Below are 57,671 nucleotides of genomic sequence, written 5' to 3' on the forward strand. Positions count from 1 at the left end.
CCAGGTAATATCCAGGTTATTGAATTCTTTATGGAGCCCGGTTCGCTGCTCGGCAACAACTATGCGCAGCAACACTACGTGAGTGCAAATTATACCCAGGTACCCGGTGAGCTGATCAGTCGGGGGGTTAACGTTATTGCGCAAATGGTGGCGCCTTCAGAGTGTGGAGGTAAGTTCAGTTTAAGTTGCAACCCAGACCTGACACTGCCTGTGCTAAAGCTGGCTGCTCAGCGCAAGGACTACCCCCTGTTTTTATTGGGTGAAGTAAATACACAGCTGCCCTATATCCATGGAAGCAGTGAGCTACTGGCCAGTGCTTTTGACTTTTTGCTGAAAGGCGAAACTTTTGATACGCCGCTGTTTGCGGCTCCGGCCCTGCCAGTAACCTTTACCGAATACAGCATCGCCTACCATATCGCCAGTCTGGTTGAAGATGGAGGAACCCTTCAAGTAGGTATCGGCGCCCTGGGAGATGCGGTTTGCCATGTACTGCGCTTGAGGCATAAGGAAAACGCCCTCTTTTGCCGGATTCTGGATGACTTGGTGGAAGAGGATGCTAAGCGCTACCGAGAGGAACTGCCTCTATGTACTGGCACCTTTAAGCGGGGCCTTTATGGGGCCAGTGAAATGGTGCCCCACGGTTTTCTCCATTTGCGCAGAGCGGGGGTTCTGACCCGTAGAGTCTACGCTGATGCAACAATTCAACATCTGCTCGATAGCGATCAGATTACTGATACTGTGCAGGAAGAAACACTACTGGCATTAAAGAATGCTGGCCGTATCAGTTGCCCTTTAACCGTGGCAGATACAGATTTTTTACAGCAGCTTGGCATTGTGGACCCCAGCTACAGTTGGCGGGGCCATAAGTTGCTGACTCCTGATGGTGAAGAAGAGGAGTGTGATCTTCACAGCGAACATGGGCGCCGCCGTCTAATTGGTAGTTGCCTGAATAAAAAGATCGCTGGGGGGATCTGGTTACATGGCGGCTTCTATCTGGGGCCGGAACTTATGTATCGAGAGTTGCGGGATCTGGACCCTAAGGAGGGTGCAGGTCTCGATATGATTGACATCAGTTTTACCAATGACCTCCAATCCCAAAGAGACCTAAAGCTGGCGCAGCGACAGCATGCGCGCTTTGTAAATTCGGCCATGATGGTGACTCTTGGGGGAGCGGTTGTCTCGGATGCCTTGGTGGATAACCACGTGGTGAGTGGGGTGGGAGGGCAATATAACTTTGTCGCCCAGGCTTGGGACTTGCCTGGGGCCCGATCCATTATTGCGCTCCCCAGTGTGCGAATGCGCGATGGTATCTGCGAGAGTAATATTGTGTGGGAATATCCTCACACGACTATTCCCCGGCATTTGCGCGATGTGGTTGTGACGGAATATGGCGCAGTCGATTTGCGTGGTAAAACAGACCGGGATGTAATGGTGGCCATGCTCAGTATCTGTGATACCCGCTTTCAAGCTGTATTGCTAGAGCAGGCCAAGCACGCGGGGAAGATAGAAAAAAGCTTTTCGATTCCCGAGAGTTTCAATAAAAACACACCTGAACACCTCGCCAGTGTATTCAATGACGAAAAATGCCTGGCGGAACTGCCTCACTATCCACTGGGTACTGATTTCTCTGATGAGGAAGCCCTGCTAGCGGTGGCCCTACAGCACTTGCGCTCCGCTGATAAAAGTTGGTGGAAAGTGCTGGCCAATATTTTTAAAGGCCGCCGGGTTTGGCACGATAAATCCTCAAGTGCCGACTATATCCAACGCTGCTTGCAGCGAATGGGGTACGATCATACAGAGACCTATGAGCACAGGCTGGAAGCCTATATCGTTGCTGCCGCATTACATGAGTATATCGACCAGCGCAGGCCTCTGCGCCGGGAGTAAATAAAATTAGTGAAGCTTGCCCTGGGCCTGGATGGCGGTTAGGGCAATGGTATACACAATATCATCCACGAGTGCGCCCCGTGATAGGTCGTTAACTGGCTTGCGCAACCCCTGCAACATTGGCCCAATACTCACTAAATCAGCGCTGCGTTGAACGGCTTTGTAGGTAGTGTTGCCGGTATTCAGGTCGGGAAAGATAAAAACTGTGGCCCTGCCGGCTACGGGGCTGTGCGGGGCTTTTTGGGCGGCGACATTGCGGATCAGGGCGGCGTCGTATTGAAGAGGGCCATCAATAATCAGTTGCGGTCTCTTCTGTTTGGCCAGCTGGGTAGCCTCGCGGACTTTATCGACATCGCTGCCGCTGCCGGATGTGCCGGTGGAGTAACTGATCATTGCGACTCGGGGTTCTATACCAAATGCCGCTGCGGAATCTGCTGATTGAATGGCTATAGCGGCGAGTTGCTGTGCATCGGGATCGGGATTGATCGCGCAATCTCCGTAGACCAGTACCTGTTCAGGTAGCAGCATAAAAAATATCGAGGAAACCAGCTCTTCATCCGGGGCGGTTTTGATTAGTTGCAGGGCGGGCCGAATGGTATTGGCTGTTGTGTGAATAGCTCCGGACACCAGTCCATCCACTTCACCCAATGCCAACATCATGGTTCCGAGAACCACATTATCCTGTAGCTGCTCGAGTGCCACTACTTGAGTAAGTCCCTTGTTTTTACGCAGGGCAACCATGGGTTCAACGTAGTGTGCTCTCACTGCCTTGGGATCGACAATTTCCAACTTTTTATTGAGCTTTAACCCCTGCTGCTCAGCAATTTTGAAAATATCTTTTTCTTCGCCCAGTAAAACCGGGTGTGCAATCTCTCTCTCCAGGCAGAGCTGGGCGGCGCGAATGGTTCGCGGTTCGGTTCCTTCGGGTAGGACAATCCGCATAGTGCGGCGCCGGGCCAGTTCCGTGAGGTGGTAGCGGAATGCCGGAGGTGAAAGGCGTTTGGGGATTTCACTTTGTTGGCTCAGTGATTCCACCCACTCTTCATCCAGGCGACTGGCGAAAAATTCCTGCACCCGGTCCACGCGATTTCTGTCATCTGATGGGGTGCGCAAATTAAAAGTCTGCAGTGACATCACCGTGTGCCAGGTATTGGAAGGTACCAGTAAAATGGGTAGGCCTGTTTCCATGGCCGGGGTACACAGTTTCAAAATGGCTTTGTCCAAATGGTAGCCGCCGGTTAATAGCAGGCATCCAATTTTGACTCCATTCATAACGGCCAAACATGCGCCCACAACCACATCGGGCCTATCGGCAGAAGTTACCAGCATGGCCCCGGGCTTAAATCTTCTCAACATATTGGGCAGTGAGCGGGAGCAGAATGTGACGGTATGTAACCTGCGTGTTTCCAGCTCTCCTTTATTGAGTACCTTTGCATTAAAGTGCCGCGCCAGGTCGAGTGCACGGGGGGAGAGCAGTTCTGCATTCCAGGGAATAAAACCGACAATACGCAGTGGAATCTGCTTTGAAAGTATCTCAGGGGTCAGACTAGGGGGGCTTTCTTTGCTAGATTCCAGTTGTGAATGCAGTCCAATTAAATGAGCTCCGGGAGTATCCATAATTTCCGCTGGCAGACCCACTTTATTGATGATGCAGCCCACTACGCGCTTTGCATCCTCGCCGCCATAAAGACGAACGGCAAATTCCAGTCTCTCGCGAAGTTGCTTGATTGAATCGCTGGCACCGGGAGATGGACAGGCGACGAGTACCACTTCCGCATCTAGGGTTTTGGCAATTTGATAATTCAGCTGGTTAGTCACGGGATTGTCGCGGCTGGGTAGCACGCCTTCGATCACATTGACTTCAGCCTTCGCCGAGATTCGTCTGAAGCGGGCGAGAATCTCTTCCAGTAAATCCGCCATTTTTCCGGTAGATACCATCGAGTCCGCATATTCGGCACTCAACGAGCTGGGGATGGTCAGGTTGGATGTTTGCCGCAAAATTTCGGTGGTGCGCTCTATAGTGCCGTCTGGTGGCGGGGGCTCGGCGACAGGTTTAAAAAATTGAAGCTCAATACTTTTTCGGTCTAGCGCCCGAATTAAACCCAGGCTTACAGAGGTGATACCGGCTCCCGCTTCCAGAGGAACCAGCATCAGGGTTCTGGCATTGCTGTGTCGCAGCATGTTTAAGACTGCACCAAGCGCGATGTATCCCGGGCAATAATCCAGTCTTCCTTAGTGGGGATTACCAGGATGTTGGGAGTTTCCTGCGCAGAGATTAAGCCCTCCACTTGCGACTTGGTTTTCTGATTGGCTTCGGGATTGAGTTGGTAGCCTAAGGGCTTTAGCCATTCGATGGTCCGGCTTCGCACCCCGGAGGAGTTCTCCCCGATACCGCCGGTGAATACCAAAGCATCGACGCTACCCAAGGGGATGGTGTAAGCAGCAATATATTTGGCCAGGCGGTAACAGAATATTTCCAGGGCGAGTTTGGCTCCCTGATGATCTTTCTCGGCAGCTTGCTCCAGTGCACGGCAATCACTGCTCAGGGTGGATATGCCCAACATACCGCTTTCTCTATTTAGAAGCTGCTCAAGTGAGGCTTGGGTATATCCCAGCGCTTGCTGTAAGTAGAGGAGTATTCCCGGGTCCAGATCGCCGCAGCGACTCCCCATTACCAGTCCTTCAAGAGGTGTAAGCCCCATGCTTGTATCTACACTGCGCCCCTGTTTGATGGCGCAAATAGAGGCGCCGCCACCGAGGTGGGCAGCAATAATATTGAGTTCAGCAGTCTGCTTTCCCAGTAGTTCAGCGCACCGCTCGCAAATGTACTGATAGCTACTGCCATGCATGCCATAGCGGCGGATCTTGTGCTCTTCGTACAGTGGGTAGGGGAGCCCGTATAGATACGCGTACTTAGGCATTTGCTGATGAAAGGCGGTATCAAAGACGGCGACTTGGGGTAGTTGGGGGAAGGCATCGAGGGAGGCGTAGATCCCCTTGAGAGCAGCGGGGTTATGCAAGGGGGCCAAGTCACAGCACTCTTCGATACAGGCCATCACTTTCTGATTGATCAAAACGGAGCTGGAGAAATGCTCGCCGCCATGGACGACTCGGTGACCTATCGCTTTTAACCCATCCTGTAACTCTGACCAGGTTCGGTCAAACTGTGTTACCAGCTCATTAATTACCGCCGCGTGGTCGCTATCCAGCGCGAGCCGGTGGGAGTCTTCTGTTCCTTGATAGTGCCACTCCAGTTTGGCTTTGGGGGTGCCAAGGGCTTCCGCGATACCAGCAAGATGTTCTGCACCCGAATCCGGGTCCAGCACGGAAAACTTCACTGACGAGCTGCCGCAATTGAATATCAGAATTAAATTTTGATCGCTCATGATGCGCGAATTTCAACGAGGGTGCTTTAAGGCTAGCCGAGGAGTTGTCTTTGCGAGGGAAAGAACCGGGGTAGTTCAGTTTCGGAATAAAAAAGGGCCGCAGTAGCGGCCCAAGTAATAAAAATTGCAGAGATCAAAGCGTAGGCAAACTTGCGGTGCTTTGAGATGAACCCAATGGGTTCAAAAAAAGAGGCGGCAAGTGCCGCCTCAAATTTACTGAAACCGTACCGGTCGATTAACCGAACTGGTTCATGGTGTTGTCTTTACCACCAGCCTTCAGGGCAGCGTCACCAGCAAAGTATTCTTTGTGGTCGTCGCCGATGTCGGAACCAGCCATGTTCTGGTGCTTAACACAGGCGATGCTCTGGCGGATCTCTTTGCGCTGTACGCCTTTCACATAGCCCAGCATACCTTGCTCACCGAAGTACTCTTTGGCCAGGTTGTCGGTAGACAGGGCCGCAGTGTGGTAAGTCGGCAGAGTGATCAGGTGGTGGAAGATACCAGCTTCGCGAGCCGCGTCGGCCTGGAAGGTACGGATCTTCTCGTCGGCCGCTGCAGACAGCTCAGAGTCGTCGTATTCGGCGCTCATCAGGTTGGCGCGGTCGTATGCGGATACGTCTTTACCTTCTTCAGACCAAGCATCGAATACCTGCTGACGGAAGTTCAGGGTCCAGTTGAAGGACGGGCTGTTGTTGTAAACCAGCTTCGCATCGGGAACGACTTTGCGGATTTCATCCATCATGCCGCCGATCTGGCGAACGTGAGGCTTCTCGGTTTCGATCCAGATCAGGTCTGCACCGTTCTGCAAAGAGGTGATGCTGTCCAGGATGCAGCGCGCTTCGCCAGTGCCCTTGCGGAACTGGAACAGGTTGGAAGCCAGACGCTTAGGACGCAGCAGCTTGCCTTCGCGGTTGATGATTACGTCGCCGTTGGCCAGCTCGGAAGCATCGATTTCTTCGCAATCCAGGAAGGCGTTGTACTGGTCACCCAGGTCACCCGGCTTATTGGTTACAGCGATTTGCTTGGTCAGGCCAGCGCCCAGGGAGTCGGTACGGGCAACGATAACACCGTTGTCTACGCCCAGTTCCAGGAACGCGTAGCGAACTGCGCGGATCTTGGCCAGGAAGTCTTCGTGAGGAACGGTTACTTTACCGTCCTGGTGACCACACTGCTTCTCGTCAGAAACCTGGTTTTCGATTTGGATACAGCAAGCACCCGCTTCGATCATTTTCTTGGCCAGCAGGTAAGTTGCTTCGGCGTTACCAAAACCTGCATCGATGTCGGCGATGATCGGTACAATGTGAGTCTTGTGGTTGTCGATCTTGTCCTGGGCAGCTTTCTCAGCTTCTTTATCGCCAGCTTCGCGAGCGGCGTCCACTTCGCGGAACAGGTCGTTCAGTTCGCGGGCATCAGCCTGGCGCAGGAAGGTGTAGAGCTCTTCGATCAGAGCGGCTACGGAAGTTTTTTCGTGCATGGACTGGTCGGGCAGAGGACCGAATTCGCTGCGCAGAGCGGCAACCATCCAGCCGGACAGGTACAGGTAGCGGCGGTCAGTGTTGCCTTCGAAGTGCTTCTTAATAGAAATCATCTTCTGCTGACCGATGAAACCGTGCCAGCAACCCAGGGACTGGGTGTACTTGGACGTGTCCTTGTCGTAGTTTTCCATGTCGGCGCGCATGATATCAGCGGTGTACTTGGCGATATCCAGGCCGTGCTTGAATTTGTTCTGGGCACGCATACGGGCAACAGATTCGGGATCGATGGCGTCCCAGGAGCTGCCATGGCTTTCACGGAGCTTTGCTACCGCGTCGATGTCTTGAGTGTAAGTGGACATGACTGTAAATCCTTAAACGGTGACTGCGATTAGGTGTTGAGTATCTTAGGAGGAGTGGCATAATTTGCCTAATTTATTGATTTTATTTTCACTATCGATTTGGCGAATAGATGTATGCAACTGGAAAGAGCTGACCTGAACCTGCTGGTTTACCTCGATGTGCTACTGCGCGAACGCAATGTGACCCGTGCAGCCAATTACCTGGGGCTGTCCCAGCCGGCCATGAGTAATGGCTTGAAGCGCCTGCGGGAACTGTTTGACGATCCGTTGCTGGTGCGCACCCGTGAGGGCATGATGCCCACGGAAAGGGCTTTGGAATTGCAGCCGATGGTGCGCGAAGCACTCTCCTCCATTGATCGGGTTATCCAGCCAAATCGGGATTTTGACCCCGCCAATACCCGCCGCACCTTCCGCATCATGGCCAGTGACTACGCCGAGTCCACCCTGATACCGCCGCTGCTAAAGCAACTGCGGGATGACGCCCCGGGTATCAGCTTGGATATCATGACGCCCAGTGATGTGAGCTTTGTGGATGTAGAGCAGGGCAAGGTGGATATGGTGATCAACCGCTTTGACAGCATGCCGCAGAGCTTTCACCAGGCCACCGTATGGCGCGATAGCTTCTCCTGTGTGATGCGCGCCGATAACCCGATACTCCGGGATTACAATCTGCAGAGCTACCTGGAAGCCCAGCATATCTGGGTGAGCAAGACCGGTATGGGGGTGGGTGTCGGAGTTAACCCGGAAGATGTACAGCGCTTGGGCTGGGTGGATGAGGCCATAGGTCGTTTGGGAGAGAAGCGGGATATCTCCGTTTTCACCCGTCACTACCAGGTAGCTATGCTGCTGGCTGAACAGAGCGATCTAATCGTAACGGTGCCCACTCGCCTGGCCCAATTGGCCAGTGATAATCCCCGCGTGGTGAGGCGTGATCCGCCCCTGGATATTCCCAACTTGGAGTTAAAAATGGCTTGGAGCCCACTGTTGCAACAGAGCGCCCCGCACCGCTGGCTGCGCCGTTTAATTCTCGATATTGGCCGCGCTTTGTAACGATATTGCAGTAAGGTGATGTGTCTGCGCGGTTTTGTCCGAGCAAACACACATCAGCTGCTTTGTCATAAAAATTCGATCTATGAATAGTGGGAATTGTGTCTATAAATTAGCGGTATGTGGAAATGGCTGTTTAGAATGCCGCTATTCCAACAATCTGATGAGAGGCCCTGGGTATGACGGAACGAGTCCAAATCGGCGATCTGCAAATCGCACCAGAACTTTACAACCTGGTTTGCGAGGAGGTGATTCCAGGAACTGGAGTCAGCGCCGAAGCTTTCTGGGCCAAATTGGAATCTATTGTCCACGATTTGGCCCCGGTAAATCGCGCATTGCTGGAAAAACGTGATGAACTGCAGGAGACCCTGGATCGCTGGCACACGGACAACCCTGAAGGTTTCCGCGATCTGGAAGGCTACCAGACTTTCCTGCGAGAGATCGGCTACCTCGCCGACGAGCCTGCTGAATTCAGCGCAACTACCGAAAATGTCGATGAAGAGATCGCCATCCTGGCGGGACCTCAGCTGGTAGTGCCGGTAATGAATGCACGCTATGCGCTCAATGCGGCAAACGCACGCTGGGGCAGCCTTTACGACGCACTGTACGGTACAGATGTGATCAGTGAAGAGGGTGGCGCGGAAAAAGGTACGGAATACAACCCGGTTCGCGGCGCTAAAGTGATCGAATATGCACGCAACTTCCTCGATCAGTCGGCCCCGCTTACCTGTGGTAGTCACGCTGAGGCGGTGCAATACCGCATCAATGGCTCACTGCTGGAAGTGGTACAGGCCAATGGCGACATCGCCACCTTAAAAGATGCCAAGCAGTTTGTTGGTTATTTGGGTGACAGTGAAGAGCCCTCCAGCATCCTGCTGAAGCAGCACGGTTTGCACTTTGAGATCCAGGTGGATCGCGAGAGCCCCATCGGCAAAACCGATGATGCCGGTGTGAAAGATGTGCTAATGGAATCCGCGCTGACCACCATTATGGATTGCGAGGATTCGGTAGCGGCTGTCGATGCTGAAGATAAGGTAGTGGTTTACCGCAACTGGCTCGGTCTGATGAAGGGCGACCTGAAGGAAACCATTAGCAAAGGCGGTAAGTCCTTTGAGCGAAAGCTCAATGCAGATCGTGAGTACACCTCCCCGAACGGCAACCAGGTTACCTTGCCGGGGCGCAGCCTGATGTTCGTGCGCAACGTCGGTCACCTGATGACCAACGATGCAGTGCTGTTCGGCGATGGCCAGGAAATCCCCGAAGGGATTCTCGACGGCATGATCACCAGTTTGATCGCTTTGCATGACCTCCGTGGTGAGAGCCCGATCAAGAATTCCCGTGAAGGCAGCATCTATATCGTAAAACCAAAGATGCACGGCCCGGAGGAAGTGGCTTTCGCCAATACTCTGTTTAACCGAATCGAAGATGCGCTCGATCTGCCCCGTTACACAGTAAAAATGGGCATTATGGACGAAGAGCGTCGCACCACTGTGAACCTCAAAGCTTGTATTGCCGAAGCGAAAGAGCGTGTAGTCTTTATTAATACTGGCTTCCTCGATCGCACCGGTGACGAGATCCATACTTCCATGCTTGCGGGCCCCATGATTCGCAAGGGTGATATGAAGCAATCCACATGGATTAACGCCTACGAAGAATGGAATGTGGATGTTGGCCTGAACAGCGGCCTGAAGGGCAGAGCGCAAATTGGTAAAGGCATGTGGCCAATTCCAGACCAGATGTCAGCCATGATGCACGCTAAGTTGGCCCACCCAATGGCCGGTGCCAATACGGCGTGGGTACCGTCGCCCACGGCTGCTACCTTGCACGCCTTGCACTACCACAAAGTGGATGTGAATCGCCGCCAGGAAGAGATTCAACATCGCCATCACGCTAAGCTGGAAGATATTTTAACGGTTCCGGTAGCGGCTGAAGCCAACTGGAATGCTAAAGATATCCAGCTTGAGTTGGACAACAATGCCCAAGGTATTCTCGGCTATGTAGTGCGCTGGGTAGAGCAGGGCGTGGGTTGCTCCAAGGTGCCGGATATCAATGATGTCGGCCTGATGGAAGACCGTGCAACCCTGAGAATTTCCTCTCAGCATATCGCCAACTGGCTCAAGCAGGGTATCGTTAGCGAAAAGCAAGTGCGTGAAACCATGGAGCGTATGGCTGCTGTGGTAGACCGCCAGAATGCCGGCGACTCCAACTATAACGATATGGCACCGAACTTTGATAAGAGCGTTGCCTTCCAGGCTGCTTGTGAGCTGGTATTCGAAGGTTGTGCCCAGCCGAATGGTTATACCGAGCCGGTTCTGCACCGCCGTAGACGCGAGTTTAAAGCTCTAAATGCATAATTGCTGAGCTAGCTGAGATTGAAAAGGCCCCAATGGGGCCTTTTTTATTTTAGGGGTCATTGGATTATTAATTAATTGGCACGAGCTTGATTGTTCTGCGTTAATCCACTTTGCTGCGGGTAATCCTGTAGCTTCTCTATTGGCTCTTAAGTTAAATTATGGAACTCTAACTTGCAGAGTTTTTCATCTTTGTTATTCGTTATTGGATTGGGTGACCAAGGCAAAATAAGCAGTGCACCTTAGAGGGGTTGATGAAGCAGGAAGAATTCTTCTTATGTGTGTTTGGGAATTGGTCTGTGCAAGCATGTTATTTTCTATGGATTGAGATGATGTTCCTATGGCAGGGTAATACGGACAGGCGATACTGAGGTGATATTTTTTTACATTCTTACCAGGGCTCAATCCATGTTTAATTACCCAAAGGATATCTACGCGACTGGATTAGTGATGCTGCTTTCATGTGTTTATTCTACCGGTAGTTTGGCTGTCCAATGCGGAGATATTATTGCCAATTCTCAAGTCCTCACTGACGCATTATCTTGCAGTGATGATCCAGCGCTAACTATTGAGGGGCCGGAGGGTTTCCTTGTGATAGAAGGTGAGGGTTCTATTGAGTGCACTACTAATGGTATAGGAATCCATATGCTGGGGAGATCTGGGCTTGTCATGGGCGGGGTTGTCACTAATTGTGATTTAGGGTTGTTGTTGGATGGAGATGGTTCCCATAAAGTGATTGGTGTAACAGTTGAAGAATCCTCTAGCGCAGCAATTTTTGCACAAAGTGACGGTAATCTAATTCGTCAAAGCACGGTGTCGAACACTACTAACGTAATAGCATCTGGTTTGGAGCTAGATGGTGAGAGAAATGTTGCCGTTGGTAATAATGTGTCCGGATTTTTAGAATATGGAATAGCTGGCTTTGGTTTCTATTCATATATTGGAAATAATTATGTAGAGAATAGTGAGTTGGGGATTATATTGGGTGCATTAGTAGTTGATGGAGAGAGTATAGGTGCTTCGTATTGCGTAATTGAAAGTAATACAGTGGTAGGCAGTCTACGTACGGGAATTGGAATAGGCGCACCCTATACATATCCTAACATGGATAATTTAGTGACAGGGAATACTGTAACTGGAAGTGGTAATGATGATATTTTGGATGATAATGAAGAGTCAGATTGTAGTGATGGCTTAAATGTGTGGTCTAACAATACTGCTGACACATCATTTCCATCCTGCCTTAAAAATCTTTAGAAGTTAAGAAAATATTCCTATAGTGGGTTGATCGTAAAGAGGCGACACTTTGGTGAAGCTATATTCTACTTGCTGAGGTTCCATCAATGTCCTTCTCTCCAAAAACACTTCTTGCTCCTGGGGTGATGATGTCAACTCTATGTTTTTCTTCAGTCTGCATTGCGGATGTTGAATGTGGCGATACTATTACTGACGCGCAGACTCTTACTGGTGAGCTTTCTTGCAGCGAAGATCCAGCAATAACGGTTGAAGGTCCTGACGGTAGTCTTGTAATGTCTGGTGAAGGCGCAATTGAATGCACTACCGATGGGGTTGGGGTACTTATGTTAGGAACTTCAGGAGTTGTGACGGGTGGAGTTGTTAGTAATTGTGAAACTGGATTGGAGTTGGCGGGGAGTGGCCTACATAAAGTATTCAGTGTGACCGTCGAGGAATCCAGTGGCGCAGGCGTTTTTGCAGAAAGTGATAGTAACCTTATCCGACAGAATACCTTGTCAAACACCACTAATGTTCAGGCATCGGGTATTGTGCTGGAAGGGGTGGCTAATGTTGCAATTGGAAATAGTGTCTCTGGTTTTTTTGAAAATGGAATAGGTGGCTTTGGTTTCTTTTCTTATATTGGGAATAATTATTTAGAAGGTAATGCTGTTGCTATAAGCCTGGGAGCAAGAATAATTGATGGTGTGACTGTAGGTGCTTCTTTTTGTGTTATTGCCAGTAATAATGTCCAGAATAATGAAATTTGGGGCATAGCGATAGGAGGTCCATATGTCATTCAGAATATGGACAATGTAGTTAGTGGAAATACAGTAGCAGGCAGTGGTTTTGATGACCTTTTAGATGACAACGAGGCTTCAGATTGTAGTTCTGGGACCAATATTTGGTCTGGCAATACAGCAAATACTTCGTTCCCTTCATGCCTTAAAGATTTATAAGTAGTGTATTTGGGGTGTGGCTCAGTTAGTCATAATCTTGATCTTTAGGCTTGCAGAAAGGAAAAGTCTATAAGGATGTACCTGCATATTTGGGTGGTTTAGGCGTTTATTTTTATTGTTTGTCAGCTTTTATATTTCATATTATTTGGATTGATTCTTAGATCTGGGGCTGATTTAGATAAGCTCGCCGATAGCGAATTTCTTTAGCTCTTGGTATGCCATACTTCCTTTTGGTTATCCAGTATATATTCGGGGTGAAGATATATTGCTGTGTCATAGATCAAAATGACGAATTAATAGTATGTAGAAATGGTCGGAGAAAGCTTTGCAGTTGTCTCGTAATGTTAAAGAGTCGATTAAGCTAGCAACAGCTTTAGTGATCGTTTATGCCATTGCCTTGGGCCTGAATTGGGAGAAGCCTTTTTGGGGTGGATTTGCTGTTATTGTCTGCAGTCAGGCGAATCTGGGGCAGTCTCTTAATCGAGCCATTTTGTGGATTTTAGGGACGCTATTTGCCTTGCTGGCTGGCTGGATAATCGTCGCATTATTTCCACAGGATCGCTGGTTGTTTATGATCGCCCTATCTATCTGGGTATCTATCTGCGTTTATTTTTTGCAGAGATCAAACTACCAGTATTTTTGGCTTACAAGTGGGTATGTCATCTTTTTGTTGTGGGATGTGACTGGTGGCGACTTCTCTATCTCCTACAAGGCTGGGGTTTTACGTATTCAGGAGTCCTTGCTCGGAATAATTGTCTACGGATTGGTAGCCGTTTTGATCTGGCCTAACTGTAGTCGTGGTGAGTTAAGAAGAGCATCTCTGGATTTATTGAGAGAACATCGTCGATTTGTGGATAATTGTTTTTCTCGGGTTAGAAGTGGCGAGAAAATAAAGATTAGGCGTAAAAAGCGTGTTGCTCTTTTAGAGCTTGATACGCGCTTACAAACAGCCATTGGCGATGCGAGCTCAGATAGTTATGAGGTGTGGGAATGTCGAAAGCAGTGGGGTCACTTTGGTCAATCTGCGACAGCCGTCACGCAATCCCTCTTGAAGTTGGAAGAAAGCTTAGCACTCTCAGGTGATCTGGGTATATCAAAATTCCTTATTGGTGTAGAGGAATATATGCCTGACATTGAGGGGCGCCTCGCGCAAGTGGAGGCAGCGCTTTCAGGGGAAAGACCAGCAGATAGTGCCAATGGAAGAGTGGTTCGAGGAAATATTGAAGAGGTAAAGAGGCTGTCAACCTTTGAAACCGCTGCTTTAGCCGTTACTAGAAAATCCTTAAATGACTTGGAGGTAGAAACCCGATCTCTGATTGATTCAGTAAATGATATACAAACCCGGGGTGACTCCTATTCGAGACAGGTAAGTAGTGACGGTATAGGGTGGCTTGGAGCTTTGATGCCCGACCCAGACAGGTTGACTAATATTGTCCGTGTTCAGATGGGAATGTGGATCGCTTATCTGGCATATCTTTTTATCCCTGACATGATTGGTGGATTACTGGTTATATTACTGATAACAGTAATAGGTATTCTCGCCTCAATGACCCCCAAAATTCAATTGTTTGAAACCTGTGTTTTCACGATTTTAGTGTGCATATTATCGGCACCTATATATTTCTTTTTAATGCCGAAATTGCATGGGTTTTATTCGTTGGCTGTCGTGATCTTTGTGTGGACGTTTGTAGTAAGCTTTTCCTCAAATAAGGTCTTTGGACCCCAGTCGATGATACGAACCCTGGTTCTTATCTTTCCCCAGATTATTTTTAATTTTAATAATTCTCAAGAGTATAGTTTTGTGGTTTACACAAATTATCTATTTGTGTTGGCAATAATTTTTTGTATTTTGGCCGTTTCAAGAAATATCCCCTTCACTGCCCACCCAGAAATAAACCTGAAGAGAAGTATTGATAGAATTCTCAATAGTGCCGCATGGCTGGTGGTGGAGGGTGATATTCCGAAAAAGAAGAGGAGATCATTGTTTTTCCGGTTATATATATTGTACCACCTGAATATTATTATGATCTCAAGAAAGAGAGTTTTCTATTGGGTGGAGGGTATTTCTGATAAAAAAATGCGGGGTATGACCAGAAGTCAGATGCAAAGCCTTATAGGTTTGGTTATGTTGATATCCAACCAGGTTAAACTTTTATATAAGATAGATAAGAAAAAAATTAATTTTGTGGCTCCTAAAAGGTTGCTTCGTGAGGCGTTCATATGGAGAAGGTTAGCTAGCAAAATACTGATTTATTTCTCTGGCGGCAATCAGAAAGTTGATATTGAATCCCTGCGGAGAGGTTATCGAAGAATATTTGAGAGGGCAAACATTGATGTTGGTGAGTTGATGGAGCTAAGAGAATGTAGTGAAAAATCCAGGGAGGGTGTAACAAATTTCCTTTATTTCTTGGGTGTTACCCACTGTATAAATAATTATTTGGTAGAGTTTCGTCGTCTTTCGGAAACTGTGGACTGGAAGGCTTTTTGCGAGGAAAGGTGTCTTTAATGCCTGTAGGATTTTAAATGGAAAGAGTGCCGCATGATATATCAATAGGCAGTTTCTATCTATCTCCAATATTAGTGATAGCATTGTTTGGTGTTGTTGCGGCATTGTTAACCGCTAGGCTTTTGGATCGGTATCGTTTGTCCCGATACTTTGCAAATCCGCCGATTGTCATTATCTCCCTCAGTTTAATTTATGCAATTTTTATAGGAAGGATATTCTTGGGGATATAGTAGTGACTAAATACAGAAAATACATACTTACTGGATTGATAGTATTTTTAGCTTTGCTATTACTTGTCCTTCAGTTCTGGAGGTATCTCAATAACCCCTGGACCAGGGATGGAAAGGTTCAGGCAGATATTATACAAGTTACGCCCCGGGTAACTGGCCAGGTAGTTGAACTCCCAATTATAAATAATCAGTTTGTTAAAGCTGGAGAACTCCTGTTTCAGATCGATCCTCGAATATACGAAGCAGCTTTGGAAGAGGCTAAGGCTGAATACGAGGAAGCTCTCGACACATACCGAGCTCAAAACAAAAATGTTCTCGCTTATGAGGCCAGGATAAGGGAATCCATAGCAAATATCGATCTGGCTAAAAGTAACATTGGGGCTCTTGATGCAGAAGTTGCAAGGACCAAGGCTGAATATGACCGGCAGAGAGAACTGTTACCGCAAAGGGCAACATCAGTAAGAGCATTGCAAGCGGCTCAGGCTGAGTATGAATCCACAATTGAATATCGAGCGGGTGCAGAAGCCAGTTTGGTGGAATCTATGGCTGCTCTGGAGCAATCCCAGGCGGAACTGGAGCAGGTTAGAGCACAGTTGGGTGCGCTTGGAGCCGATAACCCGGGCGTTCGTGCGGCTTTTGCGCTGCTAGAGCAGGCGCGGCTAAATCTCGAATACACAACAGTTGTTGCTCCGGTTACTGGTTATGTCACAAATATAGATTTTCGTTACGGTGATCAGGCTGTCGCCAACCAACCCGCACTTTCTGTAGTTGATATAAGTACTTTTCGCATTGATGGTTTTTTTCGCGAAACTTTTGTTCGTCGGATCGCTCCGGGGGATAAGGCATTTATGAAGTTGATGGCTTACCCTCATCTAGAGTTGGAGGGGTATGTTGAAAGTATTGGCTGGGGTATTGCTCGCAAAGATGGAACTGCGGGTAATGACTTGTTGCCAATGGTAGATCCCACATTTGACTGGATTCGCCTTGCACAGCGTATTCCTGTCAGGATTCATCTGACAGAAGTCCCCGAATCTGTGAAGCTTCGTGTTGGATTTACCAGCTCGGTGCTAGTAATGAGCAATTCTGCGGGCACCGAGCAAGATGAACCGGTGCAGTCTCAATAGTTTTAGGAAAGGGTTAATACGGTGCCTACAAGGGTGCCTGTTGGCGTTGCTGCTCAGCTTCGGTAGTAGCTGTATGCTGGGGCCTGATTATCACCCCCCGCCGGTGGAGATCGAAAGCGAGTGGATCTATCAGACCAGCTCAAAACTGGATACGATGGAAGCGGTCAACCCTTTGTGGTGGCAATGGGCATTTTCAGATGTGACGCTGGATGAATTAGTTTCACTGGCTATTGAGAATAACCTGGAGCTGCGCTCAGCAGCTCTCAGGGCTCTTCAGGCCCAGCAACAGCTTGCAATTGCAATCGGCAACCAATACCCGCAAACGCAACAGCTTGAAGGGCTTATTGATCGTTCAAAGTATGTTCGATCGGGTATCACCGGTAATTTGCAGACTGAATATTACCCGAACTTCAACTTGACTTGGGAATTAGATACCTGGGGGCAGTTAAGAAGGCTTGTTAATTCGGCCGCAGCAGGTTTTGAAGCCAGCATAGCGGACTATGATGGTGTGCTGGTTTCTATTATTGCCCAGGTGGCGCAAACCTATATCAATATTCGCACAACGAAACGCAGACTGGAAGTTGCCCGGGAAAACATTCGTGTGCAGCGTGAAGGTTTAAGGATCGCGAGAGTCAAATTTCGTGCAGGAGAGGTCAGTGCACTGGATGCGGAGCAAGCTCAGGCTTTGCTCAGTAACACAGAAGCCAGCGTGCCGGGACTGGAGATAAGCTTACAGCAGTTTGAAAATGCCCTGGCAGTCCTTTTGGGAATACCTCCTAATAGTTTGAGGTACATAGTCTCTTTTCCCTCATCCATACCTATGATTCCCAAAGTCGTTACTGTTGGTATGCCTCAGGATCTACTAAGGCAGCGACCCGATATCCGTGCAGCAGAGCGACGGCTGGCAGCTCAAGGTGAGTTAATAGGTGTTGCGAGGGCGGAACTCTATCCAAATTTTAGTATCGGTGGGGAGATAGGGGCTATCGATATCAATGGCGGTCAACTTAATGGCAGCAGTAGTGCCTGGGACCTTTTTATTGAATTTGATTGGAATCTCTTTAACTACGGAAGACTTCGGAGCAATGTCAGGCTACAGGATGCGATTTTCCAGCAGTTAGTCTCAGACTATCAGCAAATAGTTCTGTTAGCGCAAGCTGATGTGGAGAACGCTATTGTCGCTTATATAAAGTCTCAAAGGCAATTGGTTCATTATGAGGTGGCTGCCCAGGCCTCCCAGCGATCTGTCGATATTTCCCTGTCTCAATATACCAATGGTCAGGTTGAATTCGATACTGTGATAACTACTCTGGTATCAGATGTTCAACAGCAGGATATTTTGGCGGTAGCGCGAGGCGCCGTGGCAGCGAATCTGGTGCAGGTATATCTATCGCTCGGAGGTGGATGGCAGATACAGCAGGGAATTCCACCATTTCAACTTCTTCCGGAAGACATTCAGCAGGAAATGCTAGAAAGAACACCGTATTGGAACAAGGTTCAATAAGATTGGTTGAAGCTTCTTAGTTTGATGGTGGTACTAGATATATGAATTTAAGTAACCGTATTGTAAGTGCTTTATCTGTACACAGATTATTCAAGCGATAATTGTCCCGTCAAATTCTATTTAGGTTTTGGTTATGGTGGCTAACACTTCGTTCGACAAAGATACAAATTTGATGGCAAAAGCTCTGGTAGAGACTATCCCAGAGCGGGGTAGATACTTAGAGTCCCTAACTGGTAAAAGTCTTATATCGAGCAGTCAGCTTAATAGAGATGGGATATTGCAGTTACTCAGACTTGCCGCTCGTTGTGAGCTAGATAACAGAAAATTCTCATGTCATTTAAACAATAAAATCTTAATCAGCGCATTCTTTGAGTCGAGCACCAGGACGAGACTATCTTTTGAAAGCGCTTGGCTGCGACTTGGAGGGAGCACCGTTTCAATTACAGATAAAGAGACAACACGTATTGGTGTCGGAGAAAGCTTAAGAGACGTTGCAGAGATGGTAAGTAATTATGGTGATTGTGTAGTTTTGAGGGATTCTTCTGAAGATTCAGTGAAAATTATGTCCAATAATTTAAGTATACCAATCATCAATGCTGGTAACGGGATAGATGAGCACCCCACGCAATCCCTTATCGATCTATATGCACTTCTAAAGTGGAATCCCAACATTCTATCAGGAAAAGGGCGAAAATTCTCCATTGGCTTAATTGGAGCGCCAGCTCGAATGCGAGCGGCGAGAAGCCTATTGATACTCATGAGCTGTTTCCCTGAGTTTTTCTCAGAGGTTTTTGTGCTTTGTGATGAGGAGGAGCAAGAACCGTTTCGGCAAGCGCAATTATCAATACTTCAGGAAAAAGGTCTAAAAATAAGGTTAACGGATAAGGTTGGAGATACTCTTCCCCGACTCGATGTTGTCTATATGAATGCTATATCCCTAAAAACAATGGGGCATAGAGATTTTGGGTCTGGATATTTTATAGATAATAATTCTCCTTTGAAAAAACAAGCTATTGTGTTGCATCCTTTACCCCGAATGGGGGAGCTTGATAGTGATCTGGATGATACATCCCATAATTGGTATTTTATACAGGCAAAAGGTGGTGTGTACGTCAGGATGGCGCTGGCAATGGCTATCTGTGGTCGCCCTAGTGAGGCTGTAGACATTATCTAGCCTCTCCAGTTTCGAAATGATCCCAATAAAGGGTGTCGTCTATGTGCGGAATAGCTGGAATTCTTCATAGTGCGCGTGCAATGCCTGTCGATGGTCAACTCCTTCTAAATATGGCGGCTATCCAGTTCCACCGTGGCCCGGATGGTGTAGGTTTTACAAACCCTCCAGGTCTAGGATTTGGGATGAGTCATGTGCGTTTATCGATCAATGACCTGAGTGAAGAGCGTGCTTCTCAGCCTTATGTGTCAGAAGATGGTCGTTACTATTTGGTTCATAATGGTGAAATCTATGATTATCAGCGAATAAGAGCCAGACTGAGGGCCTCTGGAGTTTCTTTTTTAGGTAAAAGTGATTCCGAAATTATCTTGCATCTTATTGCGGAGTTAGGTCTTGTTCGGGCTATTAAACATCTTCGAGGAGAATTTGCATTTGCCGTTTACGATCAAATGGAGGACTGCCTCTACTTGGTTAGAGATCGGTTTGGAGTGAAGCCACTTTATTGGGCAAGAATCAAAAAAGGTTTAGTATTTGGTTCTGAAATTAAAAGTTTGTTTGCCCACCCTGATGTCCAAAGAAGACTAACAGCGCATGGAGTGTATCACCAGCTTATTCAGGTATCGATTCCTGGAACAACCGCTTTTGAAGGGGTTTTCCAGGTTGAACCTGGGTGCATTACAAAAGTTAAGCGAGACAACACTGAACTGGTTGTTACTCAACATAAATATTGGGACATCGATTTTTTGATTTCAGATGAGTATGCTCGTGACAAGTCTGATGAGTATTATATTGAGGGTTTGCGGGAACAAATTATAGACTCCGTGTCTTTGAGGCTTCAAGCTGATGTCCCAGTAACCTATTATCTTTCAGGTGGTGTTGATTCGGGTAGCTTGCTTGGAGTAGGGCAGTCGCTTTCGCAGCAGGATCTCACCGCCTTTACGATAGCGTTTGAAAATCCGGATTACGATGAGTCTCATATCGCAAAGGAAGCCGCGAGTGAGATTGGTGTCAGCCAATTCATAGTAAAGGTAACTGATGAAGAAATATATGAAAATTATTCAGAAACCATCTGGCATACCGAAAGGACATTTTACAATACATTATCAGTAGCTAAATTTTTGCTCAGTAAAGCTGTTAAGTCTAATGGCTACAAGGTTGCAATTACTGGGGAAGGGGCAGATGAGCTATTTTCTGGGTATCCTGCATTTAAAAAAGATTTTTACTTGTATGGCACATCTGAAACTGAGTTGAATAAACGAAGAACCTGGCAGCAACATCTAGAAAGGAGCAATAGCTTATTTAAGGGAGCTATGCTGCCAATTGATAGTTTTCGATCAGAGGGAATGGAACGGACTTTAGGATTCACCCCTACATGCTTGCAATCTTGGTTAAGCTGTCATCATCAAGCAGAAAAATTGCTTAACAAAGAGTGGCGTAAAGAAATATCTGGTTATGATGCCGGGAAGGCAATTGTTGATACGCTAGATTTATCACAACTCGAAGATAGACATCCGCTGGATGTAGCTCAGTATGTTTGGATTAAAACTATGTTTGAGACCCAGATATTGGGCTGGGTAAGTGATCGAGTGGATATGGCACACTCCATTGAAACCCGCCCGGCCTTTCTCGATCATCACCTGGCTGCGTTTGCTATACAAATCCCACCATCGGTCAGGATTAGCGGAACTACAGAAAAGTATGTTCTTCGCGAAGCGATGAAGGGAGTTCTTCCGGATGTTCTATATAAAAAGCAAAAATTTGCATTCATGGCTCCTCCGGTAGAGACCGTTACCGGAGCTTGGACTTGGGTGCAGCGAATTATTGAGAAATTTCTCAGCCCAAAGGAGGTTAATTTAGCTGGATTGCTGCGATATTCGGAAATAGATACTTTAATTGAAGAGTATAAATTGCCGACCCTACATCGATCAAAAAAGGTTCAATTGGATGCGATGCTCAATCATATCTTGGGAGTGCAAATATTATATAAGCGTTTTATTGAAGCTGATCTGCCATTGTTGGCGCAGGAAAGATCTTCTATTCTTGGTTGGAGTTTAGATCGTATGGTTAAGTATCGTAAAAGTTAGAGGGTACTAGAGGGTGAAGCAGATCTCACTGTTGACGTAGTATTCTATTTTTGGTCCGGTTTAACGCTGATCCCTACCTATTGATCGAATAGATAATGATAATAATTGGATATAAATTACAATTTAATTGAGATTTTGGGTGGCGCTGGTTAATAGGATTGTTATTACGTTAATGGTTGTATTTACAAGAGTCTCTATTTTTCTAATCCCTGATATCTAGCTAGTCACTTCTAACCAATAAAATAATTATAAGCTGGAAGACTTCACCATATCGGTGGGGCTAATTGAAGGAGCATATACTTCTTACAGGGATGGTGAGGCTCTCGCATTATGGGGGATCTTCCTATATCTATTGAAAATAGGTGCCCTGATGAGAAATATAGTTTCTGCAAGTTTTGTCCTAATTTTATTATCCGTTTTTTGTTCAAATGCAATTGCTGAATTACTTTCTGAAGAGAAGAGTGTTACTGCAAGTACAGAGGTGCAGTCGGCATCTTTGGCTGTTGATAATGACATGGGTACACGTTGGGAAAGTTCACATCAAACAGATCCCAGTACTTTTACTATTGATTTGGGCACCACCTCTGAATTAAAGGAGGTGGTGCTCTATTGGGAGGCTGCAAATGCAAATACATATAATCTTGAAGGTTCAAATGATGGGCAGGGATGGGAGCTGTTAGCAGAGTATTCTGATGGAGAGTTTGGAGATAGAACTGACATTCTTCAAGTATCCGGAAAATTTCGTTATATACGGCTTAATGGATTGACTCGTAGTAATGGAAATTTCTGGGGCTATTCTATCTATGAGTTTCAAGTATATGGCGAACCTGTTTACGACTCCGTAGAGGAAACTCCGAGCAATGTAGGGCGTAATATTGCCTTGGACGCCTCAATCTTGTCTTCTTTTGGGGAAGGTAATTTTGCTATTGATGGTCTGAGAAGTACAGCCTGGGAGGCTGGGGGCGATACGGCTTATTTACTACTGGATATTGGAGAACCAACTGAGCTGACGAAGGCAATCATAGACTGGGGTGAAGATAATGCTGCTAGCTACGAAATTCAGGCTTCAAATTATGGCAATGAGTGGGAAACGCTTGTCACTACTGGCGATGGGCAGTACGGTTCACGAATTGATAGCCATAAACTATCCGGTAGTTACCGTTATCTGCGAATTCAAGGTGATGAGTTAAGTGAGGGTAGCTCGCATTACACCATTTGGGAACTCATGTTATTTGATAAGGCAATGGATTCCATCCCCACAGATAGCCTGCTAAGTTACATTCCTCTTTTCGATGAAACTTATCCTGCTGGTGAAGCTCAAAATTGGTATATAAAAGAGGATGGAACCCTAGTGACATTCGCCAGTGGTAGAGCTAGATCACGCCATGAGTCTGAGGGATCATTTTATACTTTCCCAACATTCTATTTTGAACATAGGACTTTTGGTCTTGAGATTCATGATCACACCCCAAAAGGTGAAAGTTTAATTGAAATCTATTACTCCCCTGAGTATGCCCACTACCGCTCACCAGAGTGCCGATCGGCATATTCCAATGTGTATCGAGCAGATTTTAATAATAACGCTAGGTTTGAGGTGGATCCTTTAGTTGAGGCTGATGAGGATGGGAAAGGGCAAATATGGGTATGTTTAATTACTTTTGATGCGCACGATGGAGATGACGGTGTTCTGGAAGTTGGCGAGTGGATGGAATTTGAATTTCAGCAATTTTTGGGAAGATACAATGGGGATGAAAATGTAGAAGGCCAAGCTATTTACTACACAAATACTTATCGTATCCAGTTGGGTGAACCTGGTATCTATCTTGTTAATGATAGCGATATTGATGAAAGTATACGAGCTGGAGGTAACGCGACAGCTGTCCCGATAATAGCGGGGGATTCTGTACCAGCTTCTGAGATTATTTCGGAAAACTTATCAGATAAGACTTTGACTTACTATGCTGGAGCCGACGGTGCATGGACAAGTGGTGGGTCAGACGACGCTACCGAAGTTACCTATCCAATTTTGGACGGGACAGGCATATACGATAGTTACATTGTCGAGAGTGGTATTGCTGACTGGACAGCAAATATGCAAGAGGCATCGAATATTCATTGGGATACCCACAATATATTTTTGCGGGGCAGAAGGTTGTTCCATACCGATTTTAATTCTGGTGATCATGAGGAAGAAGGAAATCCGAGGTTTTCAGAGCTAGCAGAATTAGCCACTGATCTTAAAGTACAGCACTCGTGCTTTGCTTGTCATATAAATAATGGACGTGGACAGGCTCCAGAGAACGGCTATTTTCCCGAGACGATGGCCATGAAACTGGGGTCTGGGGGACTTAATGTCCAGGGTCAAGTATTACCTCATCACTACTTTGGCCATCTATTACAAACTGTTTCTTCCGACGAAAAGATAGAAGTGGAAGGGCAGGTGGTAGTTACTTATGAAGAGGTCGTGAACCACTATGAAGATGGTACCGAGTACACGTTAAGGAAGCCTGTATACAGTATTAATAAGCTCGATGGCAAAGGGAGCGATATAGTTTACTTTTCCCCACGGATGCCTCAACCAATGCTGGGGCTCGGGTTGCTTGAGGCAGTGCCTGAGTCTGAAATATTAGAATGGCATGATCCTAATGATTCTGATGAAAATGGAATTTCTGGGCGCGCTGCACTGGTAAAAGAGCCAACTGGTGAACTTCCATATGTCGCACGGTTTGGTTGGAAGGCCAGCCATGCCAGTCTAACCAGTTTTACGCGTGATGCACTCAATAGTGATATTGGGGTCACTACTAATGGAGGAGGCGCGGATTGTGGGTATGAGCAGATAAACTGTTGGCAATATAGTGAGCATTCAGCTGAGCTTTCGGAAGAGCATCTGCGAGACTTGGTTGTTTACCTTCAAGCCTTAGGAGCGCCGCCCCGCAATCCAGGTAGCGTTTCCAGAGATTCTGTGCTCTCAGGAGAGAAGCTGTTTTATGAAGCTGGATGTGACTCCTGTCATCGATCGGAAATGAGTACTGATCATAGCCATCCTCTTGCTGAACTTAGGGGGAATACCATATACCCTTATACTGACTTACTGCTTCATAATATGGGGGAGGGGTTGGCTGATTCTTTGAGTGAGTCTGCCGATTTCAATCAGGAATGGAGAACTCCGCCATTATGGGGGTTGGGTATGTCAAAGGCTGTAAATGGGCACAGTAACTTATTACATGATGGGCGAGCGCGAACCGTCGAGGAAGCTATTTTGTGGCATGCTGGAGAGGCTTTGGATAGCCGGGAAAAGTTTCAGTCAATGAGTATTTCTGAGCGGGCTGATCTGTTAGATTTCTTACAATCTTTGTAGACTTTATTGATATAAAAATTTTCCCCCACAAGTATCGCTAAAAGTGGCCGGCTCAGTTGTAGTCGGTCAAAGATAGACATTTCATTGTTCTACCTCCTTTACTGAGTCGCCTTCTATTAATTCACCATCTAATGTTTCACTGCCACCACGATAGCGCATAGTCATTTGGCCGGTAGCAATTAAAGTTCCTTCACTGTCGTATATCTCTGTATATGAATAGAATATCTTTCGTCCAGTACTCGTTAGCTTACCTATCGCAGTGAGTTGATTAGTTTTTGCCTGACCGGTGAAATTTGCTGTTAAAGAAAGTGTAAAAGCTCTACGACGGCGGTTGGGGTGGGGGCAGTAGAGGCCGCAGTAAGAGCCAGCGATATCGATTAATGTTGTAATAAAACCACCGTGGGGTACACCGTGGGTATTCAGATGTTCCGGTTGTACTTCTACGCTGATTGCAACATGGCCTTCCTGCCAATTATCTATGGTTACACCTAGATGGTCATTGAACGGGGGTTGTTTCTTGTTCTGCCAATTCATCCAATTTCACCTTAGAAAGTAAGTTTATGATGGGTCGCTACAATCTGTTTTCTGAGTTGAAAGGTAGACTGTGAGCAATCCTGCACTGATAACGATCAGCGTCCCCATCAGTGCAATAGTGTTAGGTAAGTGCTGCCAAATGAGCCAACCTAGAAGTCCGGCAATAACCACACCAAAGTAACTGATTGGTGACACCACGCTGGGTTTTGCATAGCTATATGCTTTGGTGTACAGCCAGATAGCCAAGAGTACAGACACACCGTTGAAAATAAGATAGGGGAGTGTCCATAAAGGTACTGGTTCCCAATAATAGATACCCAGGGGCAGGCTGCACGCAAACGAGATTAATACGTAGTAAAACAATATAAGGCTGGGCCGGTCGGTATGGGACAAAATTCGTGTTCCGACCATAGAGGCAGCCAGGGTAAGCCCAGAAATCAGGCCGAGGGCATGGCCGCTACTAATACCGTCCACGTTGGGTTGAAGAATCAAGGTGATCCCCAGTAAGCCCAGTAAGATTGGTAGCCAGTGGGCTATGGGGATCTGTGCTCGAGACCAAAGCCAGGCAATAAGGGGAACAAAAATGGGAGCTGCATTACGCAATAACCCTGCTTCCATTAGTGAAATTTTGCTTAGGGCAGAAAAATATGTGAAAAAGCATAACCACCCTGCAAAACCGCGTATTAGGTGGGTTCTCCAGTGTTGGGTGGTAAGGTGTCGAGGCGTTTGTCGCACTAGCCATGGGGTTAGCAGTATCAGGCAGATACTATATTGGCTGAGCGTAATTAATGGCACGGGTACAGCGGTAGACACCCATTTGCTGGCTGCAGCCGCTGTACCTGCTACCAGCGCGGTAGCCAATGCAAAACCAATGCCCTTCCAGTTTTGGATATCCGTACGGAGTGGCTGACTTGGTGGAGATTGTACTTCGACTAAGGCATCAGGCCTACTCATGGTGACACAACTTCTTTATTTGGCCGCAGCGGGTAAAGTGGGAAGCCAGTAGTCATACTGACTTCCCCTATAGTTTACAAGCTTAGATTTTGCCATCAGCCCATTGCGCAAATGTTTTTCCCTCTTGGGCTAGCCGTTCCAGTAAAGGGGCTGGAGTCCAGTAGGTACCTCCATGCTGCTGGCGGAAAGTACATATTTTTTCGTAGATTTCCTTCAAGCCGATACTGTCGGCATAGTGCATAGGTCCTCCACGATGGGGCGGAAAGCCATAACCGTAAACATATACAACGTCTATATCACTCGGACGTTGGGCTATGCCTTCCTCCAGGATTTTGGCTCCTTCATTAATCAGCGCGAAAGTTAGGCGGTTTAGAATCTCCTCGTCGGAAATTTCCCGCCTTACTACCCCTTGGCTTTTAGCTTGGGCCTCAATGACTTCCAGCACTTCTGGGTCGCTGCTGCGAGCGCGAGTTTCGGGATCGTAGCGATAGTAGCCGGCTCCACTTTTCTGGCCCAGGCGGCCCATTTCAACCAGGGCATCTGCAATACAGTAAGTTTTTGGCTCTCCTCTTTCTGATTCGCTCAGGCCCTGGCGCGCCTTGTAGCCGATATCCAGTCCCGCTAGATCTCCAACGGCTATAGGGCCCATAGCCATCCCCCAAGACTGCATAACCGAATCAATCTGCTCCGGGGTTGAGCCCTCGATTAAACACAGCTGCGACTCTCTGCCATAGGGGCGCAACATTCGATTGCCAATAAAGCCGTAACAGTTTCTCGCTAGTACGGGAGCTTTCTTGATCGTTTTAGCGAGTTGCATGGCAGTGGCAATTACATCGTCAGCACTTTGCGAGCCGCGAACCACCTCGAGTAGTTTCATTACATTGGCAGGGCTGAAAAAATGCATCCCTATAACGTCTTGAGGCCTGTTAGTTGCAGCTGCGATTTGATCAATATTTTGGTAAGAAGTGTTGGTTGCAAGGATGGTACCGGGTTTGCAGGAGCGATCCAATTTGGCAAAAATTTCCTGTTTGAGCTCCATATTTTCAAATACGGCCTCAATGACCAGGTCTACGTCAGCTAGGTCTGCGTAGTCAGTTGTGCCGGAAATCAACGAGAGACAATGAGTTTTTTGACCTTCTGTGAGTTTCCCTTTCTGCATGCTGATGGTGTAATTCTTGTCGATCACTGCTAGCCCTCGATTTATCGCAGTTTGATCGACTTCTACCAGCTTGACTGGAATACCGACATTGGCAAAGTTCATGGCGATGCCTCCGCCCATAGTGCCTCCACCGATAATGCCCACGCTCTTTATCTCCCTGGTGGGTAGGTCTTTTGGTAAGCCTGTGACTTTGCTTGCAGTGCGCTCGGCAAAAAATAAATGCCTGAGGGCGGCCGATTGGCTGGAGAGCAGGCATTCGATAAACAGGTCGAGCTCTTTAGCAAGTCCTTGATCAAAAGGCTGGTGAACTGCGGCCTCTATACAGGTAACAATATGTTGCGGTGCAAGCTGACCTCGTGATCTCTTTTCAAGGCGCTTGCGGAAATCATCAAATAACCCCTCAGGAATGCTGTCAGGATCTATTGCGATGTCTCTGACTCGGCGTAGAGGAGCTTCATTTGTTATCAATTCACGGGTAAAGGCTAGGGCTCCCTCTAACAAGTCATCATCGATAACCCGGTCTATTAACTTCATACTTTTGGCTTTAGAGGCCGGTATTGGACTGCCTTTTGTGATTAATTCCAGTGCAGCGGCAACACCAGCCAAGCGTGGGGTGCGCTGGGTGCCACCGGCCCCTGGCAGTAATCCCAGTTTGACTTCTGGCAGCCCCACTTTGGCCGATGCTATTGCACAGCGGTAATGGCAGGCTAGAGCCACTTCGAATCCACCGCCGAGTGCCGTGCCGTGAATGGCGGCGATCACTGGTTTACAGGAGTTTTCTATTTCCTCAATCACTTCTGATAGGGCGGGCGCCTGTGGTGGCTTGCCAAATTCCGTAATGTCCGCACCAGCGATAAAAGTTCGGCCTTCACACACTAGCACCAGGGCTTTAGATGCATCGCCTTGAGCGTTCTTAATCGCTCCCCAAATGCCTTCACGCAAGCCGTGAGAGAGGGCGTTCACAGGAGGGTTGTTCAATCGAATTACACCGATATCGCCAATGAGTTCATAACTTACACTAGACATTGCTATCTCCAGATCTTAAGTGACAACTGTTCGGTCTCGGTTTTATTTACATCTAATCAGGTTTATATGCGTTCTATGATTACAGCGATGCCCTGGCCAATCCCTATACACATGGTGGCCAGTGCATAGCGCCCGCCGGTACGTTCCAGTTGACGCAACGCTGTTAGCAAAATACGGGCACCACTGGCCCCCAAGGGGTGGCCAACAGCGATGGCACCACCATTGGGGTTCACCCGTGGGTCTGCATAATCAATTTCGAGCATTTTGAGGCAGCCCATAGCCTGTACCGCAAAAGCTTCGTTGAACTCCATTACATCCATATCCCCAAGCTCCAAGCCTGCCCGGGCAAGGGCTTTACGGGTAGCCGGTACCGGGCCCAACCCCATTACCCGCGGCTCTACTCCTGCAATGGCGCTGGCGAGAATACGTGCCCTAGGCTTTAGATCTGCTGCTTGGCCGGCTTCGGCGCTACCAATAATGAGTGCCGCCGCGCCATCGTTGATGCCGGAAGCGTTGCCGGCAGTAACCACTCCATCTTCGAAAAGCGCGGGTAGGGCTTGAAGTCGCTCCAATGTTGCATTGGGACGGGGATGTTCATCCGTATCGATAAGACGCGCTGGCTTCTTGCGGCCTTGGGGTACTTCGATGGGAATAATTTCATCGACAAAGAAGCCATCGGTACGTGCCGACTCGTATTTAGTTTGTGATACCAATGCAAATGTATCGCACTCTTCCCGGCAAATATTCAGGTCTGATGCAATATTGTCTGCGGTCTGAGGCATGCTGTGGCTTCCATACTCAGCAACAATGTCTGGGTTGGTGAAGCGGGGGCCTAGGGTCGTATCTGCCAATACCTGATTTCGATCAAAAGCACTGTTGGCTTTGGAGAGAACCAGGGGGGCGCGACTCATTGATTCGACACCTCCTGCGATAAATAGCTCTCCTTCTGAAGCGCGAATGCAGCGAGCGGCATCTGCTATAGCGGACAAGCCGGAACCACAAAGGCGATTTACCGTTATGCCGCCTGTGGATATGGGCAATCCTGCTAGCAGGCCTGAAAATCGGGCAACGTTGCGACTGTCTTCTCCCGCCTGATTAGTATTGCCCGCAATAACGTCCTCAAAATGTTGAGGGTTAAAATTGTTTCTTTCAGTCAGGGTCCTGATGACATGGGCAAGCAGGTTGTCGGGCCGGATACTGGAAAGGCTGCCCCCGTGGCGGCCAAAAACACTGCGGCCGCCGTCATAAATATAGGCATGTGACATAGTGAAATTTCCGATATTGGAGTTCTAAGTGCATTGAGTCATGCGGTAATTTCTTTTATTCAAACTCCAAAGCCACGGGTAAATTTTCCAGGGCTTCCTCTACAGCGGCTTTGCTGGAGGCTTGTTCAAGTTGAACTTTTGCTACCTGGCCAAGGGATGCATCGAAGTGGGCGGAAAACTTAGCGGTAATACTTTTTTCCTCTAATGCCTGGCCTACGACATATTCGGTAGCGCGATTGCGCAGAGCTGGTTTGAATACTTTGGCTACAGCAGTGAGTGGAATCTCATCAATAATTTCCACGCGTTTAGGAATGGCTGCACGCTCAGAAATTTGGCTACGGCAATAGTCAATGAGTTGTTCTTCTGTGGGCGGGTTAGTGGATGGAAACAGGGTAACGTAAGCTACTGGAACTTCTCCGGCATAAGCATCTGGTTGACCCACTGCAACGGCAATAGCAACGGCAGGGTGACGGGATAATGGTTCTTCGATCAGAGCCGGATCTATATTGTGGCCGCCGCGAATAATTAAATCCTTGGCCCGCCCGGTTAAGAACAGGTTACCATCTCCATCGAGATATCCCATATCGCCGGTATTAAACCAGGACTTATCGACCCAGGCTTTAGCATTATCCTCTTCTGATAAGTAGCCAGAAAAAATATGTGGCCCGCGCGCGAGTACTATGCCCACCTCTCCTGTATTGCAGGTTCTAACCAGTCGGGTACCGTCTACTTCGGCAATTTTCATTTCCATATAAGGCAATCGCCGGCCGACGCTGCCTTCAGGGGCTTGCATATCGGTAGGAGGGCGAGCTAAAAGGCAGCTGGACTCTGTCATGCCATAGCCATTACTGACAAGGACGTTGAACTTCTCCTCAAAGGCATTCTTCAACCCCGTTGGCAGGGTGGAGGCTCCACAGCCAATGTCTGTCAGACAGCTGATGTCATTGTCACCCACTGGAATTTGCATCAATACACCGAGGATGGTGGGGACGGCGGCAAAGCCCTTCACCTGAAAACGCGCAACATGATGCCACCAATTTGGCAGGACATTGGGTGAGCGAAAACCAGAGGGTGTCATGATAACAATTGTGCGTCCGGCCAATAGAGTGCCAATACCCGCAACAACCGTACCGAAAATATGAAACAGCGGAAGTCCGCTTAGGGTAGCGAAGCGCCCTTTACTGGATGACGTATCAGCACTTAATTGAGCGACGAAGGCAATATTGCTGTGAGTTAAGCGGGCTATTTTAGGTCTTCCAGTAGTGCCCCCGGTGTGGAAATAACTAGCGGTTTCACTCCCCTGGATATAACGTTCACTCTTTAGATGATCGTCCGGCTGTTGGGATATAGCCGAGACAAAATTATCTGCGTGAATACCCGCTGGAACTGGTGTATTGCTAATTGGCTTTTTACTGATTAGTAACAGAGTTTTTAATGTGGGAACTTGCTCGAGAATTTGCGTTACTTTATCCCATATTTCCTCGCTAAGATCTTGGCCAAGAGTGACCAGGACTTTAGCCCTGGTGGTATTCATAATTTCGATTATATGTTCGGGTTCCAGCAACGGATTAATAGGGCTGGTAATACCTGCTGCCTGGCCTCCCCAAAGTGCAAAATGGGTTTCTGGTAAATTGGGTAGTAGTAAAGTCACTGTATCGGTCGGCTCAACACCGATGGAGTGAAGAAGATTGGCAGTCTGGTGCACTCGCTGGGATAACTCGAAGAAACTTACTTTAACCGTGTCTTCGTCAGGTGCGGCCGTTGGCAGGAATTCGATGGCCGAGTCATGTTGGTAGAGGCGGGCAGATTGCCGGATTAAATCAAAAGTGCTTTCCCAGGGGTATCGCTGCGAAAGGGGGACTTTTTCATACTCCTGAATTTCAGCAAGTGACTGCAACATTGTATCGGAGGATTGAATGGGCGTGATCGACATGGGAGCTTCTCTCACTTTGGTTATTATGGTGACGACCATAGCAAAAGTGAATACAGCATTCCACTCTGCGGAATAAGGTGTTAGTGTTTTACCTATTAAGAAGTGCCTAATGCATTTTTTAATGGAAAATGGCGTAAAAAAACTTATAAAAAATAAAAAGGCGCCATGTTGTTGAGGTTTTTCCTGTTTTATTTTTCAAGCGGTTGATTTGTGTGTCTATCTGGAGTTGGTTGGCGCTAGAAATGCTCGGGTTTTTATTTCGATAAAGGCATTTTGCGCCAATAATTTAAATCGTTGGGATCGATTCAAAGGCAATTAAGTAACTTGTCGAGGTGAACCTGTTAAACACTAGTTCCGCCTGTACCGGGGATCTTTCAAAAGATTGCGTATTTTTGCTGCGCAAGATTGTGATAGAAGCAGTTTGTAGGAACTGCTGTTCAATGCGCCGACTAATAAAGGAGCAGGCGAATGAATATAGATTTTTCTCCCGAAGAGTTAGCTTTTCAGCAGGAGGTCCAGCAGTTTCTCCAAGAGAAACTTCCTGAAGATATTAGAGAGAAAACCCTGAAGGAAATCCCCCTGGAGAAAGAGGATTTTGTTCGCTGGCAAAAAATACTCTATGAGCAAGGGTGGGCAGCTACGAATTGGCCGGTTGAATATGGAGGTACCGGTTGGACACCTACTCAGAAACATATTTGGGCAGACGAATGTGCTAACTATGGTGTACCAGAGTTGATTCCTTTCGGCTTAAAAATGGTTGCTCCAGTGATCTTTACCTACGGTAGTGAAGAACAAAAGCAACGATTTCTGCCTGACATCCTGGCAAGTAATGTCTGGTGGTGTCAGGGGTATTCAGAACCAAATGCTGGCTCAGATTTAGCTTCCTTAAAAACAACAGCTGTCCGTGATGGCGATGAGTATATTGTCAACGGCACCAAGACCTGGAATACCTTGGGTCACTTTGCAGACTGGATATTTTGTTTGGTTCGTACTGGTGGGCCTCAAGTAAAGAACCAGGCTGCTATCAGCTTCTTGCTAATTGATATGAAACACCCGGGTATTACGGTTTCGCCAATTATGACCTTGGGTGGTCACCATGAAGTAAATGAAGTCCATTTCAATAATGTGAGGGTGCCGGTAGAAAACCGTATTGGCGAGGAGGGGCAAGGGTGGACTTACGCCAAGGTTTTGCTAACCCATGAACGCACCGGTATTGCGCGGGTGGCAAAATCCAAGAAACGCTTACAAACGTTAAAGGATTTAGCCAAAGAGACCTGCGATGGAGAAAATAGTCTACTTGAGAACCCGGCTTTTGCCCAAAAACTGGCCGAAGTTGAAATTGATCTCTTGGCCCTGGAGTTTACTGAACTACGCACGCTTGCGGCGGTAAGTACAGGTGGTGCCCCAGGAGCGGAATCTTCCATCCTTAAAATCAAAGGAACCGAAGTCGCTCAACTTATCGATGAACTGTATATGGAGATGGCGGGTTACTACGGAATGCCGTTTGTGAGAGAGCAGTTTAGGAGCGGGTTTGACGGAGAATGGGTGGGCCCCGGTGTTATTGCCAGCAGTGTGCCTCGTTACTTAAATAACCGTAAATCCTCAATTTATGGCGGAAGTAATGAGATCCAGAAAAATATTATCAGTAAATGGGTACTTGGCCTGTAAGTGCAGCATCTAAAGAGGACTTGAGCGATGGATTTTTCCTACAGCGAAGAGCAGCGGATGCTGCAAAGCAGTGTGAGCAAGTTTATCCAGCAGGATTATGACTTTGACCGTCGTTGTAAAATAGTGAGTAACGATATTGGCTTCAGTAAGGAAAATTGGAAGCTATTTGCGGAACTCGGCTGGTTAATGGTGCCGTTTGGAAAGGATGATGGAGGCCTAGGAGGCTCCGCCGTAGACTTGATGGTGGTTATGGAGGAGTTCGGCCGAGGTTTAGTGGTTGAGCCTTTCCTGGCCAGTGTTGTTCTCAGTGGTGGTCTTATCGCTGACTGCGCTAGTGAGGTGCAAAAGCGAGAACTCCTGGGAATGTTAATGGAAGGCCAATTGCAATTGGCATTCGCTTTTACTGAGTCACAGAGTCGCTATAACCTTACTGATATAGCCATGACTGCGGTAAAGGATGGAGACAATTACCTTCTGAATGGACATAAAGCTGTCGTTCTAAATGGTGACGTAGCAGATAAATTCTTAGTTGCTGTGCGGACGAGCGGAGCACAGCGAGATCGTGAGGGGATCACCTTACTACTTGTCGATCCTAATACAGAAGGGCTTCAGCGGCATGGATATGCCACTGTGGATGCACACCGTGCCGCCGAAATTAAATTCAATAACGTGAAAGTACCCATAGCTAATCTGATAGGGGAAGAGGGGGCGGCTTTAGGAGCTATAGAAAAGGCTGTTGATAGAGCGACGTTGGCATTGTGTGCAGAAGCTGTTGGAGCTATGGAAAGGATCTATAAGAAGACAGTTGAGTACACTAAGACGCGGGAGCAGTTTGGTGTTCCTATTGGCAAGTTCCAGGCACTACAGCACCGCATGGTGGATATGTTTACTGAGTATGAGCAAGCGCGCTCAATATTGTTGATGGCTGCGCTACAGCTTGATAGCAATAACGGAGTTGCGCCTAAGGCGATATCCGCTGCAAAAAGCCGTATTGGTAAAGCTGCGCGGTTTATCGGCCAAGAGGCGATACAATTACATGGCGGTATAGGGGTTACTGAGGAGTTAGATGTAAGTCACTACTTTAAGCGTCTAACAACAACTCAGTACCTATTTGGCAGTACTGATTACCACACTTTACGATTTGCCAAGCTGTAAATCATAAAGTACTGACTATACGGCCAAACTCACTCTCTACTTGCCACTTTGCGAGGGCACACACATGGAAAAAGTTGTCGAGCACACCAGATCTGTGAGCATAGGTAAAGTAGAGAGTGTTTTTAAACTTCAAAAGGATGCATTTAATAGGAACCCCTACCCGAGTCTTCAGGAGCGTCTGGAAAGTTTAAAAAAATTAGAGCAATTAATCCTGGAAAACCAGAAATCCATAGCAAAGGCAATAAGCGAGGATTTTGGTAATCGTGCCATCCAGGAAACTAAAATTGCAGAGATCTATGGGTGCATCGAGGAGATTCGTTACACTCGTAAGCGCTTAAAAAGGTGGATGAAAATTCAGAAGCGTCATGTGCCTTTGCTACTTCGAGGAGTAAAAAATCGCGTATTACCTCAACCAAAAGGGGTGGTTGCTATTGTTACCCCCTGGAATTACCCACTACTTCTATCTGTTGGGCCCTTGGTGAGTGCGATATCCGCAGGAAATCGCTGTATGATCAAGATGGCTGCTAACTCGCGTGCCCTTTCTACATTATTACATCAGTTATTTAATAGATTCTTTTCAGAGGATCTGATAGCTATTCTTCCTGGAGTGAGCGCTACGGAGTTTACAGCCCAGGCATATGATCACATGATTTTTACTGGATCTGGCAAAGTAGGAAAAGTGGTAATGCGGAGAGCTGCGGATCACCTAACTCCTGTGACACTAGAACTGGGAGGTAAGTCTCCAGCCATAATATGTGGAGACTTTGATGAAAATATTGCTGCGGAACGTATTTTGAGCTCAAAATTCTTCAATGCTGGCCAAACTTGTGTAGCTCCAGATTATTTATTGATTCCTGAAGAAAAACTTTCAGGATTCTTGGAATTGGCTAAGAGACTTGTACCCAAATGGTATCCATCTTTAAATTCAGAAGATTATACTTCGATTGTTGATGAAAAGGCGTTTAATAGGCTGAATACTTGTCTAACGGATGCTCTGGAGAAAGGGGCTACAGTTCTGCCGTTATTAGATGTTGAAAACAATAAGGGTTTGCAAAAAATTGCTCCCACCTTAGTGTTAAACCCGACAGAAGACATGAGTCTGCTACGCGAGGAGATATTTGGCCCTATTTTACCTATTCTTACGTATAGGAATCTGTCTGATACGATAGATTACATAAATAGTAAAGATAGGCCTTTAGCATTATATATTTTCAGTTCTAGCGGAGATGTTCAGGAAAAGATTATCAAAAGCACAATGTCTGGAGGTGTTTGTATCAATGACTGCGCGATGCATGTCTCCCAGGCAGACTTGCCCTTTGGTGGTATTGGGGCGAGTGGCATGGGGCAATATCACGCTTATGAGGGTTTTTTGGAATTCTCAAAATTACGACCGATCTTTACACAAGCCAAAAAGTCAGCGGCGGTGCCTTTACGACCACCTTACGGCCAAAGATTTGACAAAATTTTCAACTTTCTACTGCGTTTCAAGCTGTAGCTGTACTGGTTGAGAAGATCTGGAGTTTGAGTCGACTAATATCGGATTAACATAGCTTCGATATTGCCTACCAGGTTTTTCAACAGAGGAGCTACTTCATTTTCTAAGTATTCCGGGTTAAGTCTAAAAGCAGGTCCGCCAGCATTAAAAGTGTAAATATGACCTTGGCTTAAAGAGAGAGGTACTGCGATACCGTTGACATCGCGATTCCACTCGCCAAAAGAGCAGCAGAAGCCGCGCTGCTGGTAGCTGTTGACCGCTTCTTCAATACCGGCTTTGATCGTTGGCCATTGATCACCAGCTTTTTTCTCCAGGTAGCCATAAAAATATTCCCGTTCTTCTTGAGGGAGTGCTGCCAAAAAAGCTCGCCCGGAGCCGCTGGAAGCTATGGGTACGCGATTACCGATTTCATGGCGAAAAGTTGTGACATTTGCTGGAGCGCAGAACTCGACAAAAATCATATCCAGCCGGTCCCGATCAGAGAGACCAACAGCGGTACCGGTAGAATTAGCCAGATCCTGCATCAAAGGCTTGGCTACCTGTCTGACTGTGAGATTTGAGACAAAAGCATAACCAAGAGCCAGGACGCCACTACCCAGCTGATATTTCTCCATTCGATCAGAGTAGGTAAGATAGCCTAATTTGGTCAGGGTATAAGTCAGTCTGGAAACACTGGAGCGGGGCAGGCCAGTGCGCTGGGCGATCTCCAAATTACCCAGAAAGCCATCGCCAGGTTGAAAAGCTCGGAGCACATCCAACCCGCGAGCTAAAGCCTCAATAAATTTTCGATCTGGTTCGGTATCTTTTTTTCTTGGAAGGTCACTTAGGGAAACCATTGGCTTTGTCCTACTTTGTTGCTAATAAGTATATAAGTTTTGTATCCAGAGCTAAAGTGAACACCCTAAGGTTTATATGTTAATTTTGCTCCTGTCTGACTTCGAAAAATACTAATCAGGAGTATATTAAACAGTGGGTGCTCTTTATGGTTAGGGTATGTGAAGCTTAAATTACCTCTATGAAATAACGATTTATAGTAAAGGTAAATGTTTGAGCGTAAATGTAATTTGTAGCATTGCGATCAACACTTGATATGAATTTTTAAAAGAGCTTGAACGGCTATTTATAAATGGATGTCAGGTTGGGTATTCGATCTTACTGGCGTATAAAAAATAACTCTTGATAGTGAGATGCGGCAGGCTATTCAGGTGCGAGGTCTAAGGTGAAAGTAAGATGTTCCCTAGAGAGAGTTTCATAAAGTCGTTATTAGTTTGAAGTGGTCCCTAACATTTACTTTCACATAGCTGCTAATTCAAACCTATGGTATTAATTGTAAATGGTACACATCCTGTGTACTTAGAGTTACAGTAAGTGTTTTTATAAGGAATAACAGTCTAATTTAGTTAATATATTAAGCCGTATGCATGGAGTCACAAATCGAGCGCAGGGCAAGGTATATAGGTTGTTCTATATGGAATGAATAGGTGGCTCATATACGCTTGTTGTTTGAGGCTTACAAGCATTTATTTATTCATATAATTTATAATTTTTTGATCTCAAAAGAGTATATTGATTGGAACGCAAATAATTGTGTATCACAGGTGAATGTGAGATGACTATTATCGTTGCAGCTATTCGAAATTGCTAACTTTGTACCATGTTCTGCAAGTCGGGCATCCCGTTATCGGCTAAATTTTAGACGTTTACGCTGTTGTGTCATATGATGTCGTAAAGGTTTCGTAGAGTTAAGGGAGCTTTCTAAGTACTTTAGATGGAAACTTCTAATGTATGGGAAAGAAAGATGGATATGAACGTAAACATTGCACTAATTAAAAAAGCTCGTGAGAGCAATAATTGGACACAGCAGCAACTGGCTGATATCTGTGGCGTCAGCTTGAGAACTATACAAAGGATTGAAAAAGTTGGAGCCTGCTCACGAGAGTCATTAAGCGCACTTAGTTCTGCACTGGAATTACCTAGAGAAAAGTTATTAATAGCTAATCCAGAACCTAGTGATAAAAATAAAATGGCTGTTTACAAGTTGGCGATGTGTATTTTAACTATTGTCCATCTTTGTAGTTTGGTATCCATCTATTTTAGTAGATCAGAGCTATCTCCATATCAAATTAGCATATTTACGCTATTCATTTCTGCAGTTTATCTGGGTTCAATATCTTTAGTCCTATGGAATGGAATTCAGCGAGCAGGGTTCAAATTTTCGGAACTTTTTTGGTGAATGGAGGTGATTTTTTGACAACTGTTCGGGTTATATTTTTATACTGTTGGATAATGAGTCACTAGTAGATATATAATAAGCAAAATATAGGGCATAGTCTGCTGTACTCTGTAGCTGTCTTATATCCCGATTTAAAATTGAGTGGGTACGCTGCGCAAGTGTGATTGCTCGGGCTTTGAAATATAGAATCTCTAATGGCTGGAAAAGTGATGACTAAAAAGAAGTGTTAAATGTAGCTTTTTATTTTTACTGGGTAGAAAAGTTAGACTTTGTATACATAATACCTTAAAGGTTAGGGGGTAAATATCCACGTGTAGTTGCCGCATAGCCTTTAGCGCTGGTTTTTTGTATATGGAGGAGTTTTCCAGATTTCTCCAATAAAAGATGCATAAAATCCTCAGCTAAATATAGTTGTCCCTTATAAATCAACTGCGCTTCCTTTTTGATAGTATCAATTGAGCAGCTCGCCTTGCTATCTTTTTGGTAGCGTGTGCTGAAATGTGTGAGAACCAGGTTGGGAATTGAAAGGCTCTCGGCAAAAGAGGCTATTTGGGTGGAATAGCTGTGCCCTACATGCCCCGCTTTCTGAGCCAAATCTTTTGCATAAGTCGATTCATGCACTAAGACATTGCAGTTGGCACAGGTATCTTTTAAAAGCTCAGGGTTATCATTGTCTCCACAAATTATAATATTACGTGGAGGCCTCGGCTTTAGAATAAAGTCCGTTGCAGTGTATATTTTACCGTGATGAACGACATCGATACCGTTCTTTATCTTTCCCCATTGCGGTCCTTTAGGGATACCGGTGGCAAGTAAACTTTGTGTATCTAATATAACCTCAACATATCTTTCCGTAAAACTGTACGCATAAGAGGGGACCCTGTGGGAAAGTTGTATAGTGGTTATGGTGAACTGTCCCATTTCTATTTGGGGTAAATCTTCAACAGGAATGAAGTTGAGTTCAAATGGAAAATAGAGTTCTGTGATTGTTTGAGTTGATAGAAGCCAATCATAGACGGCCCTAGGAGCAACAAGTGTCAGTGGTCTTGTCCTTCGTTGCATTCCTGAGCTACCAAGTAGACCAGGGAGTCCGTAGCAGTGATCGCCATGCTTATGGGTGATAAAGATTGCACTTAGCCTATTTAGTGATAAGTTTGTATGTAGAATCTGCTGCTGGGTACCTTCCCCACAGTCGATCAAATACCAGTTCTTTCCCAGGCTTTCTAATAGCCCAATACCAGAAACATTCCTCTGCTTGGTCGGAGTGCCTGATGATGTCCCCAAAAACAGTATTTCCACTTAGTCGCTACCTGATTGTTTAGCAATATTGAAGATTACGGTGGCTAGGGGTCTTCCTGAGCTTTGGCTGTGATTAACTTCTGATTGATAAGCAGTGTAGAAGATGAAAAAAAGCTATTGACCTCAAGTTAGGTTTAGGTATTAAGCTCCCGTCTATTGTTTATGAGGCCGGGTTTTGAGGAGACAATCGAGATGGGTACCCCTGGTATTAACTTGCAGCAATATTTAGACCGTATTAATTTTGATGGAGCCCCGGGTGCTAACTTGCAGTGTCTACAGCAGTTGTTGACCCAGCACGTCCGTACGATTCCATTCGAGAACGTCACTTCATTTTTGGGAAGCCCCGTGGATATTGAGTTGGAATCTATTGAGGCCAAGTTGGTACAACAAAAACGTGGAGGTTATTGTTACGAGCAAAATGCCTTATTAGGGGCAGTGTTAGGGCAAATCGGTTTTAAAGTTACGAACCTCGCCGCACGGATACTGTGGCAAATGCCGATAGGGCATCAACCCGCTCAGTCGCATATGATTCTGATGGTGGAGCTTGAGGGTACACGCTTCCTGATAGATGCGGGATTTGGAAGTAACACTTTGACTGCACCACTCAATTTAGACTCCAGTGATCGTCAGAGCACACCGCACGGTGTTTACCGCTTTACTTTAATAGATGATGAGTACCTGTTAGAGGTTACAACCGATAGTGGTTGGCAACCTATGTACAGCTTTGACTTGAAACCTAAAACTCATGGCGATTATAAAATTGGTAGTTGGTATTGTTCAACGCACCCTAAATCCAGGTTTGTAGAGCACTTGATTGTTGCTCGGTCTTTCCCAGAGGGGCGGCATACACTTTTCAATAGACAGTTAAGCTATCAACCACTTTTAGGCTCCAAGAGTGTTGTCATGTTAGCGGATGTTGATGAGCTTCGGGCTACTTTACTGGATATCTTTGGGATAGAAGTGCCGTTTGGCAGAGAAATTGATCAAAAGTTAGGCCGGATATTTGAGTCAGACGGCATAGCGGAGCGCGTCATATGAAGAGGGTGGGTGTTGTTTACCATTCTGTATCTGGTTGCAGTAAAGTTCTTGCGGAGTCCGTGGTGGAGGGGGTTAACACGCTAGAGAAGTGTATTGGTGTTGCCCTTGAGATTCAGGGAGAGAGCATTCTTCACGGACGTTATGAAGATCAGTCATTATTAGCTCAGTTGGATCAATGTGAAGCCATAGTAATGGGTTCGCCGACCTTTATGGGTACTGTCTCCGCTCAATTCAAAGCATTTATGGATGCAGCAAGTGAGCGCTATGGAGATCGGTGCTGGCTGGATAAGTTAGCTGCAGGATTTACTGTTGGTAGTAATTTTAGTGGTGATCAGCTAGGTACCATCAGGACTCTACAGGTCTTTGCTGCACAAATGGGCATGTTGTGGGTTCCCCTGGATATTCTACCGAGCCAAGATTCCCTGGGTAGAAACCGGGGTGGTTGTCAGTCGGGCTTGGTAGCTGTCGCTGAGGGAGCTGGTGAAATTCATGAGTTGGACCGACTTACAGCCGTACATTTAGGCCGTCGAATCGCAGGCTTAGCACTACGAACTTCCGATTTTAGGACCTCGTTTCTTGACTAGCTTTTTGCTATTCAAAAGTAGGCTGCTGATGCAGCCTACGATGGCGACAATCCCGATTAGCTGAAATCCCGCTTGGTAATTGTAGAATTTCTGTGTTGGTTGTGGAGCAAAGTCAAAAAGTCTGGCTAATAAATCGCTGAGGGAGCGGATATAAGCGAACTCTATATCTTGATCAAGTGAGAGCCCTATGAGGGTTTGAATTACCCCTCCTAAGACAAAGCCCCCAGTTACAATAAGGGCAGAGGCAATGGCGTGCGCCTTTTCAGGAAGTTCAGATTGCACTATCGAGAGAGATAGAATTGAGCTGCTGAGGCCAAACCCTAAGAGAAAATTTGCCGCCAAAGTCCAGGAGTCCGACAAGTGAATACTCAGTAAAGCTGTGACAGCAATAATTGAGAGGAAACTAAAAGTTCTCGCTGGAATTACATAATCTCCCCGGTAATGAGACCAAGCACCGACAATAAAGCTGCCGATAATGATGCCCGTTGAAATCATCGCATTGAGTAGGGCACTTTCCCTGGATGTTTCACGAAAAAAATCAACTTGGAACTGTATATTCCATAAATCAGAATAGGCGATAACTACGCCAAAAAGGCAGGAGTAGAAGGTGAGAGCTAGCCAAAAAGCTCTTGATTTGAAGCATGAATTTAGCTTGTCAAATTGAGTAGCTTTTTTTACGGAGAGTTCATGGGAAGAGTTTTGATTGCTGCCAATAAAAATAAATAGCAGCACAGCAAGGCAAATAAAAAATAGCGCTGCGATGAAGTAGGGCCCCCGGAATGAGACTTCGGTATCGAACAAACCGATAAGTAACGAGAGTGAGGCTGCTGCGAAATTAGCTAGTCCTTGGCTAACAGCGGCCATCAGTGAAAACTTTTTAGGTAAATCCCGGCCGATAATATGGATAACTCCCAAGAAGCTACTGGATAATCCAAGTGCGACTAAGAGCTGTCCTGTAAGGGCTGTTCCGAAAGAATGACTGCTGGCAAAAATTACACAGCCGCTAGCGGCGAGGGCGGCTGAGATACTCAGTAAATACCGTGGACTTATAGGGCCCAATAGTGAGCCAAGTGTCAGTTGACCAATAGAATAGGCGACAAAGTAATATCCTCCCAGCATCCCTAAGCTTTGATGGTTGAGATTGAGTTCTTGAGTGAGGCTAGGTGATAGTAGGGCAAATAGGATTGAGTTGGTTACGCTGGCGCTGAAAAATATGACTGCAACTGTCCAAGACGCGTAGCGGAAGTGTTTCTGCCCCATAGGCTTTTCTTTATCGGTGTCTATTGCCACGTCTCGGCCTTGGGCTTCACTCCTCAGCTCCTGCTTATGATTGCAGCGACCAATAGGGATAAAGCGCTAGGGTTTTAAATGGATATGAAACAAGTCGCATTAGATAGATCTTAGAGCAATTAGGAGCCGTAGCCCGAACACAAGTAGTTGATAGTAAGCAGGATGGAAATCGATCGGGCAGCTAGGTTTGATCAAAGTATCGCCAACGGCTGTTGAAGTTGAATGCTATTTGCTAGGCGGTGCCGTATTGAGGAGCTTCAATAGACCCTTTATTTAAAAGAATACACTTACAAAGTCGTTATCATATGATTTCATCTCCCCAATAGAAACATTCCGTGACTCGTTATCAGGTGGAAGGGATGTGAGTGGTGTGAACGCTGTTGGCATCTTGAAACTAGAGGTGAGATCCTGCTTCGGGACTGGGCTTTAATGAGTATGCAACCTTGGCAATCGATGGTGGCCCATGCGTCGAAAGTCTTTCTTGGCTAGCCGTATTAATGCCGTCAGTGATGGCGTTTTTGCCATTGCTATGACGCTGTTGGTTTTTAATATCCAGATTCCTGATCTGGAGGATATAAAGCCGGGCGAGGATTTCCACAGCAATATTCTTCAGCAGTTGCCCCATTTTTTTTCCTGGATCCTGAGCTTTGCGATTCTCTGTCGGCTGTGGCTTACCCACAATCATCTGATGTCGGACCATCAATTTAAATCGGTTGCCTTTACCAGTTTTAACTTTTTGCTATTGGGGGCGGTGGCGTTTATTCCCTTTCCAGCAAGTTTGATGGGGGAGTATCCAGACCAGGTTTGGTCAGTAGTCTTATTGTCAGCCAGCTATGCGGTGGCCGCTATAGCAATTGCGGGTATGTGGTGTGTCGCTGCGAACCGAACGAACGTATCCGCGCACCGTGTACTAGTGGTCAGCATGGTGATGTTGTGTACCAGTATCCTGGCGTGCTTGTTGACCCTTCTCAATCCCTATTGGGGGCTTGGGCTCTGGATAGTATATGTGTTGGGGATAGCGCCTTTGGCTCACTTTGTCGAGAAGCGCTATGCCCCAGTAGAGAGTTGAGATGGGGCTGGGCCTGCCATATGGTTGCTGGTGGCAGGCCTCAAAATGGTCAAATCAGGCCGCGCACCATTTTGATATGGGGAATTCCCGCTTCGTAAAACACGTCGCCTTCCACCTCAAACCCAGCCTGCAAGTAAAATCCCTCAGCATGTTGCTGTGCATGTAAATGGACTTGCTGAAAGTTTTGTTCCTTCGCCCGCTCACAGATGGCCTGCAATAGCTGGGCCCCGATGCCGCATCCGCGTGAAGATTTCTGTACAGCCATACGACCAATTTTTCCGCCTTGGGTGAGGCGCCCGGTGGCAACTGGGATTGTTTCGCGGAAGACGAGGAAGTGCTGGGATGTCTCCTCTTGATCATCCCATTCCAAGTCCGTAGGTACCTGCTGTTCCTGTACAAAAACGGCCTCGCGTATTGAACGAATTGCGCCCCGGTCAGTATCCCAATCCGCTAGGCGTATAGCTATTGGCATTTCAGAAATCCTCAGGAGGGTAGATCAAGGTGCCCTGTGCAACCAGCTGATCGAGAAGGCCACTATCTTCGGCTATTTCTGGGAAGGCTTCGATATCATCCCAGGATATTTCATGGGATTCAGCAAACTGCTCGGCAAATGCCGGGGGGCAGGGGAAGGCTTCACCATCAACAAACAAAGTGGCTGGCTCGCGGCAAAAGGCGGTGCGGGAAGCGGGATTTAAAACCAGTTGTGCCCCCTGGGGCATTTGTTCGCGCCAGTCTGCAGCATCGTCAGCATCCAGGGCGACAGTATCCGGGTATTTTGCTTCGGTCATAACCGCACCAAACCACTGGGCGATTTTCTCCGGCTGCTGCAGCCATTCGCCGAGTTGTTGTTGCAGGCGGGCAACAGAGGCGGGGTCAATTTCCGCTGGGTTTTTCGCCACTTCAGCACCGGCATCGGTGTAACGCTGGCTGTCCGGCAAATCCATAGCGATTTCAGCGGCGAGATCTTCGAGGATCGCCGCGGCGGAAGGCGCGCGGAAACCAATAGAGATCGTGGTGCACCCACCTTCGGCTATTCCCCAATGGCTGTATTGGGGCGGCAAGTAAAGCATATCGCCGGGCTCTAGTACCCAGCTGTTTTCTGCTTCGAATTCTTTCAGGATATTGAGGCGCGTTCCTTCCAGGCGGGGATTGCTTTCATCCACCTTGGGGCCTTGTTGCCACAAACGCTTGCCTTCGGCCTGGAGAAGAAACACATCGTAGTGATCGTAGTGGGGGCCAACGCTGCCCTTATCGGCGGCGTAACTGATCATCACATCATCCAGCCGCCAGTCGGGGATAAAGCGGAAGAAATCTTTTAGTTCAGCAATTTCTGACATCCACTGATCGACAGCTTGTACCAGCAGGGTCCAGTGGGTTTTAGGGAGGGAGAGAAAATCCTCTTCAGTGAATGGACCGGTGCGCAGCTCCCAGGGGCCGCTTTCACCATTTTCCAATACCAAGCGAGACTCGACCGCTTCCTCCAGGGCCATACCAGCGAGCTCTTCACCCGAGATGGGTGATTCAAAGTTGGCGAAAGCATTGCGTATCAGCAGGGGTTTCTGTTGCCAGTAGTCACGCATAAAAACTTCGATGGGCATGTCGCCAAGATGGGTAAGGGGGCTGGCCACGGTAACTCTCACTGTCAGAAGGCTGGGGTTTGTATCTGGATATTCTGAGGTTCGGAAACTATCCAGCGTACTTTAGTATTTTTTAAAAGATGACCAGCCGCACTGGGTGCGGCTGGTAGCTGGGCTCGGTTAAATTTTGCGAGCCTGTTCCACGGCATTACCGATATAGGATGCCGGAGTCATTTCCAGCAGATCGCTCTTGGCTTCTGCGGGAATCTCCAGGTTTTCGATAAATACTTTCAGGGTTTCACGGGTGATGCCCTGGCCACGGGTAAGGGCCTTCAGTTTTTCGTAAGGCTCTTCAATGTTGTAGCGACGCATAACCGTTTGGATCGGCTCTGCCAATACTTCCCATGAATTATCCAGGTCTTCCGCCAGGCGCTCGCGGTTGATTTCCAGTTTGCCCAGGCCTTTCATGGTGGCGGCATAGGCAATGGCGGAGTAGCCCGCACCCACCCCCATATTGCGCAGCACGGTGGAGTCTGTCAGGTCGCGCTGCCAGCGGGATACTGGAAGTTTGGCGGCCAGGTGCTGGAATACGGCGTTGGCGATACCCAGGTTGCCTTCGGAGTTTTCGAAGTCAATGGGGTTAACTTTGTGCGGCATGGTGGAGGAGCCAACTTCACCGGCTACGACTTTTTGCTTGAAGTAACCCAGGGAGATGTAGCCCCATACATCGCGGTCAAAATCGATCAGGATGGTGTTAAAGCGGGCAACAGCGTCGAACAGCTCAGCAATGTAGTCGTGGGGCTCGATCTGGGTGGTGTAGGGGTTCCAGCTAAGGCCCAGAGAAGAAATGAATTCTTCAGCATTTTGCTCCCAATCAATATTGGGATAGGCAGACAGGTGAGCGTTGTAATTACCTACCGCACCGTTAATTTTACCCAGCAACGGTACCGCTTTAATCAGGGCTACCTGGCGGCGCAGGCGCGCGGCCACGTTGGCAAGTTCTTTACCAACAGTAGACGGGCTGGCAGTCTGGCCGTGAGTACGGGACAGCATGGGGACGTCGGCAAACTCCTGGGCCAGGCCTGCGATAGCGTCAATCAGGGCTTCCATCGCAGGCAACATGACGTTGTCGCGGCCGGCGCGAAGCATCAGGGCGTGGGACAGGTTATTGATGTCCTCAGAGGTGCAGGCAAAGTGTACGAATTCACTCACTTTCGCCAGCTGGGCATTGCTGCTGATTTTATCCTTGAGGAAGTATTCAACCGCTTTTACATCGTGGTTGGTGGTGCGCTCGATTTCCTTGATGCGCTCCGCATCTTCCAGGGAGAAGTCGGCCACAATGCTGTCGAGCAGCTTGTTGGCAGCTTCGTCGAACTGCTCAACTTCGGCGATCTCTTTATGTGCGGAAAGTTTTTGCAGCCAGCGTACTTCCACTTCAACGCGGGCGCGGATCAGGCCGTATTCACTGAAAATTTCACGCAGGGGGGCAGTCTTGCTCTCGTAGCGACCATCAATAGGGGATACCGCTGTGAGGGCGGAAAGCTCAACTGTCATAGTAAATCTCCGGGATTAGTGTTCTATAGATTCGATATGTGCGATCAATTCGTTGGTCGCATTCAAAAGCTTTTTGCGCTGGAACAGAAGGTGCAGGCGACGCCCACCCAGCTGTCGCCATAGAGTTGCCGAGCGGATGCCGGCAAATAGCATGGAGCGAATTTGATTGGCGATACGCTGCTGTTGCAGGTAATTGAAGTCACCCAGTACTTGAATCCGGAAGCGGAAGGTACCTAGCGTATCGCTGTAGATGCTGGCGAGGTTGGAAAATACATTCTCGTGAGTCAGCTCGAAGTGCTCTGCTTGAGTCTTGGCCTTATCCAATCGGCTGCCAATGATTGATAGCAGGTCATTATTCTTACTGAGTTGTCGCTGCAGGTAGATCACCGAGAGGGCGTAGCGCAGACCGTCGGTATATTCCGGGTGTTGCCGGGTCTTTAGTATTTGCTGCGATACTTTTAAGCCGGGCAGCAGCTTGTCTGCACCGGCGAATATATCTTCAGTGCGATCAGGGTTTAGTTGGAAGAGGCTATATACCCCGGTTTCCAGCTGTTCCTGCGGTGCAGAGCCTGTTTTGGCCAGGCGCTCCACCAGTGTTGCGGATTGGAATATTCCTGCCAGTGCCAGTGCCTGATCCCGCCAGTTATTCAAAATTACTCCTTAATCTTTCTTGTATTTTTCCGGTACTGCGGCGCCAACTCCCGTGGCTTTCTCGATCACCGCACCACCTAGACAGGTTTCTCCATCGTACAGTACCAGAGATTGTCCCGGTGTGATTGCGCGTTGTGGCTCGTCGAACTCTACAACCAAATCGCCATTGTCCTGCAGGTGCACGGTGCAATCCTGATCTGGTTGGCGATAGCGGGTCTTGGCCTGGCAGCGGAAAGTTTTGTCCGGTGCTGCGCCATTAATCCAGTGGGTTTGTGTTGCTTCCAGCCCCGTTGCATAAAGCAGGGGGTGGTGTGCACCCTGGGCCACAATCAATACATTGCGCTCCAGGTTTTTTCCGACAACATACCAGGGCTGTTCGCCTGCACCTTTGACGCCACCAATACCGAGCCCCTGGCGCTGGCCAATGGTGTGGTACATCAGGCCCGCGTGGCGCCCCATGACTTCACCCTCTGGGGTTTCCATATCGCCGGGCTGGGCGGGCAGGTACTGCTCGAGGAAATCCTTGAAGCGGCGCTCGCCGATAAAGCAGATGCCGGTGCTGTCTTTCTTGTTGTGGGTGATAAAGCCGTTTTCTTCAGCTATACGGCGAACCTCGGGCTTCTCCAACTCTCCTAAAGGAAAGAGCGAGCGGGCAAATTCGGCTTCCCCCACCGCGTGCAGGAAGTAGCTCTGGTCTTTGTTGCCGTCGAGGCCCTTCAATAAATAGGTGCGGCCATCGATATCGCGGCGACGGGTATAGTGCCCGGTGGCTATTGCATCGGCACCCAGCACTTCGGCGTACTCAAGAAAGACCTTAAATTTGATTTCCCGGTTACACAGGATGTCCGGGTTGGGAGTGCGCCCGGCTTTATACTCTGCCAGGAAGTACTCGAATACGTGATCCCAGTACTCGGCAGCAAAATTGGCGGTGTGCAACTTGATGCCCAACTTCTTACAAACTGCCTGGGCATCCGCCAGGTCCGCCTTGGCGGTGCAGTATTCTGTGCCGTCGTCTTCATCCCAGTTTTTCATAAACAGGCCTTCCACTTGATAGCCCTGCTGGATCAGCAGGTGTGCGGCTACAGAGGAATCCACACCGCCGGACATACCGACGATGACGCGCTTTGGCTGTTTGTTGTGGGTGGAATCAGGCATAAGAAGGACAGTCACTACTTCACTGGTATGAAAGGGGGGCGAATTTTACCTGCGAACGCCCCATTTGACCAAGACCGCTTTGATCTTCCGTTATAGATTATCGCTTTCGGCGCGGTCGATTGCGGTTGTTTGCCGGCTTTGTTCGGGGCTTGGGAGCGCTAAAAACCTCCTCCGTTCGATACTCGCCAGGCTTTAATGAGTCGAGCTTCCAGCTGCCTATCGCCACCCGGATTAGCCGCAGGGTAGGGAAGCCTACCGCCGCAGTCATCCGCCTTACCTGGCGATTCCGCCCCTCAGAGATAGTCAGCTCCAGCCAGCTGGTTGGGATCGATTTGCGTTCGCGAATTGGCGGCGTGCGGGGCCAGGGCTCCATATCAGGCAGGCGCTTGGCCTTGGCAGGTGCGGTTCGGCCATCCTTCAGGTCGACCCCTTGCCTGAGCATATAAAGGGCATCATCAGTAATTTCACCCTCCACCTGGGCCCAATAGGTTTTGGGCATTTTCCGCTTGGGGTGACTGATTTGATGTTGTAGCGCTCCATCATCAGTCAGTAGTAGTAATCCTTCAGAATCGTAGTCCAGACGGCCCGCCGCATAGAATCCCTTGTGCTGGATAAAGTTAGCCAAAGTGGCGCGACCCTGATCATCTGTAAATTGGCTTAATACGCCAAAAGGCTTGTTGAGGAGAATAATCTTTGCCATAAGAAAAATTGAGTATTGTAATCCAACTACAAAAATTAGCCGAGGCTGCTATAATCCCGCCGTTTTTCATCCCCGCCCTAAGGTCCCGGGGGAGCGGTGCAAGCAACGCTGGACCTAAAAAGTCATAGAATTTTGGGAGTTTACGCAATATGGGTCATATCCAAGTGCCGGCAGACGGCGAAAAAGTTACAGTCAATTCCGACGGTTCGCTGAATGTTCCGAATCGCCCGGTTATTCCTTTCATCGAGGGTGACGGCATCGGTGTGGATATCACTCCGGTAATGCGCAAGGTGATCGACGCGTCTGTAGAAAAAGCTTTCGGCGGCGAAAAGAAAATCGAGTGGATGGAAATCTACTGCGGTGAGAAAGCGGCAGAGACTTACGCTGGCGACTGGTTCCCGGCTGAAACTCTGGAAGCGATCAAAGACTACGTTGTTAGCATCAAAGGCCCCCTGACCACTCCAGTAGGCGGCGGCTTCCGTTCCCTGAACGTAGCCCTGCGTCAGGAGCTGGATCTGTACGTATGTCAGCGCCCGGTGCGCTGGTTCAGCGGTGTACCTTCTCCGGTTAAAGAGCCGAACAAGGTAGACATGGTTATCTTCCGTGAAAACTCCGAAGATATCTACGCTGGTATCGAGTGGAAAGCTGACACTGACGAAGCTAAGAAAGTTATCAAGTTCCTGCAGGACGAGATGGGTGTTAAGAAGATCCGTTTCCCTGAGAACTGTGGTATCGGTGTTAAGCCGGTTTCTGCAGAAGGTACCAAGCGTCTCGTGCGCAAGGCCATCCAGTACGCTGTGGACCAGGATCGCGATTCTGTAACCCTGGTACACAAAGGTAACATCATGAAGTTCACCGAAGGTGCCTTCGCTGATTGGGGTTACGAGCTGGCTCGCGACGAGTTTGGCGCTCAGCCGCTGGACGGCGGCCCCTGGCACAGCTTCAAGAACCCGAAGACTGGTAAGGAAATCGTTGTTAAGGACGTAATTGCTGACGCTATGCTGCAGCAGATCCTGCTGCGTCCGGCTGAGTACGACGTAATTGCTACCCTGAACCTGAACGGCGACTACCTGTCTGACGCACTGGCTGCACAGGTTGGTGGTATCGGTATCGCTCCGGGCGCAAACCTGTCCGACGACGTTGCCCTGTTCGAAGCAACCCACGGTACTGCGCCTAAGTACGCTGGCCAGGACAAGGTTAACCCGGGCTCCCTAATTCTTTCCGCTGAGATGATGCTGCGTCACCTGGGCTGGAACGAAGCTGCTGACCTGGTAATCAAGGGTATGGAAGGTGCTATCGAAGCCAAAACTGTAACCTACGATTTCGAGCGTCTGATGGACGGTGCTGAGCTGAAGTCCTGTTCTGCGTTTGGTGACGAAGTTATCAAGCACATGGCTTAAGCTACATCCGTGAGGCTGGGCTGGCTTTAAGTTGGCCCGAGTCCCATGAAAAAAGCCCTTCACATTGGTGAAGGGCTTTTTTATTGTCTGTTTGCTGGACTCGCTTAGCCGACAGCTTCCGCTTCCTTCTCCCGCGACTTTTCTGTGTGTACTGCATCAGATTCGCTTTTGCTCGAAGTGTTGGGTGAAGTGGTTTCGGAGGTCAATGCGGAGATATTTGCAGCGTGGTAGCCCTTGTCTCCTCGAATAATATCGAAGGTGACTTGCTGGCCGGCCTTCAGGGTTCGGTAGCCTTCCATCTGAATTGCGGAATAGTGCGCGAACAGATCCTCCCCTCCCTCATCTGCAAGAATAAACCCATATCCCTTAGCGTTGTTGAACCACTTTACAGTACCGGTAGGCATAACGATTCCCTCTAATTGCCTGAGTGGCCCCTGGCCACCTTACAGAGTTTTTATATTTATTTGACCTGCTGGTTAGTCGGCTGCGATCCTATCTGCGACTAACGTTTGATGTAGCGGTCACTACCTCTTGTAGTCAACAGCTGGGGGATTGTCAAGGTTCCCCGCTGACCGCTGTGTCAAAGGTCAAATAAGGTTACAATGTCACGTCATTGAAGGTTGCATTGGGTGCAATTTTCAGGCTCGATAGAATTCATTGATAATTGTTATGAGTACTTCGCGAATCATTAAACTAAGCTCCAGTGACTCCGATGGAGACAACCCGTACTTCGATGATTTCGATGGTGGGTTGGCCCTTGAGGAGGCGCCGCCGCAGCTGAAGCGGCCGCCGATGTATAAAGTCGTTATGCTCAATGATGACTACACCCCCATGGATTTTGTTGTTGAGACTTTGGAGTTGTTTTTTTCAGTAAACCGGGAGCGCGCCACACAGTTAATGTTGCAGGTTCACACACGGGGAAAAGCAGTGTGTGGTGTCTATACTCGGGATATAGCGGAGACAAAGGCCGCACAGGTCAATCAGTTCGCTCAAGAGAATGAGCATCCCCTGTTATGTGAAATTGAAGCGGACGAAAGCAAAGAGGATTGATTCTGACAAAAACTGCTTTGAACAAAGGGTCCCGTCACCTGAAGGGAATCAGCCAGGATATAAACGCCGGCGAAGGGTGCGCGCCTACCAGCGGAGTCGGCGGGAAATATTGGCGATTAGGGTTTGAGGTTTAGATGCTCAGCAAGGACTTAGAGGTAACGCTTAATCTAGCGTTCAAAGGTGCTCGAGCGAAACGGCATGAATTCATGACCGTTGAGCACCTATTGCTGGCGCTCTTGGATAACGAATCCGCAGCAGATGTTCTACATGCGTGCGGGGCGGATTTAAGTGCATTGCGCCGTGAACTCCTGGAGTTTGTGGACTCCACAACACCGTTGATCCCGGAGGCCGATACAGATCGAGAAACCCAGCCGACATTGGGTTTTCAGAGGGTCCTGCAGAGGGCCGTATTCCATGTCCAGTCATCCGGTAAAAAGGAAGTTACAGGGGCTAATGTCCTGGTCGCCATTTTCTGTGAGCAGGAGAGCCAGGCTGTTTACTACTTGAAGCAGCAGAGTGTTGCCCGGATAGACGTAGTTAACTACATCACCCACGGAATTTCCCGCGTTGGCTCCAGTGGTAATAATCACCATCACGGTTCCGATACTGCACCTGAGCAGGTAGATGAGGAAATTAGTGGGGGCGCTGAGCCAGGTGGTTCCGACCCCCTGGAAAGCTATGCCACCAACCTCAATCAAGAGGCAATTCTTGGTCGTATTGATCCGCTTGTGGGGCGTGCACCTGAGGTGGAGCGTGTCACGCAGGTTCTCGCTCGTCGCCGCAAGAACAATCCACTGTTGGTGGGTGAGTCCGGTGTCGGCAAGACGGCAATTGCTGAGGGCTTGGCACGGCGTATTGTCGATGAGGATATCCCCGAACCTTTGAAAGAGAGCACTATTTACTCTCTGGATCTCGGCTCCCTGCTGGCGGGGACCAAGTATCGCGGTGATTTTGAGAAGCGCTTTAAGGCGCTGCTGGCGGAGCTCAAGAAGCGTGAGCACGCCGTACTGTTTATTGATGAGATCCACACCATCATCGGGGCCGGCGCCGCTTCAGGAGGCGTCATGGATGCCTCCAACCTGCTTAAGCCGCTACTTTCCAGCGGTCAATTGCGCTGCATAGGCTCCACTACTTTTACTGAATATCGCGGTATCTTTGAAAAAGATCGCGCGCTGTCGCGCCGTTTTCAAAAGATCGATGTCAGTGAGCCCTCAGTGGAAGAGACCGTGCAAATATTGCAGGGGCTCAGAAGCTGCTTTGAGGATCACCACAAGGTCCGCTTTACCGATGGAGCTTTGGATGCTGCTGCGCAGCTATCCAGTCGTCACATCACCGAGCGATTCCTCCCAGATAAGGCCATTGATGTAATCGATGAGGCGGGAGCCTACCAATCTTTGCTGCCTGAAGAGGACCGCAAAGAGGTTATTGGGGTCTGTGAAATTGAGATGGTTATCGCCAAGATGGCGAGAATACCTGCCAAGAGCGTGTCTGCTTCTGACAAGGAGCAGTTATCACGCCTGGATGACAATCTCAAAATGGTGGTGTTTGGGCAGGACAGCGCGATTGATGCCCTGGGCACGGCGATTAAGCTGAGTCGCGCCGGCCTGGGTTCTGAAGAGAAGCCCATCGGCTCCTTCCTGTTTTCGGGGCCCACCGGAGTCGGCAAGACAGAACTCTGCCGCCAGTTGGCGAAGGTGATGGGTATCGAGCTGATTCGTTTCGATATGTCTGAGTATATGGAGCGCCATACGGTTTCCCGCCTGATCGGCGCGCCCCCTGGGTATGTAGGTTTTGACCAGGGTGGTTTACTGACAGACTCGGTTACCAAGCACCCCCACAGTGTTGTGCTGCTCGATGAAATTGAGAAAGCACACCCCGAAGTATTCAATCTGCTTTTGCAGGTGATGGATCACGGCACCCTAACTGATAACAACGGCCGCAAAGCGGATTTCCGCAATGTTATTCTGATTATGACTACCAATGCGGGCGCTGAGGTGATGAGCCGTCGTTCAATCGGGTTCTCCCATCAAGATCACTCCACCGATGGAATGGAGGAGATCAAGAAGATGTTTACCCCGGAGTTCCGCAATCGCCTCGATAATATTATTCAATTCCGCTCTCTGCCTCTGGATGTCGTGAAGACGGTGGTGGATAAGTTTATCGTTGAGTTGCAGGCCCAGTTGGATGACTCCAAGGTGACACTGGTTGTTGATGACGAAGCTCGAGAGTGGCTGGCGGTACGGGGTTATGACGAGAAGATGGGTGCGAGGCCTATGTCCCGTCTGATTCGCGATAAGCTGCGCAAGCCTCTGGCAGAAGCCGTGCTCTTTGGTGAGTTGGCAGAAGAGGGTGGGCGTGTTTGCGTCACCATTGAAGATGATGAGCTTGCGATTAAAACGGCGGTGCCCGCCTAAAGTAAATTAGCTTCAGCCAAGTAATAAAAAAGCCACCGAGAGGTGGCTTTTTTATTTCAGGTCAAATTGCCTTGCGGAATTTGGCCTCTGAGCGAATTAGCGCGCGCGGTACGTAATGCGGCCCTTGCTCAGGTCGTATGGAGTCAGCTCCACTTTCACCTTGTCGCCGGTGAGAATGCGAATGTAGTTTTTACGCATCTTTCCAGAGATATGCGCAATTACCACGTGTCCGTTTTCCAGTTTTACGCGGAAAGTGGTGTTCGGCAGGGTGTCGATCACCTCGCCTTCCATTTCAATATAATCGTCTTTTGCCATGCGGCAGCAACCTTACAATAACTTGATCAGACCTTTACCCCGGAGGCTCTTTGGCCTAGCCGCGGCTTGACGGGCGAGCATTTTGCACGAAAAGGCAAGATAGAGCAAAGGGAGAGTGTGTTGAACTAGAGCGATTTAAGGCTCCAGCGGTTTTCTTTTAACATTTCGATGGGGCGAAATTGGCTTTTATAGGCCATTTTGTGGCACTTCTCAATCCAGTACCCCAGGTAGAGATTAGGTAGTCCCAAGCGCCGGGCCCATTCGATCTGGTAGAGGATGCAGTAACTGCCCAGGCTCCGTTTGTCCTCATCGGGATCGAAGAAAGTATAGATCGCCGATAACCCGGCAGTCAGGATATCTGTTACAGCCACTGCCACCAACTTGCCGCGGGCTCTCAGCTCAATATAGCGAGTAGACCCCCAAGCCTGACTCAGGAAGCTGCGGTATTGTTCCCGGCTGGGCGGGTACATCTCCCCATCGGCGTGGCGCTGCTCGATATAGCGGGCGTAGAGTTCGTAATGCTCATCTGTATCGATGGACTCGATATGGAATATGTCCAGGTCCTTGTTGCGCTTCCAGCAGCGTCTCTGGTTGCGGTCGGGGACAAACAGGCTCACAGGTACGCGAGCCGGTATACAGGCGCGACAGGTCGCGCACTGGGGGCGATAGAGGTAGGCACCACTGCGCCGGAATCCCAGCTCTGACAGGCGGTTGTACAGACGCTGATCCACTTCTGTTTGTGGATCGACAAACACCGTTGTTGCCTCCCGATCCGGCAGGTAACCGCAGGGGTGGGGCAGGGTGGCCAGTAGGCGCACTGAATCCAGCTGAGAGTATTTACCCATAAGTCCACGAAAGCTTCCAGGGCTGCGGGAAAGGCGGCTGCTTAACGCCGTCTGCCAGCAGTTGTTCGAAATCCTTACGACACATTTCCACTGCCCCAAGGCTGCTGAGATGAGGATTGCTCACCTGGCAGTCGATCAGTGGGCAGCCCCACAATTCTAATTGCCGAACGAGGTGGACAAAAGCGACTTTTGAAGCGGCTGTCTCCCGGTGAAACATCGACTCCCCAAAGAACACTCGCCCCAGCGCAATACCATAGAGTCCGCCAACGAGTTGACCGTCGCGCCAAACCTCCACTGAGTGGGCAAACCCCTGATGGTGCATGTCGATATAGGCGTCGCACATCTCATCGGTGATCCATGTGCCGGTTTCATCCGCCCGGGGGGCACGGCAGGCCTCAATTACCTCGGCAAAGGCTTGGTCGAAGGTGACCGAAAAGGTTCCTCGGCGCAATACTTTGCGCAAAGTGCGGCCAATACGAAAGTTATGCGGGATAACCACGCAGCGAGGGGAGGGGCTCCACCACAAGATTGGCTGGTCATCTGAATACCAGGGGAAGACCCCTCTTTGATAGGCTTCAACCAGCCACTCGGGAGTCAGATCACCTCCGGCTGCCAGCAAGCCATTGGGGTCATCCAGTGCGAATTCAGTTGGGGGAAAGTCTACAACGGTGTGGTCGAGCCACATCAGGCGGCTTTGGGTGTTCCCTGCCACGATCTGACTCCTGTCGGTAGAGGGGGATACCGGGCAGAAAGCTCTGCCCGGGGATTTGACTTACTTCTCGGCGTCGAGGAAGCGCTCGGCGTCCAGGGCGGCCATACAGCCGGTACCCGCAGAAGTTACCGCCTGGCGGTAAATATGGTCGGATACGTCACCTGCGGCAAATACACCGGGAACAGAAGTCTGGGTGGCATTGCCGTTCAGGCCGCTCTCCACAATGAGGTAACCACCATTCATTTCAAGCTGGCCTTCAAAGATGCCGGTATTCGGTTTGTGACCGATAGCAATAAACACACCGGAAACGTCCAGCTCTGAAGTGGTGTCGTCCTGGGTGTTGCGCAGGCGCAGCCCAGTTACACCGTTGTCGTCACCGAGCACTTCGTCCAGGGTGTTGTGCCAGCAGACATTGATATTGCCGTTTTCCACTTTATCCATCAGGCGGTCCTGAAGGATTTTTTCTGCGCGAAGCTCGTCGCGGCGGTGAATCAGGGTCACTTCACTGGCGATATTGGAGAGGTACAGGGCCTCTTCTACGGCGGTGTTGCCACCACCGACAACAGCAACTTTCTGGTCGCGATAGAAGAATCCGTCACAGGTCGCACAGGCGCTGACACCGCGCCCCTGGAAGGCTTCCTCAGAAGGTAGGCCCAGGTACTGAGCTGAGGCACCAGTGGCGATAATCAGCGAGTCACAGGTGTAAGTTTCGTTGCCTTTCAAGGTGAAAGGGCGCTGTTTCAGGTCAACCGATTCGATGTGATCGAAGATGATTTCTGTCTCGAAGCGCTCTGCGTGCTGCTGCATTTGCACCATCAGGTCCGGACCTTGAAGCTCCGGAATACCACCCGGCCAGTTCTCGACTTCAGTGGTGGTGGTCAGCTGCCCACCCTGTTGCATACCAGTGATAACAACCGGGTTCAGGTTTGCCCGTGCAGCGTAGATAGCCGCGGTGTAGCCGGCAGGGCCTGAGCCGAGGATGATCAGTCGATGATGGTTATTGCTCATGAAGTACTCTTTAAAACTCTCAATTTGCGAAGTTTACCCAATGGGCTGGGAGTCCATATGCCCGTCCATTTTTTGATCAGGCGAGACTATTAAATTGGGCGATATAATAGGCGATATTTACCATTCGGCGAAATAGTTTGCCTTAATTTGTTTGATTGATCGTACCTATTCAACTCTCTTTGACCTTGCTAGAGGTTTGGCTCAAATCGGAGTTTGCGCCAAAGCTGGCCGTAAGAGCTGGAAAAATGTAAAAAAGTTCCAATCTGGGGCAACTGCTGCTGGCTTTGCTAGGGGGAGAATGGGGTGTCACAAATTAGAATTACGGATTGTTAGATGTATTGAGTGTGTGAGCGTCACAGAGGCCAGTGACTTCGAGTAAGTGCCCAAACCCCGGTGGGTTGAGGATCGTTATGCGCTACAAAAGAAAGTTCATACCCTTAAACCTGAAGCGAGAGCAGTTGGGGCATCCTAAAACTTTTCTGACCCTTAGTGAGGAGGCCCAGGCTTTCGTAGCCGAAATTATCGACGATAGTTATTCGTTGCGTTTTTCCATTGATCTGGAGCCCGATGGCGATCACCGGGCAAGCTTACATGGCCCACCTCAACTGCTGGATCTATTTACCGCGCTCAACTTGCAAATACGCTGTGAAATTGTCTCTGATGGATATGGTGATACAGGAGGTGGGGCGGTTACTTGCGCGGGTGAGCCAGAAGAACTCGAGAAGTTTGCTATGGCGCTGGGCCTCAGCAATGGTTGTCGAGTTCTCGACTTGATGTGTGGCAGGGGAGTCCTGAGTAGCTACCTGCTTAAGTTTGCCAAAGCTCATGGGGTTATTATTCAATGTAGTTTGTGCGATTCCCACCCTTCGCAGCTTGAAAACCTTGACCCAAATATTCAATTGCTAGCTGCCGATATC

The 57,671-nt window shown here is 48.3% G+C and carries 45 protein-coding genes (2 of these 45 only partly in view); 23 read left to right on the forward strand and 22 right to left on the reverse strand.

The features are described 5' to 3' along the window. Window positions 1-1,887 carry the 3' portion of an acetyl-CoA hydrolase/transferase C-terminal domain-containing protein gene (locus ACJJI3_RS03875; RefSeq protein WP_444941551.1) on the forward strand. The gene continues 321 nt to the left of window position 1, outside the view, so 1,887 of the gene's 2,208 nt are visible here — the last part of the coding sequence; its start codon lies off the left edge, out of view; it ends in the stop codon at window positions 1,885-1,887. A gap of 6 nt (window positions 1,888-1,893) precedes the next feature. On the opposite strand, the gene pta is transcribed toward ACJJI3_RS03875, so the two are convergent. The 3 genes from pta to ACJJI3_RS03890 all read right to left on the reverse strand — a co-directional run bounded on the left by pta (window position 1,894) and on the right by ACJJI3_RS03890 (window position 7,107). Further along, entirely contained in the window at window positions 1,894-4,068 is a 2,175-nt protein-coding gene (gene pta, locus ACJJI3_RS03880) for a phosphate acetyltransferase (protein WP_444941552.1), read from the reverse strand. A 2-nt stretch (window positions 4,069-4,070) separates the two neighbouring features. Further along, on the reverse strand, window positions 4,071-5,273 hold the full coding sequence (locus ACJJI3_RS03885; RefSeq protein WP_444941553.1) for an acetate/propionate family kinase: 1,203 nt from the start codon (window positions 5,271-5,273) through the stop codon (window positions 4,071-4,073). Between the two features lie 235 nt (window positions 5,274-5,508). Continuing rightward, on the reverse strand, window positions 5,509-7,107 hold the full coding sequence (locus ACJJI3_RS03890) for an isocitrate lyase (protein WP_444941554.1): 1,599 nt from the start codon (window positions 7,105-7,107) through the stop codon (window positions 5,509-5,511). 114 nt (window positions 7,108-7,221) lie between these two features. Between ACJJI3_RS03890 and ACJJI3_RS03895 the strand changes: the two genes are divergently transcribed. The 11 genes from ACJJI3_RS03895 (at window position 7,222) to ACJJI3_RS03945 (ending at window position 24,671) form a co-directional block, all read left to right on the forward strand. Beyond that, the gene (locus ACJJI3_RS03895; protein ID WP_108733532.1) at window positions 7,222-8,157 is read left to right on the forward strand and encodes a LysR family transcriptional regulator; all 936 of its coding nucleotides are present in this window, start codon (window positions 7,222-7,224) and stop codon (window positions 8,155-8,157) included. Window positions 8,158-8,333: 176 nt separating this feature from the next. Continuing rightward, a complete protein-coding gene (locus ACJJI3_RS03900) occupies window positions 8,334-10,508 on the forward strand; it encodes a malate synthase G (RefSeq protein WP_444941555.1) in 2,175 nt (724 codons plus the stop codon). A gap of 405 nt (window positions 10,509-10,913) precedes the next feature. After that, a complete protein-coding gene (locus tag ACJJI3_RS03905) occupies window positions 10,914-11,762 on the forward strand; it encodes a right-handed parallel beta-helix repeat-containing protein (protein WP_444941556.1) in 849 nt (282 codons plus the stop codon). 86 nt (window positions 11,763-11,848) lie between these two features. After that, window positions 11,849-12,697, forward strand: coding sequence for a NosD domain-containing protein (locus ACJJI3_RS03910; RefSeq protein ID WP_444941557.1), 849 nt, complete (start codon window positions 11,849-11,851; stop codon window positions 12,695-12,697). A 325-nt stretch (window positions 12,698-13,022) separates the two neighbouring features. Then, window positions 13,023-15,203, forward strand: coding sequence for an FUSC family protein (locus ACJJI3_RS03915; RefSeq protein ID WP_444941558.1), 2,181 nt, complete (start codon window positions 13,023-13,025; stop codon window positions 15,201-15,203). A 17-nt stretch (window positions 15,204-15,220) separates the two neighbouring features. Further along, entirely contained in the window at window positions 15,221-15,433 is a 213-nt protein-coding gene (locus ACJJI3_RS03920) for a DUF1656 domain-containing protein (RefSeq protein ID WP_444941559.1), read from the forward strand. A gap of 2 nt (window positions 15,434-15,435) precedes the next feature. Next, window positions 15,436-16,557: an HlyD family secretion protein gene (locus ACJJI3_RS03925; protein WP_444941560.1), complete on the forward strand. Its 1,122-nt coding sequence runs from the start codon at window positions 15,436-15,438 to the stop codon at window positions 16,555-16,557. Between the two features lie 40 nt (window positions 16,558-16,597). Next, a complete protein-coding gene (locus ACJJI3_RS03930) occupies window positions 16,598-18,058 on the forward strand; it encodes an efflux transporter outer membrane subunit (protein WP_444941561.1) in 1,461 nt (486 codons plus the stop codon). A 172-nt stretch (window positions 18,059-18,230) separates the two neighbouring features. Next, window positions 18,231-19,232: an aspartate/ornithine carbamoyltransferase family protein gene (locus ACJJI3_RS03935; RefSeq protein WP_444941562.1), complete on the forward strand. Its 1,002-nt coding sequence runs from the start codon at window positions 18,231-18,233 to the stop codon at window positions 19,230-19,232. A 41-nt stretch (window positions 19,233-19,273) separates the two neighbouring features. Beyond that, entirely contained in the window at window positions 19,274-21,313 is a 2,040-nt protein-coding gene (asnB, locus tag ACJJI3_RS03940; RefSeq protein WP_444941563.1) for an asparagine synthase (glutamine-hydrolyzing), read from the forward strand. A gap of 370 nt (window positions 21,314-21,683) precedes the next feature. Further along, on the forward strand, window positions 21,684-24,671 hold the full coding sequence (locus ACJJI3_RS03945; RefSeq protein WP_444941564.1) for a di-heme oxidoredictase family protein: 2,988 nt from the start codon (window positions 21,684-21,686) through the stop codon (window positions 24,669-24,671). 81 nt (window positions 24,672-24,752) lie between these two features. Here the strand turns inward: ACJJI3_RS03945 and ACJJI3_RS03950 are convergent, their stop codons facing one another. The 5 genes from ACJJI3_RS03950 to ACJJI3_RS03970 form a co-directional block, all read right to left on the reverse strand. After that, complete coding sequence (locus ACJJI3_RS03950; RefSeq protein WP_444941565.1) at window positions 24,753-25,205, reverse strand: PaaI family thioesterase; 453 nt, start codon at window positions 25,203-25,205, stop codon at window positions 24,753-24,755. Between the two features lie 24 nt (window positions 25,206-25,229). Continuing rightward, complete coding sequence (locus ACJJI3_RS03955) at window positions 25,230-26,159, reverse strand: DMT family transporter (protein ID WP_444941566.1); 930 nt, start codon at window positions 26,157-26,159, stop codon at window positions 25,230-25,232. Window positions 26,160-26,241: 82 nt separating this feature from the next. Beyond that, window positions 26,242-28,344 (reverse strand): 3-hydroxyacyl-CoA dehydrogenase NAD-binding domain-containing protein, encoded by a 2,103-nt coding sequence (locus ACJJI3_RS03960; RefSeq protein ID WP_444941567.1) that lies wholly within the window; start codon window positions 28,342-28,344, stop codon window positions 26,242-26,244. 62 nt (window positions 28,345-28,406) lie between these two features. Further along, window positions 28,407-29,609, reverse strand: coding sequence for a 3-oxoadipyl-CoA thiolase (locus ACJJI3_RS03965; RefSeq protein ID WP_444941568.1), 1,203 nt, complete (start codon window positions 29,607-29,609; stop codon window positions 28,407-28,409). A 55-nt stretch (window positions 29,610-29,664) separates the two neighbouring features. Further along, window positions 29,665-31,542, reverse strand: coding sequence for an acyl-CoA synthetase (locus ACJJI3_RS03970; RefSeq protein ID WP_444941569.1), 1,878 nt, complete (start codon window positions 31,540-31,542; stop codon window positions 29,665-29,667). Between the two features lie 468 nt (window positions 31,543-32,010). Between ACJJI3_RS03970 and ACJJI3_RS03975 the strand changes: the two genes are divergently transcribed. From ACJJI3_RS03975 to ACJJI3_RS03985, 3 genes are all read left to right on the forward strand, one after another. Further along, window positions 32,011-33,210, forward strand: a complete 1,200-nt coding sequence (locus ACJJI3_RS03975; protein WP_444941570.1) for an acyl-CoA dehydrogenase family protein — start codon at window positions 32,011-32,013, stop codon at window positions 33,208-33,210. A gap of 27 nt (window positions 33,211-33,237) precedes the next feature. Next, window positions 33,238-34,365, forward strand: coding sequence for an acyl-CoA dehydrogenase family protein (locus ACJJI3_RS03980; protein WP_444894078.1), 1,128 nt, complete (start codon window positions 33,238-33,240; stop codon window positions 34,363-34,365). 64 nt (window positions 34,366-34,429) lie between these two features. Further along, window positions 34,430-35,860: a coniferyl aldehyde dehydrogenase gene (locus ACJJI3_RS03985; RefSeq protein WP_444941571.1), complete on the forward strand. Its 1,431-nt coding sequence runs from the start codon at window positions 34,430-34,432 to the stop codon at window positions 35,858-35,860. 35 nt (window positions 35,861-35,895) lie between these two features. On the opposite strand, the gene ACJJI3_RS03990 is transcribed toward ACJJI3_RS03985, so the two are convergent. Then, window positions 35,896-36,696 (reverse strand): IclR family transcriptional regulator, encoded by an 801-nt coding sequence (locus ACJJI3_RS03990; protein ID WP_444908087.1) that lies wholly within the window; start codon window positions 36,694-36,696, stop codon window positions 35,896-35,898. A gap of 962 nt (window positions 36,697-37,658) precedes the next feature. Here ACJJI3_RS03990 and ACJJI3_RS03995 point away from each other — a divergent pair. Continuing rightward, on the forward strand, window positions 37,659-38,093 hold the full coding sequence (locus ACJJI3_RS03995; RefSeq protein ID WP_444941572.1) for a helix-turn-helix domain-containing protein: 435 nt from the start codon (window positions 37,659-37,661) through the stop codon (window positions 38,091-38,093). A 285-nt stretch (window positions 38,094-38,378) separates the two neighbouring features. On the opposite strand, the gene ACJJI3_RS04000 is transcribed toward ACJJI3_RS03995, so the two are convergent. Then, on the reverse strand, window positions 38,379-39,392 hold the full coding sequence (locus ACJJI3_RS04000; RefSeq protein WP_444941573.1) for a ribonuclease Z: 1,014 nt from the start codon (window positions 39,390-39,392) through the stop codon (window positions 38,379-38,381). A gap of 192 nt (window positions 39,393-39,584) precedes the next feature. Between ACJJI3_RS04000 and ACJJI3_RS04005 the strand changes: the two genes are divergently transcribed. Both ACJJI3_RS04005 and ACJJI3_RS04010 read left to right on the forward strand, forming a co-directional pair. After that, the gene (locus ACJJI3_RS04005; protein ID WP_444941574.1) at window positions 39,585-40,430 is read left to right on the forward strand and encodes an arylamine N-acetyltransferase family protein; all 846 of its coding nucleotides are present in this window, start codon (window positions 39,585-39,587) and stop codon (window positions 40,428-40,430) included. Continuing rightward, window positions 40,427-41,014 (forward strand): flavodoxin family protein, encoded by a 588-nt coding sequence (locus ACJJI3_RS04010; RefSeq protein WP_444941575.1) that lies wholly within the window; start codon window positions 40,427-40,429, stop codon window positions 41,012-41,014. The genes ACJJI3_RS04005 and ACJJI3_RS04010 overlap by 4 nt, the downstream gene beginning before the upstream one ends. Here ACJJI3_RS04010 and ACJJI3_RS04015 read toward each other — a convergent pair. After that, window positions 40,976-42,274: an MFS transporter gene (locus tag ACJJI3_RS04015; protein WP_444942545.1), complete on the reverse strand. Its 1,299-nt coding sequence runs from the start codon at window positions 42,272-42,274 to the stop codon at window positions 40,976-40,978. The two genes, ACJJI3_RS04010 and ACJJI3_RS04015, sit on opposite strands and share 39 nt — an antisense overlap. Before the next feature lie 493 nt (window positions 42,275-42,767). On the opposite strand from ACJJI3_RS04015, the gene ACJJI3_RS04020 reads away from it, so the two are divergent. Continuing rightward, window positions 42,768-43,373 carry a TMEM175 family protein gene (locus ACJJI3_RS04020; RefSeq protein WP_444941576.1) on the forward strand — a complete coding sequence of 202 codons (606 nt, stop codon included), beginning with the start codon at window positions 42,768-42,770 and terminating at the stop codon, window positions 43,371-43,373. 49 nt (window positions 43,374-43,422) lie between these two features. Here the strand turns inward: ACJJI3_RS04020 and ACJJI3_RS04025 are convergent, their stop codons facing one another. The 6 genes from ACJJI3_RS04025 to ACJJI3_RS04050 form a co-directional block, all read right to left on the reverse strand. Beyond that, complete coding sequence (locus tag ACJJI3_RS04025; protein WP_444941577.1) at window positions 43,423-43,845, reverse strand: GNAT family N-acetyltransferase; 423 nt, start codon at window positions 43,843-43,845, stop codon at window positions 43,423-43,425. A 1-nt stretch (window position 43,846) separates the two neighbouring features. Then, window positions 43,847-45,001, reverse strand: a complete 1,155-nt coding sequence (locus tag ACJJI3_RS04030; protein WP_444941578.1) for a JmjC domain-containing protein — start codon at window positions 44,999-45,001, stop codon at window positions 43,847-43,849. A 129-nt stretch (window positions 45,002-45,130) separates the two neighbouring features. Beyond that, on the reverse strand, window positions 45,131-46,504 hold the full coding sequence (gene purB, locus ACJJI3_RS04035) for an adenylosuccinate lyase (protein WP_444941579.1): 1,374 nt from the start codon (window positions 46,502-46,504) through the stop codon (window positions 45,131-45,133). Window positions 46,505-46,519: 15 nt separating this feature from the next. Continuing rightward, window positions 46,520-47,158, reverse strand: coding sequence for a high frequency lysogenization protein HflD (gene hflD, locus ACJJI3_RS04040; protein WP_413665869.1), 639 nt, complete (start codon window positions 47,156-47,158; stop codon window positions 46,520-46,522). 6 nt (window positions 47,159-47,164) lie between these two features. Beyond that, window positions 47,165-48,310 carry a tRNA 2-thiouridine(34) synthase MnmA gene (gene mnmA / locus ACJJI3_RS04045; RefSeq protein WP_444913223.1) on the reverse strand — a complete coding sequence of 382 codons (1,146 nt, stop codon included), beginning with the start codon at window positions 48,308-48,310 and terminating at the stop codon, window positions 47,165-47,167. A gap of 97 nt (window positions 48,311-48,407) precedes the next feature. After that, complete coding sequence (locus ACJJI3_RS04050) at window positions 48,408-49,010, reverse strand: pseudouridine synthase (RefSeq protein WP_444941580.1); 603 nt, start codon at window positions 49,008-49,010, stop codon at window positions 48,408-48,410. 149 nt (window positions 49,011-49,159) lie between these two features. Here ACJJI3_RS04050 and icd point away from each other — a divergent pair, with 149 nt between their 5' ends. Beyond that, window positions 49,160-50,410 carry an NADP-dependent isocitrate dehydrogenase gene (gene icd / locus ACJJI3_RS04055; protein WP_020415259.1) on the forward strand — a complete coding sequence of 417 codons (1,251 nt, stop codon included), beginning with the start codon at window positions 49,160-49,162 and terminating at the stop codon, window positions 50,408-50,410. 104 nt (window positions 50,411-50,514) lie between these two features. On the opposite strand, the gene cspD is transcribed toward icd, so the two are convergent. After that, on the reverse strand, window positions 50,515-50,814 hold the full coding sequence (gene cspD, locus ACJJI3_RS04060; protein WP_413662225.1) for a cold shock domain-containing protein CspD: 300 nt from the start codon (window positions 50,812-50,814) through the stop codon (window positions 50,515-50,517). Window positions 50,815-51,079: 265 nt separating this feature from the next. Here cspD and clpS point away from each other — a divergent pair, with 265 nt between their 5' ends. Both clpS and clpA read left to right on the forward strand, forming a co-directional pair. Next, window positions 51,080-51,460, forward strand: a complete 381-nt coding sequence (gene clpS, locus ACJJI3_RS04065; protein WP_413662224.1) for an ATP-dependent Clp protease adapter ClpS — start codon at window positions 51,080-51,082, stop codon at window positions 51,458-51,460. Between the two features lie 134 nt (window positions 51,461-51,594). After that, a complete protein-coding gene (gene clpA / locus ACJJI3_RS04070) occupies window positions 51,595-53,874 on the forward strand; it encodes an ATP-dependent Clp protease ATP-binding subunit ClpA (RefSeq protein ID WP_413662223.1) in 2,280 nt (759 codons plus the stop codon). 96 nt (window positions 53,875-53,970) lie between these two features. Here the strand turns inward: clpA and infA are convergent, their stop codons facing one another. The 4 genes from infA to trxB form a co-directional block, all read right to left on the reverse strand. Next, window positions 53,971-54,189: a translation initiation factor IF-1 gene (gene infA / locus ACJJI3_RS04075; RefSeq protein WP_010130378.1), complete on the reverse strand. Its 219-nt coding sequence runs from the start codon at window positions 54,187-54,189 to the stop codon at window positions 53,971-53,973. A gap of 125 nt (window positions 54,190-54,314) precedes the next feature. Next, window positions 54,315-55,034 carry an arginyltransferase gene (locus ACJJI3_RS04080; protein WP_413662222.1) on the reverse strand — a complete coding sequence of 240 codons (720 nt, stop codon included), beginning with the start codon at window positions 55,032-55,034 and terminating at the stop codon, window positions 54,315-54,317. Next, the gene (gene aat, locus ACJJI3_RS04085) at window positions 55,027-55,719 is read right to left on the reverse strand and encodes a leucyl/phenylalanyl-tRNA--protein transferase (protein WP_444935176.1); all 693 of its coding nucleotides are present in this window, start codon (window positions 55,717-55,719) and stop codon (window positions 55,027-55,029) included. Before aat ends, ACJJI3_RS04080 begins: the two co-directional genes overlap by 8 nt. 87 nt (window positions 55,720-55,806) lie before the next feature. Continuing rightward, on the reverse strand, window positions 55,807-56,754 hold the full coding sequence (trxB, locus tag ACJJI3_RS04090) for a thioredoxin-disulfide reductase (RefSeq protein WP_444917332.1): 948 nt from the start codon (window positions 56,752-56,754) through the stop codon (window positions 55,807-55,809). Window positions 56,755-57,164: 410 nt separating this feature from the next. Here trxB and ACJJI3_RS04095 point away from each other — a divergent pair, with 410 nt between their 5' ends. Beyond that, window positions 57,165-57,671: the 5' portion of a methyltransferase domain-containing protein gene (locus ACJJI3_RS04095; RefSeq protein WP_444913220.1), read on the forward strand. The gene runs 549 nt beyond the window's last position; 507 of the gene's 1,056 nt are visible here — the first part of the coding sequence; it begins with the start codon at window positions 57,165-57,167; its stop codon lies beyond the right edge, outside the window.

The sequence above is a fragment of the Microbulbifer maximicatervae (SeqCode) genome, assembly GCF_052466985.1.

Coding starts and splice junctions, on each gene's coding strand:
- ACJJI3_RS03910 (WP_444941557.1), top strand. CDS start 11,849: ATGTCCTTCTCTCCAAAAACACTTCTTGCTCCTGGGGTGATGATGTCA.
- asnB (WP_444941563.1), top strand. CDS start 19,274: ATGTGCGGAATAGCTGGAATTCTTCATAGTGCGCGTGCAATGCCTGTC.
- cspD (WP_413662225.1), bottom strand. CDS start 50,814: ATGCCTACCGGTACTGTAAAGTGGTTCAACAACGCTAAGGGATATGGG.
- clpS (WP_413662224.1), top strand. CDS start 51,080: ATGAGTACTTCGCGAATCATTAAACTAAGCTCCAGTGACTCCGATGGA.
- ACJJI3_RS03945 (WP_444941564.1), top strand. CDS start 21,684: ATGAGAAATATAGTTTCTGCAAGTTTTGTCCTAATTTTATTATCCGTT.
- ACJJI3_RS03900 (WP_444941555.1), top strand. CDS start 8,334: ATGACGGAACGAGTCCAAATCGGCGATCTGCAAATCGCACCAGAACTT.
- ACJJI3_RS03885 (WP_444941553.1), bottom strand. CDS start 5,273: ATGAGCGATCAAAATTTAATTCTGATATTCAATTGCGGCAGCTCGTCA.
- ACJJI3_RS03935 (WP_444941562.1), top strand. CDS start 18,231: ATGGCAAAAGCTCTGGTAGAGACTATCCCAGAGCGGGGTAGATACTTA.
- ACJJI3_RS04020 (WP_444941576.1), top strand. CDS start 42,768: ATGCGTCGAAAGTCTTTCTTGGCTAGCCGTATTAATGCCGTCAGTGAT.
- ACJJI3_RS03990 (WP_444908087.1), bottom strand. CDS start 36,696: ATGGTTTCCCTAAGTGACCTTCCAAGAAAAAAAGATACCGAACCAGAT.
- ACJJI3_RS03975 (WP_444941570.1), top strand. CDS start 32,011: ATGAATATAGATTTTTCTCCCGAAGAGTTAGCTTTTCAGCAGGAGGTC.
- ACJJI3_RS03905 (WP_444941556.1), top strand. CDS start 10,914: ATGTTTAATTACCCAAAGGATATCTACGCGACTGGATTAGTGATGCTG.
- icd (WP_020415259.1), top strand. CDS start 49,160: ATGGGTCATATCCAAGTGCCGGCAGACGGCGAAAAAGTTACAGTCAAT.
- ACJJI3_RS04010 (WP_444941575.1), top strand. CDS start 40,427: ATGAAGAGGGTGGGTGTTGTTTACCATTCTGTATCTGGTTGCAGTAAA.
- ACJJI3_RS03995 (WP_444941572.1), top strand. CDS start 37,659: ATGGATATGAACGTAAACATTGCACTAATTAAAAAAGCTCGTGAGAGC.
- ACJJI3_RS03920 (WP_444941559.1), top strand. CDS start 15,221: ATGGAAAGAGTGCCGCATGATATATCAATAGGCAGTTTCTATCTATCT.
- pta (WP_444941552.1), bottom strand. CDS start 4,068: ATGCTGCGACACAGCAATGCCAGAACCCTGATGCTGGTTCCTCTGGAA.
- ACJJI3_RS04005 (WP_444941574.1), top strand. CDS start 39,585: ATGGGTACCCCTGGTATTAACTTGCAGCAATATTTAGACCGTATTAAT.
- infA (WP_010130378.1), bottom strand. CDS start 54,189: ATGGCAAAAGACGATTATATTGAAATGGAAGGCGAGGTGATCGACACC.
- purB (WP_444941579.1), bottom strand. CDS start 46,504: ATGACAGTTGAGCTTTCCGCCCTCACAGCGGTATCCCCTATTGATGGT.
- ACJJI3_RS03950 (WP_444941565.1), bottom strand. CDS start 25,205: ATGAATTGGCAGAACAAGAAACAACCCCCGTTCAATGACCATCTAGGT.
- ACJJI3_RS04015 (WP_444942545.1), bottom strand. CDS start 42,274: ATGGGGCAGAAACACTTCCGCTACGCGTCTTGGACAGTTGCAGTCATA.
- ACJJI3_RS03970 (WP_444941569.1), bottom strand. CDS start 31,542: ATGTCGATCACGCCCATTCAATCCTCCGATACAATGTTGCAGTCACTT.
- ACJJI3_RS03985 (WP_444941571.1), top strand. CDS start 34,430: ATGGAAAAAGTTGTCGAGCACACCAGATCTGTGAGCATAGGTAAAGTA.
- ACJJI3_RS04080 (WP_413662222.1), bottom strand. CDS start 55,034: ATGGGTAAATACTCTCAGCTGGATTCAGTGCGCCTACTGGCCACCCTG.
- trxB (WP_444917332.1), bottom strand. CDS start 56,754: ATGAGCAATAACCATCATCGACTGATCATCCTCGGCTCAGGCCCTGCC.
- ACJJI3_RS04050 (WP_444941580.1), bottom strand. CDS start 49,010: ATGGCAAAGATTATTCTCCTCAACAAGCCTTTTGGCGTATTAAGCCAA.
- ACJJI3_RS04025 (WP_444941577.1), bottom strand. CDS start 43,845: ATGCCAATAGCTATACGCCTAGCGGATTGGGATACTGACCGGGGCGCA.
- aat (WP_444935176.1), bottom strand. CDS start 55,719: ATGTGGCTCGACCACACCGTTGTAGACTTTCCCCCAACTGAATTCGCA.
- ACJJI3_RS03955 (WP_444941566.1), bottom strand. CDS start 26,159: ATGAGTAGGCCTGATGCCTTAGTCGAAGTACAATCTCCACCAAGTCAG.
- ACJJI3_RS03965 (WP_444941568.1), bottom strand. CDS start 29,609: ATGTCACATGCCTATATTTATGACGGCGGCCGCAGTGTTTTTGGCCGC.
- ACJJI3_RS03960 (WP_444941567.1), bottom strand. CDS start 28,344: ATGTCTAGTGTAAGTTATGAACTCATTGGCGATATCGGTGTAATTCGA.
- clpA (WP_413662223.1), top strand. CDS start 51,595: ATGCTCAGCAAGGACTTAGAGGTAACGCTTAATCTAGCGTTCAAAGGT.
- mnmA (WP_444913223.1), bottom strand. CDS start 48,310: ATGCCTGATTCCACCCACAACAAACAGCCAAAGCGCGTCATCGTCGGT.
- ACJJI3_RS03980 (WP_444894078.1), top strand. CDS start 33,238: ATGGATTTTTCCTACAGCGAAGAGCAGCGGATGCTGCAAAGCAGTGTG.
- ACJJI3_RS03890 (WP_444941554.1), bottom strand. CDS start 7,107: ATGTCCACTTACACTCAAGACATCGACGCGGTAGCAAAGCTCCGTGAA.
- ACJJI3_RS03895 (WP_108733532.1), top strand. CDS start 7,222: ATGCAACTGGAAAGAGCTGACCTGAACCTGCTGGTTTACCTCGATGTG.